The sequence below is a fragment of the Rummeliibacillus sp. POC4 genome, from assembly GCF_003576525.1.
GTDB lineage: Bacteria > Bacillota > Bacilli > Bacillales_A > Planococcaceae > Rummeliibacillus.
In genome coordinates this window covers 1-57,671 of the sequence record NZ_QWUA01000006.1, presented here as the reverse complement: position 1 = coordinate 57,671, position 57,671 = coordinate 1, and the positions used below count along the sequence as shown (strand labels likewise).

The 57,671-nt window shown below is 35.1% G+C and carries 51 protein-coding genes, 16 tRNA genes, 1 rRNA gene, 1 pseudogene and 1 riboswitch (1 of these 70 running past the window's edge); of the genes and pseudogenes, 15 read left to right on the top strand and 54 right to left on the bottom strand.

Going from position 1 to position 57,671, the window contains the following annotated elements; all coding sequences use genetic code 11:
* From D1606_RS03155 to D1606_RS03140, 4 genes are all read right to left on the bottom strand, one after another.
* Positions 1–359: the beginning of an HAD family hydrolase gene (locus tag D1606_RS03155; RefSeq protein ID WP_119414555.1), read on the bottom strand. 430 nt of this gene lie to the left of the window's left edge; 359 of the gene's 789 nt are visible here — the first part of the coding sequence; the start codon lies at positions 357–359; the stop codon falls past the left edge of the window.
* A gap of 347 nt (positions 360–706) precedes the next feature.
* Complete coding sequence (locus tag D1606_RS03150; protein WP_119414554.1) at positions 707–1,534, bottom strand: DUF2785 domain-containing protein; 828 nt, start codon at positions 1,532–1,534, stop codon at positions 707–709.
* 278 nt (positions 1,535–1,812) lie between these two features.
* Entirely contained in the window at positions 1,813–3,159 is a 1,347-nt protein-coding gene (locus tag D1606_RS03145) for a GntP family permease (protein ID WP_119414553.1), read from the bottom strand.
* A 10-nt stretch (positions 3,160–3,169) separates the two neighbouring features.
* Positions 3,170–4,300, bottom strand: coding sequence for a glycerate kinase (locus D1606_RS03140; RefSeq protein ID WP_119414552.1), 1,131 nt, complete (start codon positions 4,298–4,300; stop codon positions 3,170–3,172).
* A 128-nt stretch (positions 4,301–4,428) separates the two neighbouring features.
* On the opposite strand from D1606_RS03140, the gene D1606_RS03135 reads away from it, so the two are divergent.
* Positions 4,429–5,523 (top strand): CdaR family transcriptional regulator, encoded by a 1,095-nt coding sequence (locus tag D1606_RS03135; RefSeq protein ID WP_119414551.1) that lies wholly within the window; start codon positions 4,429–4,431, stop codon positions 5,521–5,523.
* A gap of 74 nt (positions 5,524–5,597) precedes the next feature.
* Here D1606_RS03135 and D1606_RS03130 read toward each other — a convergent pair whose 3' ends face one another.
* From D1606_RS03130 to D1606_RS03120, 3 genes are all read right to left on the bottom strand, one after another.
* Positions 5,598–7,109 carry a coproporphyrinogen III oxidase gene (locus tag D1606_RS03130; protein WP_119414550.1) on the bottom strand — a complete coding sequence of 504 codons (1,512 nt, stop codon included), beginning with the start codon at positions 7,107–7,109 and terminating at the stop codon, positions 5,598–5,600.
* A 210-nt stretch (positions 7,110–7,319) separates the two neighbouring features.
* On the bottom strand, positions 7,320–7,667 hold the full coding sequence (locus D1606_RS03125) for a YlbF family regulator (RefSeq protein WP_119414549.1): 348 nt from the start codon (positions 7,665–7,667) through the stop codon (positions 7,320–7,322).
* 58 nt (positions 7,668–7,725) lie between these two features.
* On the bottom strand, positions 7,726–8,865 hold the full coding sequence (locus D1606_RS03120; protein WP_233548013.1) for a DUF445 domain-containing protein: 1,140 nt from the start codon (positions 8,863–8,865) through the stop codon (positions 7,726–7,728).
* A 242-nt stretch (positions 8,866–9,107) separates the two neighbouring features.
* Between D1606_RS03120 and D1606_RS03115 the strand changes: the two genes are divergently transcribed.
* Complete coding sequence (locus D1606_RS03115; protein WP_119414548.1) at positions 9,108–9,311, top strand: YheE family protein; 204 nt, start codon at positions 9,108–9,110, stop codon at positions 9,309–9,311.
* Between the two features lie 9 nt (positions 9,312–9,320).
* Here the strand turns inward: D1606_RS03115 and D1606_RS03110 are convergent, their stop codons facing one another.
* From D1606_RS03110 to D1606_RS03095, 4 genes are all read right to left on the bottom strand, one after another.
* Positions 9,321–10,091, bottom strand: a complete 771-nt coding sequence (locus D1606_RS03110; RefSeq protein ID WP_119414547.1) for a hypothetical protein — start codon at positions 10,089–10,091, stop codon at positions 9,321–9,323.
* A 21-nt stretch (positions 10,092–10,112) separates the two neighbouring features.
* Positions 10,113–13,919 carry an AAA domain-containing protein gene (locus D1606_RS03105; protein ID WP_233548012.1) on the bottom strand — a complete coding sequence of 1,269 codons (3,807 nt, stop codon included), beginning with the start codon at positions 13,917–13,919 and terminating at the stop codon, positions 10,113–10,115.
* A 213-nt stretch (positions 13,920–14,132) separates the two neighbouring features.
* Positions 14,133–15,875, bottom strand: coding sequence for an ABC transporter ATP-binding protein (locus D1606_RS03100; protein ID WP_119414546.1), 1,743 nt, complete (start codon positions 15,873–15,875; stop codon positions 14,133–14,135).
* A gap of 2 nt (positions 15,876–15,877) precedes the next feature.
* Positions 15,878–17,617, bottom strand: coding sequence for an ABC transporter ATP-binding protein (locus D1606_RS03095; protein ID WP_119414545.1), 1,740 nt, complete (start codon positions 17,615–17,617; stop codon positions 15,878–15,880).
* Between the two features lie 659 nt (positions 17,618–18,276).
* Here D1606_RS03095 and D1606_RS03090 point away from each other — a divergent pair.
* The 3 genes from D1606_RS03090 (at position 18,277) to rsgA (ending at position 22,006) form a co-directional block, all read left to right on the top strand.
* On the top strand, positions 18,277–19,629 hold the full coding sequence (locus D1606_RS03090; protein ID WP_233548011.1) for a hemolysin family protein: 1,353 nt from the start codon (positions 18,277–18,279) through the stop codon (positions 19,627–19,629).
* 95 nt (positions 19,630–19,724) lie between these two features.
* Positions 19,725–20,621 carry a cation diffusion facilitator family transporter gene (locus D1606_RS03085; protein WP_119414544.1) on the top strand — a complete coding sequence of 299 codons (897 nt, stop codon included), beginning with the start codon at positions 19,725–19,727 and terminating at the stop codon, positions 20,619–20,621.
* A 311-nt stretch (positions 20,622–20,932) separates the two neighbouring features.
* Positions 20,933–22,006, top strand: a complete 1,074-nt coding sequence (gene rsgA, locus D1606_RS03080; protein ID WP_119414543.1) for a ribosome small subunit-dependent GTPase A — start codon at positions 20,933–20,935, stop codon at positions 22,004–22,006.
* 82 nt (positions 22,007–22,088) lie between these two features.
* On the opposite strand, the gene D1606_RS03075 is transcribed toward rsgA, so the two are convergent.
* From D1606_RS03075 to D1606_RS03060, 4 genes are all read right to left on the bottom strand, one after another.
* Positions 22,089–23,450 (bottom strand): DUF6179 domain-containing protein, encoded by a 1,362-nt coding sequence (locus tag D1606_RS03075; RefSeq protein WP_119414542.1) that lies wholly within the window; start codon positions 23,448–23,450, stop codon positions 22,089–22,091.
* Positions 23,437–23,934: a DUF6323 family protein gene (locus D1606_RS03070; protein ID WP_119414541.1), complete on the bottom strand. Its 498-nt coding sequence runs from the start codon at positions 23,932–23,934 to the stop codon at positions 23,437–23,439. The genes D1606_RS03075 and D1606_RS03070 overlap by 14 nt, the downstream gene beginning before the upstream one ends.
* A gap of 297 nt (positions 23,935–24,231) precedes the next feature.
* Positions 24,232–24,885, bottom strand: a complete 654-nt coding sequence (locus D1606_RS03065; RefSeq protein ID WP_119414540.1) for a response regulator transcription factor — start codon at positions 24,883–24,885, stop codon at positions 24,232–24,234.
* Between the two features lie 12 nt (positions 24,886–24,897).
* A complete protein-coding gene (locus tag D1606_RS03060) occupies positions 24,898–26,013 on the bottom strand; it encodes a GAF domain-containing sensor histidine kinase (protein WP_119414539.1) in 1,116 nt (371 codons plus the stop codon).
* A gap of 388 nt (positions 26,014–26,401) precedes the next feature.
* On the opposite strand from D1606_RS03060, the pseudogene D1606_RS19280 reads away from it, so the two are divergent.
* The 3 genes and pseudogenes from D1606_RS19280 to D1606_RS03040 all read left to right on the top strand — a co-directional run.
* Positions 26,402–26,656: pseudogene (locus tag D1606_RS19280) on the top strand (cupin); the annotation flags it as partial.
* Between the two features lie 120 nt (positions 26,657–26,776).
* Positions 26,777–27,202 carry a disulfide oxidoreductase gene (locus D1606_RS03045; RefSeq protein ID WP_119414537.1) on the top strand — a complete coding sequence of 142 codons (426 nt, stop codon included), beginning with the start codon at positions 26,777–26,779 and terminating at the stop codon, positions 27,200–27,202.
* A complete protein-coding gene (locus D1606_RS03040; RefSeq protein WP_119414536.1) occupies positions 27,202–27,729 on the top strand; it encodes a thioredoxin family protein in 528 nt (175 codons plus the stop codon). The genes D1606_RS03045 and D1606_RS03040 overlap by 1 nt, the downstream gene beginning before the upstream one ends.
* Positions 27,730–27,801: 72 nt before the next feature.
* Here D1606_RS03040 and D1606_RS03035 read toward each other — a convergent pair whose 3' ends face one another.
* Positions 27,802–28,629: an aldo/keto reductase gene (locus D1606_RS03035; protein WP_119414535.1), complete on the bottom strand. Its 828-nt coding sequence runs from the start codon at positions 28,627–28,629 to the stop codon at positions 27,802–27,804.
* 153 nt (positions 28,630–28,782) lie between these two features.
* Here D1606_RS03035 and D1606_RS03030 point away from each other — a divergent pair, with 153 nt between their 5' ends.
* Complete coding sequence (locus D1606_RS03030; RefSeq protein WP_119414534.1) at positions 28,783–30,084, top strand: NCS2 family permease; 1,302 nt, start codon at positions 28,783–28,785, stop codon at positions 30,082–30,084.
* 94 nt (positions 30,085–30,178) lie between these two features.
* Here the strand turns inward: D1606_RS03030 and D1606_RS18660 are convergent, their stop codons facing one another.
* The 3 genes from D1606_RS18660 to queG form a co-directional block, all read right to left on the bottom strand.
* On the bottom strand, positions 30,179–30,340 hold the full coding sequence (locus D1606_RS18660) for a hypothetical protein (RefSeq protein ID WP_158582308.1): 162 nt from the start codon (positions 30,338–30,340) through the stop codon (positions 30,179–30,181).
* 342 nt (positions 30,341–30,682) lie between these two features.
* Positions 30,683–31,156, bottom strand: coding sequence for a tRNA (uridine(34)/cytosine(34)/5-carboxymethylaminomethyluridine(34)-2'-O)-methyltransferase TrmL (gene trmL / locus D1606_RS03025; protein WP_119414533.1), 474 nt, complete (start codon positions 31,154–31,156; stop codon positions 30,683–30,685).
* A 106-nt stretch (positions 31,157–31,262) separates the two neighbouring features.
* Positions 31,263–32,399, bottom strand: coding sequence for a tRNA epoxyqueuosine(34) reductase QueG (gene queG, locus D1606_RS03020; protein ID WP_119414532.1), 1,137 nt, complete (start codon positions 32,397–32,399; stop codon positions 31,263–31,265).
* A 59-nt stretch (positions 32,400–32,458) separates the two neighbouring features.
* Between queG and D1606_RS03015 the strand changes: the two genes are divergently transcribed.
* Positions 32,459–33,151, top strand: a complete 693-nt coding sequence (locus D1606_RS03015) for a B3/B4 domain-containing protein (protein WP_119414531.1) — start codon at positions 32,459–32,461, stop codon at positions 33,149–33,151.
* 361 nt (positions 33,152–33,512) lie between these two features.
* Here D1606_RS03015 and D1606_RS03010 read toward each other — a convergent pair whose 3' ends face one another.
* The 14 genes from D1606_RS03010 to D1606_RS02945 all read right to left on the bottom strand — a co-directional run bounded on the left by D1606_RS03010 (position 33,513) and on the right by D1606_RS02945 (position 47,551).
* Entirely contained in the window at positions 33,513–34,520 is a 1,008-nt protein-coding gene (locus D1606_RS03010) for an ABC transporter ATP-binding protein (protein ID WP_119414530.1), read from the bottom strand.
* A 5-nt stretch (positions 34,521–34,525) separates the two neighbouring features.
* Positions 34,526–35,458, bottom strand: a complete 933-nt coding sequence (locus D1606_RS03005) for a C40 family peptidase (protein WP_119414529.1) — start codon at positions 35,456–35,458, stop codon at positions 34,526–34,528.
* Positions 35,459–36,556: a dipeptide epimerase gene (locus D1606_RS03000; RefSeq protein ID WP_119414528.1), complete on the bottom strand. Its 1,098-nt coding sequence runs from the start codon at positions 36,554–36,556 to the stop codon at positions 35,459–35,461.
* A 19-nt stretch (positions 36,557–36,575) separates the two neighbouring features.
* Entirely contained in the window at positions 36,576–37,499 is a 924-nt protein-coding gene (locus D1606_RS02995; protein ID WP_119414527.1) for a S66 peptidase family protein, read from the bottom strand.
* A gap of 73 nt (positions 37,500–37,572) precedes the next feature.
* Positions 37,573–39,198 carry a peptide ABC transporter substrate-binding protein gene (locus tag D1606_RS02990; protein ID WP_119414526.1) on the bottom strand — a complete coding sequence of 542 codons (1,626 nt, stop codon included), beginning with the start codon at positions 39,196–39,198 and terminating at the stop codon, positions 37,573–37,575.
* 55 nt (positions 39,199–39,253) lie between these two features.
* Complete coding sequence (locus tag D1606_RS02985; RefSeq protein ID WP_119414525.1) at positions 39,254–40,303, bottom strand: ABC transporter ATP-binding protein; 1,050 nt, start codon at positions 40,301–40,303, stop codon at positions 39,254–39,256.
* A 5-nt stretch (positions 40,304–40,308) separates the two neighbouring features.
* Positions 40,309–41,244 carry an ABC transporter permease gene (locus tag D1606_RS02980; protein WP_119414524.1) on the bottom strand — a complete coding sequence of 312 codons (936 nt, stop codon included), beginning with the start codon at positions 41,242–41,244 and terminating at the stop codon, positions 40,309–40,311.
* Positions 41,241–42,179 carry an ABC transporter permease gene (locus tag D1606_RS02975; RefSeq protein ID WP_119414523.1) on the bottom strand — a complete coding sequence of 313 codons (939 nt, stop codon included), beginning with the start codon at positions 42,177–42,179 and terminating at the stop codon, positions 41,241–41,243. The genes D1606_RS02980 and D1606_RS02975 overlap by 4 nt, the downstream gene beginning before the upstream one ends.
* Positions 42,180–42,215: 36 nt before the next feature.
* Positions 42,216–43,040, bottom strand: a complete 825-nt coding sequence (locus D1606_RS02970) for a M55 family metallopeptidase (RefSeq protein WP_119414522.1) — start codon at positions 43,038–43,040, stop codon at positions 42,216–42,218.
* A gap of 184 nt (positions 43,041–43,224) precedes the next feature.
* Positions 43,225–44,145: a S66 peptidase family protein gene (locus D1606_RS02965; RefSeq protein WP_119414521.1), complete on the bottom strand. Its 921-nt coding sequence runs from the start codon at positions 44,143–44,145 to the stop codon at positions 43,225–43,227.
* Positions 44,146–44,252: 107 nt separating this feature from the next.
* Positions 44,253–45,050 carry a class I SAM-dependent methyltransferase gene (locus D1606_RS02960; RefSeq protein WP_119414520.1) on the bottom strand — a complete coding sequence of 266 codons (798 nt, stop codon included), beginning with the start codon at positions 45,048–45,050 and terminating at the stop codon, positions 44,253–44,255.
* A gap of 146 nt (positions 45,051–45,196) precedes the next feature.
* The gene (locus tag D1606_RS02955) at positions 45,197–45,466 is read right to left on the bottom strand and encodes a hypothetical protein (protein WP_119414519.1); all 270 of its coding nucleotides are present in this window, start codon (positions 45,464–45,466) and stop codon (positions 45,197–45,199) included.
* Between the two features lie 124 nt (positions 45,467–45,590).
* On the bottom strand, positions 45,591–47,036 hold the full coding sequence (locus D1606_RS02950; RefSeq protein WP_158582307.1) for a PH domain-containing protein: 1,446 nt from the start codon (positions 47,034–47,036) through the stop codon (positions 45,591–45,593).
* A 17-nt stretch (positions 47,037–47,053) separates the two neighbouring features.
* A complete protein-coding gene (locus tag D1606_RS02945; RefSeq protein WP_119414517.1) occupies positions 47,054–47,551 on the bottom strand; it encodes a PH domain-containing protein in 498 nt (165 codons plus the stop codon).
* A 247-nt stretch (positions 47,552–47,798) separates the two neighbouring features.
* On the opposite strand from D1606_RS02945, the gene D1606_RS02940 reads away from it, so the two are divergent.
* The 4 genes from D1606_RS02940 (at position 47,799) to D1606_RS02925 (ending at position 50,952) form a co-directional block, all read left to right on the top strand.
* Positions 47,799–48,659, top strand: a complete 861-nt coding sequence (locus D1606_RS02940; RefSeq protein ID WP_119414516.1) for a patatin-like phospholipase family protein — start codon at positions 47,799–47,801, stop codon at positions 48,657–48,659.
* A gap of 84 nt (positions 48,660–48,743) precedes the next feature.
* Positions 48,744–49,085, top strand: coding sequence for a zinc ribbon domain-containing protein YjdM (locus D1606_RS02935; RefSeq protein ID WP_119414515.1), 342 nt, complete (start codon positions 48,744–48,746; stop codon positions 49,083–49,085).
* Between the two features lie 177 nt (positions 49,086–49,262).
* The gene (locus D1606_RS02930) at positions 49,263–49,706 is read left to right on the top strand and encodes a GNAT family N-acetyltransferase (RefSeq protein WP_119414643.1); all 444 of its coding nucleotides are present in this window, start codon (positions 49,263–49,265) and stop codon (positions 49,704–49,706) included.
* A 34-nt stretch (positions 49,707–49,740) separates the two neighbouring features.
* On the top strand, positions 49,741–50,952 hold the full coding sequence (locus tag D1606_RS02925) for an MFS transporter (RefSeq protein ID WP_119414514.1): 1,212 nt from the start codon (positions 49,741–49,743) through the stop codon (positions 50,950–50,952).
* Positions 50,953–51,091: 139 nt separating this feature from the next.
* Here the strand turns inward: D1606_RS02925 and D1606_RS02920 are convergent, their stop codons facing one another.
* Entirely contained in the window at positions 51,092–51,955 is an 864-nt protein-coding gene (locus D1606_RS02920) for a glycerophosphodiester phosphodiesterase (protein ID WP_199670649.1), read from the bottom strand.
* A gap of 263 nt (positions 51,956–52,218) precedes the next feature.
* Here D1606_RS02920 and D1606_RS02915 point away from each other — a divergent pair, with 263 nt between their 5' ends.
* Positions 52,219–53,004: an HAD family hydrolase gene (locus tag D1606_RS02915; RefSeq protein WP_119414512.1), complete on the top strand. Its 786-nt coding sequence runs from the start codon at positions 52,219–52,221 to the stop codon at positions 53,002–53,004.
* Positions 53,005–53,306: 302 nt separating this feature from the next.
* Here D1606_RS02915 and queE read toward each other — a convergent pair whose 3' ends face one another.
* The 20 genes from queE to rrf form a co-directional block, all read right to left on the bottom strand.
* The gene (gene queE, locus D1606_RS02910) at positions 53,307–54,017 is read right to left on the bottom strand and encodes a 7-carboxy-7-deazaguanine synthase QueE (RefSeq protein ID WP_119414511.1); all 711 of its coding nucleotides are present in this window, start codon (positions 54,015–54,017) and stop codon (positions 53,307–53,309) included.
* Positions 54,014–54,442, bottom strand: coding sequence for a 6-carboxytetrahydropterin synthase QueD (queD, locus tag D1606_RS02905; RefSeq protein WP_119414510.1), 429 nt, complete (start codon positions 54,440–54,442; stop codon positions 54,014–54,016). The genes queE and queD overlap by 4 nt, the downstream gene beginning before the upstream one ends.
* Before the next feature lie 120 nt (positions 54,443–54,562).
* A riboswitch (PreQ1 riboswitch) is annotated at positions 54,563–54,607 on the bottom strand.
* Between the two features lie 78 nt (positions 54,608–54,685).
* Complete coding sequence (locus tag D1606_RS02900; RefSeq protein ID WP_119414509.1) at positions 54,686–55,663, bottom strand: DUF4003 family protein; 978 nt, start codon at positions 55,661–55,663, stop codon at positions 54,686–54,688.
* Between the two features lie 266 nt (positions 55,664–55,929).
* Positions 55,930–56,010, bottom strand: a tRNA-Leu gene (locus tag D1606_RS02895).
* 35 nt (positions 56,011–56,045) lie between these two features.
* Positions 56,046–56,120 (bottom strand) — tRNA-Cys (locus tag D1606_RS02890).
* 16 nt (positions 56,121–56,136) lie between these two features.
* Positions 56,137–56,211, bottom strand: a tRNA-Gly gene (locus tag D1606_RS02885).
* A 7-nt stretch (positions 56,212–56,218) separates the two neighbouring features.
* Positions 56,219–56,290 (bottom strand) — tRNA-Gln (locus tag D1606_RS02880).
* A gap of 3 nt (positions 56,291–56,293) precedes the next feature.
* Positions 56,294–56,369: transfer RNA gene (locus D1606_RS02875), tRNA-His, on the bottom strand.
* A 34-nt stretch (positions 56,370–56,403) separates the two neighbouring features.
* Positions 56,404–56,479 (bottom strand) — tRNA-His (locus tag D1606_RS02870).
* Positions 56,480–56,510: 31 nt separating this feature from the next.
* A tRNA-Trp gene (locus D1606_RS02865) sits at positions 56,511–56,584 on the bottom strand.
* Between the two features lie 9 nt (positions 56,585–56,593).
* Positions 56,594–56,677: transfer RNA gene (locus D1606_RS02860), tRNA-Tyr, on the bottom strand.
* 6 nt (positions 56,678–56,683) lie between these two features.
* Positions 56,684–56,759, bottom strand: a tRNA-Thr gene (locus D1606_RS02855).
* Positions 56,760–56,766: 7 nt separating this feature from the next.
* Positions 56,767–56,842: transfer RNA gene (locus D1606_RS02850), tRNA-Phe, on the bottom strand.
* 27 nt (positions 56,843–56,869) lie between these two features.
* Positions 56,870–56,946: transfer RNA gene (locus D1606_RS02845), tRNA-Asp, on the bottom strand.
* A gap of 4 nt (positions 56,947–56,950) precedes the next feature.
* Positions 56,951–57,027: transfer RNA gene (locus tag D1606_RS02840), tRNA-Met, on the bottom strand.
* Between the two features lie 39 nt (positions 57,028–57,066).
* Positions 57,067–57,142: transfer RNA gene (locus D1606_RS02835), tRNA-Val, on the bottom strand.
* A 13-nt stretch (positions 57,143–57,155) separates the two neighbouring features.
* Positions 57,156–57,230 (bottom strand) — tRNA-Glu (locus tag D1606_RS02830).
* A 36-nt stretch (positions 57,231–57,266) separates the two neighbouring features.
* Positions 57,267–57,358: transfer RNA gene (locus D1606_RS02825), tRNA-Ser, on the bottom strand.
* 7 nt (positions 57,359–57,365) lie between these two features.
* Positions 57,366–57,442 (bottom strand) — tRNA-Asn (locus tag D1606_RS02820).
* 9 nt (positions 57,443–57,451) lie between these two features.
* A 5S ribosomal RNA gene (rrf, locus tag D1606_RS02815) occupies positions 57,452–57,568 on the bottom strand.
* Between the last annotated feature and the right edge of the window lie 103 nt (positions 57,569–57,671).

Sequence of the window (57,671 nt, the reverse complement as noted above, 5' to 3'; positions counted from 1 at the left end):
CCCAGTTCTGCCCCAAGTTTTTCATCTTGTATTCCAAGCTTTTTTAATCCACCAGTCCATGCATCTTTTCGATATACTGGAACAATGCTTTTCAATTCCTGAAATTGAGGTGTTGGATCATCAAATTGTCCCCAAAGCCCTTCGAATGGATTAATCCCTATTAACTTTGTGTATTCATATGTAGGATATGTACTATATAAATTGCGAGCAGTTTCACGTACTTTTTCTTCTAATTCCTTCGCATCAACTTCAACGATGGAAGCAGCTTTCTCACAAGTTAAAGCAAATGCGGTAGCAATACTTTTTTTATCCCATAATAGCGTATCATCTAGATCAAAAATTACTGTTGAAATTGTCACTTAATATTCGCCCCTTAGTATAAATATCGTTAATAATATCGTAGCATAGTTTAAAATAAAATACGGAATTTTCTTTTAATTTTTCAAAGTAATTAAGACGTTTAAATTCTGAATTTTTCGGTCCTTATTATAATTTATTTTTATAACCTTTAAGATATACGAAAAAACAAGAAATCTAGAATTTAAAGCATCCCCATATTCTGATACCAACTTACAGTTTTTATCGGCAAGTTATGTACTTTTTCGATTTAATTCATTAATATTTACATTCATTTTTCAAAAACTTCCAATAAAATCTTCACAAAAAAAGGAGAGAAATATACTCTCCCCCTTTGAACTATTTATAATTATAATTTTTTTAAGCAACTGCTTATTTTCTTTTGAAATTCAATATATTTTTCACTGGATCCTACGCAGACATAAAAGCTCTTTAAAAAGCTTTTGCAATTAGCATTTAATTTTACGTATTTTTCTTCTTCAAGTTTACTTTTTTGTAGCTTTAGGAATGATGGAATCTTATCGAATAAATCATCCACTATTTCTGTAGCAATTCCTATTTCAAGCATTACCATTATCGGTTTTAATAATCTCTCTGCCTCGTCTGCTATATATACATCCGCAAAGGTCAGTGCCTTATTAGCCAATCCTTGAAAAATAGAAGGGAAAAATTTCACATCCATTTTAGGATTTTTCACTAATTCATCAATGGCATCAGCTGTATGCGCTACACTATGTGCCCAACCTTTTTCGGAAACAAATCCTCTTAAATCCTGTTCTAAATCTAAATATAGGAGCAATTCATTTCTAGTGCGATCTAATAATTGTAATGGTATAAAGGAATGTTCTAAATCTTTACCTAATATTAACGTGATTAATAGGACTGAAAAAGAACGCTTAAAGATATGGTCTGTTCCGACGTCACCAATTTCATAAAACAAATATTCGTCTCCTAATGCTTTTGTAAGCAAATCGACGAGTTTTTCTTCTGGTATCAAATTCTCGTCCTGGATAAGTTGAGAAAAACCTCGATAAATTAATTTATCTCTAAGCTCTGAATCTGGAGAACCGATATGTTCCATCATTGAATCAATGAGTTCTGTTTGGTTTTGTTCTTGCCAAGTAGTTTTTCCATTTTGAATATCGAGTAGAAGTGTTTTTAAAGTTATTTCGTCCATAATTAAAACCTCCAATACGAATATTTCATCGACTAAACTGCAAAAAATACACTGTCAATTACTCTGTATTGTCATTAATAGTATAGCACTTGACTTGTGCATCAGATAATTGTTTATTTCATCCTATGTAATCTCTATTTTTCTTATGCATAGGTTGTCCATATTATTTTTCTAAATAATTCCTTCTATTAAATATTCCTATATTTTAATAAATTAAAAGCCTAATGTATAAATACTCTACATTAGGCTTTTATATGTTATTTTATATCTTTCGGTACTTACACAAAGATCAACCAAATAATCATGGTAACAATAATAGTTGTGATACCTTGTAAGAGTGTTGCCATTGTTTGGGCTTTGTAAGCATCGGTTACCTTCATGCCACTAAACTGGGTTACTACCCAGAAGAAGCTATCATTAACGTGGCTAACTGTCATTGCTCCTGCACCAAGTGCCATGACAACAAGTGCTAATGGAAGAGCACCTTCTATTCCTAAAGTTGGTAACATCGGTGCGATTAAAGACGACGTAATAACTAAAGCAGCAGTAGAAGAACCTTGCGCAGATTTTAATGCTGCCGCAATAATAAATGGTACTAATAAGAACAATACACCTTGGGATAATGCACCGAGATCCATAGATTGTAGAATCTCTGCTACACCTGTATTTTTGATAATGGTACCAAAAGCACCTCCAGCACCCGTGATTAAAAGAATAGGTGCTGCTTCTTTTAAACTTTCCCCAATCCAATCATTTAATGTCACTTCACTAATTTCTGGAAGTAATAAGAATGATGCTAATACTCCAAATAGTAATGCTACAGATGGTGAACCAATAAACTGTAAAAAGTGTGACACCCCAGATTTATCATCTAATGTTAAAGCAGCTACTGAGCCGATTCCAATCAAAATAATAGGTAATACAATGGGCAAAAATGCTTTAAAAGTAGATGGCATTTTACCAAATGATTTAATCACTTCTTCATAATCTAAAGCTTCTTCATGGTCAGCGGGTACCTCGATTTTAGTTCCCATCTTCAATGCCCAGAAATAACCAACAATTGTTGCCGGAATAGCTACGATTAAGCCAACTAAAATAATCGTTCCTAAATAATCAGTAGCTCCGATATTTCCTGCAGCAGCGATTGGTCCAGGAGTTGGTGGCACTAATGTATGCGTTGCATATAATCCGGTTGCTAACGCGACAGCCATTGATGCTACTCTAACTTTTGCACGTTTGGCTAAAGATTTTTGTAAACTTGATAGTATGATAAAACCTGAATCACAAAATACAGGAATCGAAACAATATACCCAATAATACTCATCGCTAATTGCGGACGTTTTTCTCCAAGAATTCGTAATACAATCTCAGCCATTCGATATGCTGCGCCTGATTTCTCTAAAATAACACCAATAATTGTTCCAGCAATAATGACTATACCTATGCTGGTCATCAATCCGCCGAAACCTTCATTGATATTTTTAACAATATCTAAAAGTGGCATACCAGATGCAATTCCTACGAAGAAGGATGCACCGAGCAAAGCTAAAAATGGATGAAGCTTTAGTTTTGCAGTTGCAAAAACGATAAACAATACACCTATTAAAATGATTAGAAATAACATTATTCCACCCCTATGAATTGATTAATTTTTGAACTGTTTCATATGTTCTTTCTTTTAAGTAGATTGCTGGATTCGCAATCGATTCTTCACTAGAAACTTGTTCATTTGCAACACTAGCAATTTGGGTAAAATATTTAGCTAGTTGTACTCTACTAGACTCTTCTACATATCCAGATATTAAGACGACTGGCACATGCTGTTTAGCTGCTTCTTTCGCAATACCAACAGGCGCCTTTCCAGATAGCGTTTGAACATCAGATTTTCCTTCCCCTGTTATCACTAGTGATGCTGACTGAAGATGACGAGCAAAATCTATTGCCTTCATGACAACTTCAATTCCTGGTTTTAGTTCTACAGGAAAGAATGCCAAAAAAGCTCCTCCAATACCTCCTGCAGCACCTGCACCTGGTTTTTGATGCAATGCAATCCTCGTTTCTTTTTCGATAACATTTGCTAAATGGTATAAATTTAAATCTATTTCTTTTACCATTTCTTCCGTAGCACCTTTTTGTGGGCCAAAGATTGCCGTTGCACCATTTGGGCCTACTAGTGGATTGTCTACATCACACGCAATTACAAATTGTGATAATTTGATACGCGGATCAAATTTGCTCATATCAATTTTAGATAAATTTTTTAATGGCTGTGCACCTTCTGCTAGTTCTTGGCCTTGTGCATCTAAAAACTTCATGCCTAGTGCACGTAGCATTCCTGTACCTCCGTCATTTGTAGCACTCCCCCCAATGCCAATGACAAATTTACGATATCCAGCATTTAATGCATGTAAGATAAGTTGACCCGTGCCAAATGTGGAAGCAACTAACGGATTACGTTCATCTGGTGACAATAGTGTTAAACCTGATGCTTTTGCCATTTCAATCATGCAAGTTTCACCATCACCAAGAATTCCATACTCTGCATTAATAGTTCTACCTAATGGGTCTTGAACTTTAACGCATTCAAGCTTCCCGTTCGTTGCATTGATCAATGGCTCTAACGTTCCCTCTCCACCATCTGCAACAGGTAATAATACAGTTTCAATTTTTTTATCCATTTCATGTATGGCATCTGCCATAATTTTTGCCGCATCTGTAGCGGATAATGAACCTTTAAAAGAATCAGGGCTGACAATGATTTTCACGTCAATTCCTCCTATAAGTAAAACGCTTACATAGAATTATATTAATAATTCTTTCATTTTACATTATACTTAATGTATAATTTATCTGTCGTATAACAGTTATAAATTTATACGTGAAGGAGTATCTTATGATTTCAAAACAACTAGCAAACCAAATTGTTGAACAAACAATGTTACGTCTTCATCGTAATATCAATGTTATGAACACAAGTGGTATTATTTTAGCTTCTGGAGATCAATTACGTGTTGAAAGTATTCATGAGGGAGCAAAAATGGTTGTAGAAAGTGAAAAGCCATTAATCATAACTGAAAAGAACATGCACCTTTTTCCAAAGGCCAAACCTGGCATTAATCTACCTATTTACTTTCAAAACGAATTAGTTGGAGTTGTTGGAATTACCGGAGACCCAGATGAGTTATTAGAGGTAGCAACACTTGTACAACTTACTACTGAAATGATGGTACACCAAGCACTTATTGTTTCTCAATCTGAGTGGAAGAGAAAAATGCGTGAAAGAATTTTTGAAGATTTACTAACAGGTCAACCTATCGAAAAATTAATGACTGAACGTCTTTTAAAAGTTTCCTTCCATTCAGAATCACCCTATTATTTAGCAATTCTTAAAGTAATACCAAAACATCAAGCCTATCAATCTTTTGTCGAATACTTAGAAGACTTTTATGTTCATGATTCTGTATTGATTGGAAAATATCAATCAGATGAATACTTTATCTTAACATCAGGGACTTCCGAAAAAGCCGTAAAGAAAAGTCTGAGTTCTTTAGTCAAACAAATTCAAAAATATTTTAAGGTGAAAATCGGCGTTGGAACGATGATAGATGATCTAAGTAAAGTTCGCCATGCTTACGATACAGCTAAGACAGCTCTAGAATATAGCGAACATAGCCAAATTATTTCGTTCTTTGAGTCCGTAGAACTGTATTCTTTATTGAAGAAAAAGGAATCTCCTGAAGCACAACAATTCACACATAGATTGTTGAAGGACGTTAATCCTAAATTACTTCATACGCTAGATGAATTTTTACATTGCAATCAACAGATTTCATTGACAGCAGAGATGTTAGATATTCATCGTCATACCCTTACATATCGTTTGAATCAAATTTTTGAAATGACAGGTTTTAATCCAACCGTTTTTCAAGATGCCGTTGTATTGCAAATAGCTTTGTGGCTTTATGATGAAAAGAAACAGAAAGAGTGATTTCTCTCTCGGGCTCCCTTTTATCACAAAGCCAAAAAATAGTTGGGGAGAGCCCCAACTATTTACAAAGAGTCTTATTTTTCAAACCCATATAGTTCATCTAATGCTTCGATTTTTTTATGAATTGCATCTTCAAATGACATGATATATTGCACAGGTTCTTTCGGGTTATGATATTGTGAGATTTTCCCTGTTTCAGCATTTACTAATTTCGTTGACGCACCACAGCCTAAGCCAATAATCGTTTGGACTTCTTCCATAATTGCAATATTATAAATGCTCTCCTCACCAGGTAATGAGTATCCCACATTTTCTAGATTGCCAAGGATATTCTTTTGTCTGTATAGATAATATGGCTTGTAACCATGTTCTGCAGTCCATTCATGGGCACGAAACATCATTTTTTCTGCTGTTTGACGATCCGCTACTTTGTACTTTTCTTTGTTATGGGTCATTTCCGATGCTCGTTTAAACGACAATGTATGAACGGTCAAAGATTCCGGCATCATTTTTTCAGATTCGCTAAGTGAATGTTCAAATTCCTCAGTTCCTTCATTTGGTAAACCAATAATAAGGTCCATATTGATGTTATTCATACCAGCTTCTCTTGCCATCCAGAACTTATCAATTGTTTCTTGAACCGTATGATGGCGACCGATTGCCTTTAACGTTTCATCTGTATAGGATTGTGGATTAACACTAATACGGTCAATACCCCATTTTTTTAATATAGCTAATTTTTCTGGCGTAATAGTATCCGGTCTCCCCGCTTCGACCGTAATTTCACGAATAGTTTCTGAATGCGGGAACGAATCAAACATAGTTTGATACAATGCATCCATCTCATCCGCTTCAATAGAAGTAGGTGTACCTCCACCCCAATAGATTGAGGTGGTTTTCATATCGTGTTTTTTTAACCATTTCCCCATCTCTTGAATTTCTATATGAAGTCCATCTAAAAATGTTGCAACTCTACCTTGTTTACGATTACTTTGGATAGCATAAGCAGGAAATGTACAATATGCACACTTCGTTGGACAAAATGGTATGCCGATATAAATACTAACCTCATTACCTATTGTGTCTAAGTCCGGAATTGTCTTTAGCTGTGTTTTTACAATACTTTTTAACATATCGATTTTTTCATCAGCAAGGCTAAACTCATTTTTGAGCTTATCATGTATTTGTTGATCCGTTAAACCTGCTTTTCTAAATTTATGATACAGTTTTGTAGGTCGAATACCTGTTAGAATACCCCATTGTTGAATAATCCCTGTCTTTTGTTCAAGCATATCAAGTAATACATGAGATAAAGCTCTTTTTACTCGAATTCTTCTTTCTCTTTCTGTTCCTTCAGTTTCATATGCCTGTTGAAATTGACTTTTATAAATTTGACCATCCATTTGAAGAGTTCCATCTGCAATTACTGTAAAATCGGCAGTTGTATGATGGTTGAACTGAACAACCAAGTCCGGTACTAAATCTTTTTTCGCTAACTTAGTATCTTCAAAAAACAAATTTGTTATATCATGAAATACCCGCATAAAATCTTGAGGGTACGCACCTTCCACTTTCAATACTTGCATATTCTTAATCACTTCTTTCTAAAATCATTTAATAAATCTATTAGGTCGATCTTATAAATATACGTATTAGGATAGATAAAAAATATCTAGTATATTGTAGCAAATTTCCGTCTAAATCTCGAAAGGAATCTTTATAAATATAGTTATTACAAAATTGAAACATACAAAAAGCCCTCAAGTATTGACTTGAGAGCTTAAAAAATTATGGCTTTAGTTGAAGTCTTTGTATAAGCCTTCGATTGGTTTTACTAATACTCGGTTAATCTCTTCAATTAGACCACTTAGTGCCATTTCTGCTTGTAACATGTTGGCGATTTTTTCATTTTGTTGTGCTAGTTGTGCAGTTTTTTGAGCATATTGTAATTCGTCTTCTTCAATTTGTTGTCCTTGCATTTGTTTTTGTTGTAGTTTCAATTGGACATCACGGAAGTTTTTGAAAAGCTTTGCAGCATCTTCATCAGCTTTCACTGTTGTAATTGCTTGTTGTAAAGCTTGAAATTCATTTGTTTTACGAAATGCACCTTCTAATGCATTAATTTCATTATAAATATTATTCAATTCATTTCCCTACTTTCTTTTATTCAACTTTTCTTAATCATTAAATGCCAATCATCTCTTAGAATATGCTAACAAAGATTCCTTGTATGACACCAATTACTCCTCCAAGAACAAAACCTAATACTGTAATCATTTTAAATTCGCGTTTTGAAATGCCCAAAACCAAATCTTCTAACACAGATACTGGGAATGAATCTACTTGTTCTTTTACGATTTGTTCCAAATTCAAGCGTTTAATAGCATCCTCTAATTTATCTTCAGCTATAGCAAAGCCTTTTTCAACGAATTGTGGGACAACGTTTCGTGCCATCCACTCTGCACCATCATTCCAATAATATACAAGTGGCTTATCCAAACGATTTTCGATTTGTAATTCTTGTTTCACATAGGCTTGAATTCTTGCTTGTGTTGAGTTGAAATCTAATTCACCTACTAATTGAGGAACCGATTGTACTTTTAGTTTTTTCCACTCAGATGTTAATAAGTTTGTTAATAACACCATTGTTCCTGGCGCATTGATAAATTTATTTACTTCTTTTTGTAATTTATCCACAAGTGATGATGAATCACCTAAGAACATTTGAATCATGCCACCTAAAGTCCCTTTAGACTCTAAGAAATCATCGATTAACTTTTTAATGGTTTGATAACCTTCTTCAGATTCAAAATAATCCTCGCCTTTTTTTAGAATATAACGCGCAATATCAGGAATCTTGGAAGTTGCCTTTTGTTCCCACGATACTGGCAATAATTCTTCAATTGCATTTGACGATAATACATTTTTGAAATGATTAACTTGATCCACAACAATGTTGTCTACTTTACCTTCAACCGTTTGAGGTAAGTTCGATACGCCAACTTGTTGTAGCCAATCTTTTATCGTTTTTTCTTTCGTAAAAATAGTTTCTTGAATTTTATCATTCAACCATTGTTCTACCTTTTGCTGATTGCTATTTGTAAACAGCTTTTTACGAAACATTTCGGGCGTTAACAAATAGTTTACAACTGTTTTTCCTAATTGTTTCGCTAATTCACCACGTCTTTTTGGAATTAGACCTGGTGTAAAAGGTAATCTCCACGAACCAATATATATTGGCGCATGTGGTCTAAACAGCATTTTAATAGCCAGATGATTTGTAAATCCCCCGATTACTGCACCAACAACGGTCATAAATAAAATCGAAAGTAGTGTATTCAATTGATTCACCCATTTCTTTCAATTAAGCTTTAGTATTTTGTGCATAAATTTATGCTTCAATCGAGTCCATTTACTTCCACATATTGTATGAAAGCAGCTAAAACTAAGCCTTATTATAGCAGACAGTTAGTTATTGTTAAATGGATAGCCATTTTTCGACAAGCCCTTAGATTTTGCTATGAAATTAGGGACTGGTAAATTATACTAAGGATAACTTAAAAACTCTGAAAGGGGCTTACTAGATGATTCAACATTTTAGCTTCAAACCACTATTTGAAAACCAACAATTACCTGGCTGGTCAATTAGTTTCTTTTATAAACAAAATCGTTATGAAGGAATTTATGAACAAGATGGCACGATTAAATGGACCGACACAACCCCACCTGACGAAGAACAAGTAAAGAAAATGGTACATGAACTAATGCTGTTTCATGTTTATGATTAAAATTAGATATTACTTTATTTGTTCTAAATAATCTTCACGCCATTTTAATAATTCTTTTTCTGTTAAAAGTTTTTCCAGTGTTTCATCCCAGTGTCCCGTTAATGTGTTCCATACACGGGTATAGAGTAAATCTTTCTCTTTATTGTAAAGGATAAATTGTACACAAGGGACATCGTTAATTTGTATGATTTTATTTGATGTGATTGAGGTGATGAAGGTTTGAACTGCATCTTGGTCCTTTTCTTCGTTCTTAAGTGCAGGACGATTTTCTTGTAATGCATTGAAAATCACTTCATCCTCTACATCCATCGGTTCTTCTGAAGCATAAGGAAAGGGCTCTGGTAATTCATCCAAATCATCTAAATCTTCCATATTACCTGTTAGAAAATCTTTGTGATTGGCACTATATAATAATTCTTGTGTTTCTTCTTCCTGTTCCTCTTCAAATATTCCGTTTTCGAGCTGTTTTTCGCCTCTTGCAGTTAATCGAAAGTACGCTTCTTTTTCAACTAATCCTTTATTTTGTAGGTTTTGAAGCAAATCTCGAATAAATAATTCTTCTACTAACAACAAGTCACTAAGTTCTTTAGGTTCTGCAATTTCTGCTTGTTTGCAGCTGAGTAAAACCATTTTCATCAAGATATCCATTGTTAGTCGTTTTACTGGTTTATATTTAAACTCTATTGTTTGAATAGGGAAGCACCAGCTAAATGTAGCTAAGATATTCGCTTTTGGATCTTGTTTAATTTTTTTAGTTAGCTTATTTTCTAATGCGTTCACAATTGGTGCTCCTTTCAAACACTATTTTGCTTTTCCTTCCTCATCACGCAGTCCATTTTGCGATTTGACAACTTCAAGTAAATGACTATACATGGCGCGAGATTCTTTTTTCTTCGCACGTTTCGTAAACATTTCTACACTACCAACAAGTATTAGTAATTCCCTTGCACGAGATAACGCAACATTTAAGCGGCGATAATCATTAGCAAACCCAATGTCTCCACCTTTATGATCTGTGTTGCGGACCATACTAACGATGATCACGTCCATCTCCATACCTTGGAATCTATCCACTGTACCTGTGCGCAATTGCAAGTGATCTAGCTTCAGTTCTTGTTGAATGAGATGATCAATTTTCTTAACTTGTTCACCGTAAAAACTAATAACCCCTACACTTTTCTTCGTTCCTTTTGGTAGATTTCCACTTGTAATCGCCATTTCTGTAGCTTGATTTAAATCGAGTAATGTATGGCGAATTGTATCTAATTCACCCGGGTTAAAACGACTTTTCCCGTTTTTCATCTGCTCTTCAAAATAAGGCTTTCTACTTGGCATATCAAGCCATATTAAATGATCATCTCGTTTTACATAATGACCTTCTAAGTGATGATCTCGTACTTGATCTGAATTTTCTAGACCACATTGCAAATGGCTATCTTCGTTTTCATAGAAAGGAGCGATGGTTTTCATAATATTTTCGTGCATGCGATATTGAATGGCTAGCATTTGTTTATTTGATTTTGGTAAGTTTTTAAATAATCGTTCGAATAAGGATTCTTTTAATAGTTTCTTCAACTCATTAATTTCCTGTAAATCATCACTTTCATCGATAATCGCTTTAAGCGTTTCCTCTAAAGTGTCATCCCCAATTAGTGGTGGAAGTTGATGATGGTCACCTACTAAAATAATTTTCTTACCCTTTAACATTGGAAGTAACAATTCAGGTGGCGTTGCCTTTGAGACTTCATCAATAATTACCACATCAAAAGTCGGATAGTTGTCCATAAATTCTTTACGCGCAGAAGCAACACATGTTGTTCCAATGACATTTGCATGGTTTACATATAGTTTACGTATCTCATCTAGGTCATGCTCGCTCGCATTTAACAATAGTTGATGCCACTGTTGTTGTAACTTTTGTTTAATCGGCAATTGTTGTTTGTCATGATGAAGTTTTTCAATTATATTTTCGACACCTTTAATCGTTTCTTCTGTATATTGTTTTTGTCTTGCTAAATCTTGTTGCAGGATTTGTTCAAGTTCTTTTAATTTTTTCTCTTGTAAAAGTCCTTTTGTATTAATTTCTTTTACTTTTACTTCTGTTTGTGCAAGGTTTTCGAGCGCATCTTCTTCCTCTTTTAAAAGAGTCTCAAAAGTATCCTGTATTTGCTTAAGTTTAGGTAAAGTTGTAGCTACCGATTGCATTTGAATAGTCAGCTGCTCTAATTCTTTTTCTTGAATGTTCAATTGATGTTGAATGTCTGGTAAAGCTTCTGTCAGTTCTTCTTGAACAGCTTCACTTAACTTGTCTATTTTCTTTTTTAACTGTTCAACCTCAGCACTCCAGCGATTTCCTACATTTAGCAATCCACTTTCATGTTGTTTTGATGTATTCAAGATATACGATACTTGCGATTTCACTTCTTGTTTCATCATTTGGAATAGTCGCATGATTTCTTGACGCTGATTTTCAAGCATGCCAAATTGTTCTTCTACAAAAAAGCGTCGATTGTACAAACGCTCAAGGTATACATAAAGCTGATTTATATAAAGGTCAGGTGTCTCGAGTAAGAATCTTTTAAAGTGATCGATTGCCGAATCGATTTCACGAATAGAATAGGAAGAATATCCATTCTTCGTTTCTATCTCAACCTTTTGCAAAATACGCTGACTTTCTGAAACACCTATTTGACCTTCAAGATACCCGATTGCTCCGTTTAGTCGATTTCTTACTTCTTTCCAATCGTTATAGCCAAACATTTGAGCTTTAATGCGTTCAAAGGAATTACGTTGCCATTCAATTTTTGTATTCGCTTGGATATGATGTTCTTCCATAAAAACATTTAAATCCTGGATTTTTTTGCATTCTTCAATGGCTTCATTGGACGCTTGAAGTTTTCGATGGTTTTCAAGCCATTCTTGGTAAGCAGTTCGCGCATTTTTCAGTGCTAGTTCTGCTTTTTCTAATTCACCTTTAGAAAGTAAATAGGAAACTTGTTGGCGCAATTTCACAACTTCTGTTTGTTTTTCTTGTACCGTTTCTTCTAACTTTTCTAACGAACCATATTTTGATAATAGCTCTTCGAATTGTTGAATCTGTTTTTCTTCGATTATTTTTTTAGCAGTAAGTTCACTTGCTTTCTCTTCTAAAAGACGCTGTTCTTTTCTTAGAGGTCCTAGTGATTTCTTTAAATTTTTTATATCTTCTTCAACGATTACATAATCTTTTTCAGCTTGTTCCTGTTCTGCTATTTTTTCTTCTAGTACCGCGAGCTGTTGTTGTAGCCCTTGAAGTTCTTTTTCTTTTTGATCAATTGCAAGGTCCAATTCAGCTGTACGATCTCGATGAATGGCTAGTTCTGCTTCTAAATCATGTAATGTTTGTTCTCGCCAATATAACGCTACATTTTCTTCGATGAATTTTTTTCCTTCTTCTTCGATACTTTCTGTACGACCATAGCGAAGGATACGAATGTCCTTGTTTGCGAGAAGTCTACTTAATGCGTTATCAACAGCTAAATTGGATTGTGATGCAACTAAAGTTTTTAATCCTGCCTTAGCGTTTTGTTGACAGATTTCAGATATAACGGTCGTTTTCCCAGTTCCAGGAGGACCTTGAATGACATATAAATCTTCAGCCGATAAAGCACCAATAACCGCTTCTCTTTGGAATTCATTGAGTCGATTATCGAATTGTAGTTCTACTCTTTTTTTAGGTTGTTGAATCCTTGGACGTTCTTCAAATAGAATTTTTTCTAAATTCGCATTCGCAGCCAATCCTTTTTCTAGATCACTAAAGCCTTTTCGTAAACGACGAATCTGACTCAAAGTAGCAAAGTTACTAAACACGAGTTCTCTTGTTTTAGGATGCCATCTATCTTTTCGTACTTGTTCCTGTATAAATGGACGCAAATCAATTTCAACTGTTTTTTTGGAAGAATGAGCTTTTAGTACTGACCCCAGTTCATCTTTAGATCCTTGCACTTTTGCACTTAATCCAACAATTTTCTTCCATTCATTTTCTTTTAATCCATTGATTTTAAAGGTTATACGACTGAAATCTTCATTCACTTCATAATGAGAGAAGGAAACGGTCATATCATCGATAGTCGCATCTCGTTCTTGGATTTTCAGGTACCCTTCCCAACTTGAAATACGCTTTTGGACATACTTTGAGCGTTCTTCTGCAATTGGTAACTCTCGAATTTTACTATGTAATTCGAGTGGTAATCCAACAGTATTGCTAGCGTTTGTAGCAAACTGCATTTTCGTCTTAAAACGGCGATTCGTATGGACAGGTACTCGTTTACTTAATACACGGAAATTTGTTGCGAGTAAACCTTCATATTTTACAACACAATTCATGACCGCTACTTGTTCATCCAACTTTTCGGCAAGTGCATTATTTTCCACATTATCAAAATAGAGAGTGACAGCCATTTCGTCATGTGATGTATTTTGAACATGCTCAATGTGTACAACAAATGATTTTTGTAGGTGAAAAAAAGCATGTTCATCCTTCGCCCATGCTAAAATGCCTTCACGCGCTTTGTTCGTTAATATTAAATTTGTACGCATTACAGTTGGCTTAGCAACAACTTGTGCCATGAACATAACTTCCTTTCTTGTTCTTCAGCAATATCTTAATTACCTTTTCTCTGTTCAGATTAAAAAACACTAATATCTATCATATCAGTTTTTTCGTTAGAGATGGAGTGATGATATTTGGAAAAAATAAAAAAACAACTATAAACAAAAACGTCTATAGTTGTCTTTTGTCATATTGATTTGATTTATCTTGCTATATAAGAGAGTAAGAAATTATTTCATTTCACCAGATTGCAATTTATACATCTGATTATATCTTCCACCTAAGGCTAAAAGTTCGTCATGCGTACCTTGTTCTACAATTTCACCACGATCAAGTACTAAAATTCTATCTGCATTTTTAATAGTAGAAAGTCGATGCGCAATGATAAATGTTGTGCGCCCTTTTTTTAATACTTCCATTGCATGTTGAATAATTTCTTCTGTTTCTGTATCAATATTAGATGTAGCCTCATCTAATATTAATATAGCTGGGTTAAAGGCAAGTGCTCTCGCAAACGAAATCAATTGTCTTTGTCCTGATGAAAGCGTACTCCCCTTTTCAATAACAGGTTCATCTATACCACCAGGTAAATTAGCTAATACTTGATCTCCTCCGACAGCTTTTATCGCTTTTTCAACCGTTTCCCGAGAAATTTTAGGATCCTCTAAACTTACATTAGATGCAATTGTACCTGTGAATAGATAAGGATCCTGTAACACGATGCCCATATGCTCACGAATAGTTTGACGAGAGTAATCTTGAATATTCAGTCCATCAATCGTAATAGACCCCTTTGTCACGTCGTAAAAACGGAAAAGTAGATTCATAATTGAACTTTTTCCTGAGCCAGTATGCCCTACTAATGCAATTGTTTCGCCTTGTTTCGCCTTGAAATTGATATCTTTTAATACATATTCTTCTTCCTTATAGGCAAACCAAACATGGTTAAATGCCACATCTCCATGATAACGGTCTATTCTCGTATCATCGACTGCTTCACCAGGTTGATCTAGTAAATCAAATACACGTTCAGAAGCAACGTTCGCTCTTTCTAAGTTAGCAAGCTGGTTAACAATATTTGTAACTGGATTAAATAGTCGAGTAATATAGTCGACAAATGCATACAACATACCAATTGAGATAGCACGGTCTCCAGTTAATTCGGCACTTCCGAAATACCAGATGAACATAATAAATGTAAGTGAACGAATAACACCAACTAAATTATGTGAAGTTGCTGAGTCTAGTAATACTAGCTTATTTTGATATTTATAATATTCGTCATTTAATTCATCAAACTCTTTTTGCATTTGCTTTTCTCGTCCAAATGCTTGAATAATTGTCATCCCATTAATAGACTCATTGATCATTCCATTCATATCAGACAACTTACCACGAACGATATGATTGTATTTTGCTGCATACTTTCGATAAAGGATTGCCCAAAGAATAAGCAATGGAACAACCAATAATGCAATACAGGCCATTTTCCAATCTAAGAAAAATAGCGCAATATAGATGCCGAATATCGTCATGAAACTTGAAGCAAATTGAGACAATACTTGAACAAATAAATCATGAATCGCTTCCGTATCATTCGTAACTCGTGATACTACTTTCCCAGCAGGTAGACGGTCAAAATATCGAATTGGAAGTGTTTGTATATGTTGATAAATATTATTTCGCATTTTTTGAATAATACGATTTGCGCCCATTTGTAATAGAATATATTGTCCATATCGGAATATAGCTGTAATTACGGCTAAGCCAAAAAATACGGCTAATAAAATAGCAATTGGTTGAAATTCTAAACCTTGTTCAGTAGCTTTTGAGATATGATCATCAATAATCTTCTTTGCAACTAATGGACCTGCTAAATCTGCAACTACTGCAATTGCTAGAAGAAAAAGTCCTGTTGCTAATATTTTTTTATAAAGTAAGGCATAACGCCAAAGTCTTCTGGTTGTACTCATAATTATTTCGCCCCCTCAATCTGTTGGCGATCATGTTGTTCTTTGTACCAACCCTCTTTTGAAATCAGTTGTTCATGTGTACCTTCTTCAACAATTTTGCCATCTTCTAATACGATGATCCAATCCGCATGCATAATTGCAGACAAACGGTGGGTTACAATAATTGTTGTTTTCTGTTTGCGAATTTCTTGGATATTCTTGATAATCGCACTCTCCGTTTTAGCGTCAACTGCTGAAAGTGAATCATCCATGATTAATATCTCCGGATCACGTATTAAAGCACGGGCTATGGAAATACGTTGTTTTTGGCCACCTGATAGAGATATCCCCTTCTCACCAACTAATGTATTTAACCCCATTGGTAGCATTTCCAAATCTTTTTCGAAGCATGAAACTCGAATAGCTGTCTGTAATTCTTCTTCTGTGGCATCTGCCTTTCCAAACAATATATTTTCCCTTATTGTACGGGAGAATAATACGTGATCTTGCGGCACATAGCCAATCCAATTACGAACCTGCTCTTTTGTTTGTGCTTCTATTAACTCACCAGATAGTTTTAGATTTCCTTCACCAGTAGGGTATTCTCGTAGTAATTGCTTTACTACTGTGGTTTTTCCACTTCCTGTTTTACCGACAATCCCTAGTGTTTGCCCTCTTTCTAGAGATACCTCTAAATGTGACAAGTTCGTCGATTGTGATTGAGGATATTGGAATGTTACATCATGGAAAACAACCGAACTTGGTTTTTCAATAACCATAGGTTCTTGAGGATCAGCCACGTCTTCTTTCTCGTTTAGCGTTTCTTGAACGCGATCTAATGATGCATTTCCACGTTGCATCACATTGATCAATTCCCCTATTGCAAACATCGGCCATACGACCATACCTAGATAAACGTTAAAGGAAACTAATTTTCCCAGAGTAATATCACCATTTGATACCAAGTATGCTCCGTAACCCAGTCCAATCATATAACTTAACCCTGTTAAAACTCTTGTGATTGGCGTAAACCATGCATCAATTTTTTCAACATCCATATTTTTTTCATAAACTTCTTCTGTCATGTCGTCAAAATGTTTTTCAGTTGCTCGTTCGTGAACATATGCTCTGACAACACGTACACCTTCGACTGCTTCTAGTACACGGTCATTCATCTGGCCAAAAGCATCTTGTGCAATCATATATTTCTCATGAATTTTTTTACCTAAGATTTGCATGGTAATTGCTAAAATAGGCAATGGAATAATTGCTGCAAGCGTTAATTTCCAAGATACTGAAAAGCCCATCATTAGAATAATCGTGGCAAGATATAATGTTGAATCTAAAAGTGTCATAATGCCAAATCCGGCTGTTACGGAAACAGCACGCAAATCATTTGTAGCACGGGCCATTAAATCTCCTGTACGATTACGCTCATAGAATGGTGGTGACATTTTCAAAAACTGAGCCATTAAATTTTTTCTAAGCTTCCGCTCAATTACATTTGAACCGCCGAATAATTGATACTGCCAAATAAAATTGACAATATACGCAAGTACTAAAAGGCCTGCTAACGCACCAATATATTGCCATAATAATATACTTGTAAGTGTCCCACGATGTATAGAATCAATCGATTCACCGATTAACCATGGTGGCAGTACTTCTATAGTATTAGCAATGATTAATAGCACAACAGCAATCGTATATCGTTTCCAATTTTCTTTAAAAAACCATTGAAGTTTTATTAATACATCAAACATAGATCAATTTCCTTCCCTTCTTTTGCAAAGTCTAGCTAGCCATCTTCTATCGAATCCTTGTTCATTTTCCTTCGCATTTTTCGCACATACATCATGCACACTCCCTTTTTTGTTATTTCACTAAATTTTATGAATTAAAGGCAACAAAAAAGCACATACCCTAAAATGAGCATGCGCTAATTTTAACGAGTACGGAACACACCCGTACCAACCATTAATTTTTAGATCAAAAGAAAATTAGGAGGATTTGGTGTGGATACATTATGAAATTTGCTTGTGATTGAATTATGCTTAATCATTTTCATGTTCCATACCCCCTTTTCCTCAAAATATTTAGTGTTTCTAAATATTAACATTAAGATTTTGTAATTGTCAATACTTTTTGAAAATTTTATCAATATATCCTATCATTATATATTTTTCCATGCAAAAAAATAAATGTTTATTTCAAATAACCTTAATAGTAGAATTTATCTTATGTAATCTTAACTAAGATTCGATTCGTTAGGTAAAAAGTTTGAGAAATATAAACAAAAAGCATATGGATAATTTGTCTTTTGTCGAAAAATATCTTATTATATTCTTAAAACATTTTTAAAATCACAGGAGGTGTACACTTTGTTCTCCCCCTCATTTGGGTCTTGGAACAAAGGAAGTCTTTGGACATAGCCATACGATTGACAGCTTTTGCTGTCTTGATCGCATGTTCAGCAGTTTTCGTAGCAACAGAGTTTGCTATCGTAAAGGTTAGAACAACTCGAATTGATCAGCTTATTGCTGAAGGTAACAAAAAAGCATTAAAAGCAAAAAAGGTAGTAAACAGTTTAGATGAATATTTATCTGCCTGCCAACTAGGGATTACGATTACATCTTTAGGTTTAGGTTGGTTAGGGGAAGGTACGGTTGCTAAACTATTAGATCCGCTATTCAACTTACTTAACTTAAATCCTAGTATTACATCTATCCTATCATTTATCCTATCATTCTCTATCGTGACATTTGTCCACGTAGTTATGGGTGAGTTAGCACCAAAAACATTGGCGATTCAAAAAGCAGAAAGTGTAGCCCTTAATATCTCTGGCTTTTTAATCGGATTCCATAATGTGATGTTCATATTCATCAAACTCTTAAATTCTTCAGCCAATGGCTTAGCTGCCCTATTTGGTTTAAAAGGTATGAAAGAGTCCGAAGTCGCAATGACTGAGGAAGAATTACGAATCATCTTATCTGATAGTTTAAAAGGCGGCGAGATTAATCAGTCTGAATATAAATATGTTAATAGCATTTTTGAATTCGACGATCGTATTGCCAAAGAAATCATGGTACCTCGTACAGAAATCATTGGTATCGAAAAAGAGCTAACGTTAAAAGAAGTATTTGAAGTTATGGGCGTAGAACAATATACTCGCTATCCAATTATCGATGGAGACAAAGACCATATTATTGGCCTTGTCAATATGAAAAATCTTTTAACAGCTTATATTAAAGATCCTGCAAACGGTTCAAAACCGGTTACTGAATATATGCAACCGATTATTCGTGTATTTGAAACAATGCCAGTTAGTGATTTACTTTTAAAAATTCAACGCGAACGAATCCATATGGCCATTTTAATGGATGAATATGGTGGTACTTCAGGTCTTGTTACGATTGAAGATATTATCGAAGAAATTGTCGGTGATATCCGTGACGAATTTGACCAAGATGAAGTCCCTGAAATCCGTAAAATTGAAGATGATCACTATATCTTAGATGCCAAAATGTTGATTGAAAATGTAAACGACTTTTTAGGCATTAACATTGAAGAAGAAGATATTGATACAATCGGTGGTTGGTTCATGACTCAAGATTTTGATGCAGTAAAAGGTGAAAAAATTACTGAACAAGGTTATGAATTTATCATTAAAGAATTAGACGGTCACCATATTCTTTATCTAGAAGTCATCAAACTTCCAGAAGAATTAAAAGAACAAGCTTCAATTGATGGAGAAAACAACACATCTGAAGAATAACTTTTAATGTTTAACTAAACATAGAACGACGCACGCTAAAATTTATAGTGTGCGTCGTTTTCGCTTGTCTGAAACTTTTGCAAGGGGGAAACATTGTGGACTTATATACAAATTTAAGACAAGGGGAAAAAGGTGCATGGCTTAGTATTTTCACCTACCTTATCCTTAGTTCTACTAAATTAGCCATAGGTTTTATAGGACATTCTACTGCCCTTAAAGCAGATGGGCTAAATAATACAACAGATATTATCGCATCTGTAGCCGTTCTAGTAGGACTTCGAATTTCTCAAAAGCCACCCGATAAGGATCATCATTACGGACATTTGCGAGCTGAAACGATATCATCACTAATTGCTTCTTTTATCATGGCAATTGTAGGTTTTCAAGTTCTATTTAATGCTGCGAAAAGTTTTATTGACCACAATCATGCTACACCATCATTGCTAACAGCATTTGTCGCACTTGGCAGTGGTGTCGTGATGTACTTGGTTTACTTATTTAATATTAGACTAGCAAATCGCATTGAAAGTTCAGCAGTAAAAGCTGCAGCTTACGATAATCGTTCAGATGCATGGGTCAGTTTTGGTACTTCAGTTGGGATTTTCGGTGCTATTTTCGGCTTTCCGATTATCGATTCGATTACCGCAGTAGCTGTAGGATGTTTAATCTTAAAAACTGCTTGGGAGATATTCTTTGAAGCCGTTCATACATTAACAGACGGCTTTGACGAAGGGGAATTAGAAGCCCTGTCTGTGCTTGTTAAAAATGTAGATGGCGTCATTCAATTGATAGATTTTAAAGGTCGTAATCATGGCAATCTAATTTTTGTCGATCTAACAGTCACTGTAAACCCTGATCTTAATGTTTGGCAAAGTCATCATATTACCGAAGAAATTGAGCAAACCATTCGTCGTGTAAAACCATTAGCAGTAGTACTAGTTCATATAGAGCCAGAAGGTTTAGAACGTGATCATGAGCATAATATATTTTAACCAATCGATAAATTAAAATATAAATATTGACACTATAACTAATAAATGTTAATCTTGTTTCAACTAAGAGAAAGTAGGTGAGGTATCATGAAAATTCTATCATTCATTGAATCCAAGCAAATTGGTTTGTTACGATACACTCACTACTTGTGTGCTTTTTAAGTACACTCTCTTCTAATGTGCGTGAAACCTGTGACTGCCAATTTGCAGTTACAGGTTTTTTATTTTTTAGGACTCTATTAGCTCAACATTTGCAATGAAGTTCAAAACAAAAATGGCTCTTAAGCCTACACACATTAGGAGGAACAAAAGTGAATTTACAAGATTACGGTTGGAATAATAATTGGCAAAAACAATTTGAAGCATATAAGCATTTAAATACGAACGAACATTTAACAGTTGGTCGTGTTTTATTGGAACATAAGCATTCATATCGTGTGATGACAGAATTTGGTGAATGGATGGCTACACCTTCTGGTCATTTTCAATATAATGCTCAAGTTCGCCGAGACTATCCTGTAATTGGAGATTGGGTTGTATTAGAACAAATGCCTGGAGAAGAAAAAGGGATGATTCATGCAATCCTTCCAAGAACTTCTCTTTTCTCAAGAAAAGTAGCAGGTTCAAGCGTCGAAGAACAGATTATTGCTGTTAATATCAATTATGTATTTCTAGTCATGAGTTTAAACAAAGACTTCAATCTACGTAGATTAGAAAGATACTTAATCGCAGCCTATGATTCTGGGGCAAATCCTATTATTGTCTTAACCAAAAAGGATTTGTGCGAAGATCCTTCAGAATATGTAGACCAAGTTGAAACAATCGCCTTTGGTGTTCCGATTTACACAGTCAGTAGTTTAACTGGTGAGGGAATTGACCTATTGCAACAATTACTTTCAGATGGCAAGACAGGGGCTTTACTCGGTTCATCCGGTGTTGGTAAATCCTCTTTAACAAACGCACTTTGTGAGGAAAAGGTAATGTCCGTTCAAACAATTCGTACGAATGATGATAAAGGCAGACATACAACGACACATCGTGAGCTTTTCCAATTGCCAACTGGCGGGTTACTGATTGATACCCCTGGAATGCGCGAATTTCAATTATGGAATAATTCAGATAGTCTAGATAGTAGTTTTAATGATATTGAAACACTAGCTCAACACTGTCGTTTTAGAGATTGTGAACACAAAAAAGAGCCTGGATGTGCTGTAAAAGCAGCAATTGAGGAAGGTACACTCGAAAAAGATAGATATGATAGTTATTTCAAACTAAAACGTGAACTTGCATTTATTGAAAGAAAAGCGAACACCCAAGCCCAATTAGCTGAGCGAAGCAGAGGGAAAAATACTTCAAAGCAAATTAAAAAGAACACCAAAAGGTAGATTACATTTTATTTGATAAAACGAAATTTCAGAGGGGTTTCTAATCCCCCTCTTTTTGTTTGGACTTTACAGGCAGTTTTTCTTATTTCTCTTCAATTTGATGAGAAGCCTTTAATATTTGACCCCTTAAATCATTAGATTGTAAAGATAGATATATATCCAGGCATTCTCTAAATCGCATTTCCTCTTCACGCACTCCATTAAATTCTAGTTCCAAATCATAAGAGTGACGCTTTAATAGTGCAGCAATTTCAATAGGATTGAGTAAAGTGAGGACTTCCATTATTTCACTTTTTGATAATGTGGCATCTCTTATCACATCTTCTAAATCACTCATAGAATGTATTTCACTTTTTATAATCGCTAATTTATCAGAAGTATAGCGACATTCTTTTATTTCTTTGATGACGTTTCTATATAACTCATCGTCTATTTTGCTACCGTCTGAAAATTTTATCTTATAGTTCTTGTCAATATATTTTGCCGTTATAAATTGTTGATCGAGCGCATTCGATTTTACTGCTGTAGCTATATTCGCCACTATAATTGATAAACTCTTATCAATGTATTTTTCTAAAGAACCGGCGTTAATACCTAGCTCATACTTTAGAAGTTTAGCTGCCTTCAATACAATTTCTTTTAATTGCTCAACTGATTGTGTGGATAAAAAATTCAACAGATAATTTTTTTGAATCTTAGAGATTGTTAAATCCCTCGAATCCTTTCCAATGATTTTGCAACCAATTGCTGTTGTAAGTACCTTTTCATATATATTCATCACTAAATATTGATACTCTTCTTGATATCCACTTAATAGGCAATGAATAGCCTCTGATGAAAAATACCGACAAAATATATTTTCATAATTAATGGTTTCTACATATTTTTGCATAAATTCAATGCCAACAAAACCATTGATTGGCACACAAACTGGATAATCGGCGGTAATATGAATTTCGTGAGCTTCGAAATTTGGATTATAAATTTTAAAAAAGCCCTTTACTCCTTCTGTCACAGTAGCATTGTATATTTCTTGAGGAGTATCCAACTTATTTTCCAACATTAGATTAGTAAGAACCTTTGTCGCTTTTAACTTTTGATCAATTCTTTTTCTTCCTAGTTGATACAGTTTTTCGATTGTAGTTGTTTTTAACATATTAACTGCGTCTTTCGGGGTTGGAAACGTTTTTAATTGAATGCCTATTGTATAAAGAATCGACTTCATGATTCCCTCAGCCACTTCAATTCTAACGGAACTAGATTGACCATTATTATATTTTTCGATTTGGCTGTTAAGAAGTTGTATGCATTGAACCTGGATTATTTCTAATTCTTCTAGTGTTAATATATTCTTTTGAACAGCTATTTCTAAAAGAGATTGAACGTAAAATTCTTCACTTAGATTAAATCGATATATCTCACCAAACTTTTCAATACTCCTCATAATTATCATCATCCTCATTCTCGCAATCAGCTTCTTCATCATCTAATGGATTTTTTCCATACCTAAGATTCGTAGCTATTTTATCTAGTTCTCTACCAGAAAGTAACTCTAGAGACCCTTGACATTTTTGATTAAAGGCATTTCCCATGAAATAGATTAAATCATCATCGCTCACTAAATCTTCCATTTCATTTTTGTAATAGTAAAAGATTTCAATGAGTTCTTGGATTGTAGAGACGTAATTGTCTTTTGTAATATAAGGAGAGTCACAAAATTCCTGAATGATTTTATGAATAATTCCTCCACTAAATTCAACTCGACCATTTGAACTTAATACTTGATTTCTTGTTTTAACTAATTCCATTGCTTGTTGTTCCGTTAAACTAAGACCATATTTAGTAGTAAAATCATTACATTGAAAAATTTCTTGCACTGCCTGTTTTTGAATTAAGGATGAATGAATATTCATGATATTAAAATCCAATCGAGTCACCTTCAATTTTTTTAATATTTTAAACGAATTAAACTTGACAAATTATAATATTTATGATATATTTAAATATTATACACCTTTACGGATTTTATATAATACCATATAAAAGTGGATATTGTCTATAGAGAGATTGAATATTGAATTTTACTCATTTATATAAATAAAATAAAAAATCGCCTCTCTACACTAAGAGATGGCGATTTTTTATATTAAGAATATCTGATCAAATAACAACGTAGAGCCCCCGCATAATATTTTTTCTACATGCGACCTAACAGCGTAATTATCTTAATAATCTTCTCCACTGCCTTCTGTTAAACCATGTTTGACAGCATAGAGTGCAGCCTGTGTTCGATCTTGTACTTCTAACTTAGCGAAGATATTCGAAATATGTGTTTTCACTGTTTTTTCAGTAACAAAAAGTGATGCCGCAATTTCTTTGTTACTTTTTCCTTTTGTCAATTCTGCTAGTACATCCTGTTCTCTTTTTGTTAGTGGATGTTTGACATGTGGAAGATCTTCCATTATCTCACGATTTCGTATAAGTTGTGTTGTTGCTTGTGGATGCATAATATTTTCTCCAGCCATAATTCGGCGAATTGCTAAAACAAGCTCATCAGGTTCGATATCCTTTAATTGATAACCTGCTGCTCCTGCTTCAATTGCAGGTACAACATGGTCACGATCAGAAAAACTTGTTAACATCAAAATTTGTATTTCTGGATATTTTGCTTTAATGCGTTTTGTTGCTTGAATACCATCCATTTCAGGCATGACTAAGTCCATTAATACAATATCAGGATGTAGCTCTTTAGTTAGTTCGACTGCCTCTTTGCCATTACAAGCTTCTCCTACTACTTCGATATCTTTTTGAGTTTTAAGGAAGAACAACAATCCCCTTCTTACCACATGGTGATCATCAGCTATTAAAACGTTAATCATACTTATCCCCCTTTAATAAGGTAAACGGATTAAGATTTCTGTTCCTTTGCCCAAATTACTTACCCAATCAACCGAGCCACCTAAAGCTTTTGTGCGGTCACGCATACTTTGTAACCCGATTGAAGGTAGTTGGACGAGTGAGTCAACTTGGAATCCTCTACCTTCATCTTTTATAACAAGTAATACATCTGTTTGTGTAATCGTGATGAAAATTTGTGCTTCTTTAACACCTGCATGTTTTCTTACATTGTTAAGCGCTTCCTGCGTTAGTCTGAAAAGTGTCTCTTCAATACGAGAAGGTAGTTGGAGTACGCCAGATACTTTTACTTTCAGCTGTAAACCGAGCATTTCGGCGTATCCTTTTATCGCTTCGATTAAACCACTTTCTAAACCTTTTGGACGAAGTTGCCAGATTAAAGCACGCATCTCTGTAAGTGCCTCTTGTGTTAAATTTTGAATTTCTTTAAAAGTTTCTTTTGTCTCTGTTTTCTCTGCCATTTCAATACCTGCTCGTGAAGTTAACGTGACAGAGAAGAGTAATTGATTGACCGAATCATGTAAATCTCTCGCAAGTCGGTTACGTTCCTGTACAAGTGCCATTTCTTGCTCTTGTTTTGTTAGAAGTATCCTCTTGATTGCAGAACCCATTTGGAAAGCGACCGATTCAAGCAAGGCTAATTCATCGTCAGTAAAACGTACTGTATTCGGTGAAGCTACATTTAGTAATCCAAATCGTTCTTGTCCAGATTGTAAAGGTACCGTCGCATGATGAGTAATACCTGCACAATCACCAACACAAGCAGTAGTAGCATTCTCAATACGTTGGCACTCAATAATATTAGAAGCTTTCATCAATTCTTGATTGCGATATTTTGATATGCACCAACAACCGCCTTTTGCGAGGAAATGGCAGTTTCGATCCTCCAATGCAAGTGGTAAATTCTCATGTGCAATTAGCTCGTGTCTACCTCGTTTATTGACAAAGAAAATCCAACCTGTTTCAAAATTAGTACCCTTCAAAAACTTTCGTAGTGCACCTTGTAGCATCGGTTGCATTTCTGTTCCTTCATTTAACATTTCTGCAATTTCTTTTAATAAACTAATATTTGAATGATCTGTAGAATTCATCAATTGCCTCCAATCTTGGATGCCCAATTCTCTTCTTTACTTAATCATACCACTGACCTATCTTTCTTGGCATGATTAGCCTCTCGGTAATTAGACTGATATTTGTTTACGGAAAAATAAGCCTTTAATATGTCAAATTGAAATTTAAAAGAGGATTTGTCTAATATCTTCTTTAATATAAGAAATAAGATAGATCACATAGCTATAGTGTTACCAAACCTGTTCAAAGTGAGATATACAGATAAAAGGAGGAGTAATATATGAAGTTTTATAAGATGAACGCAGAGAACGCAAAGCGAGTGACACAATATAATTCTAATTTTCTTATGAACTCTTTTATGCATTTAAATTGTGAGCTAAGAATTTCAGTTATGACTTTAAAGGAAATGGTAAAATTGGGTTTCATCAAACAACAACACCTCAATTACTCTATTTACTTGAAGGCGAAGGCGTCGTTTGCAATGAAGATAAAAAATATTATTCCGTCCAAAAAGGTATAGCCGTATTCTGGGATCATGGAGAATGGCATGAAACTAAGTCTAATCAAGGATTGGTTGCGCTTATAATAGAAGGATTTAACATTAGTGAAGATAGTATATTATTGGATACTTTATCGAGTGAAGCTTTACACTGTAGTGATTAAGAACTTTTTTATGAAATAATATTAGTGGAAAATAAATCCTCATTCGAGTACTAATGTTTTACATCTACTATTATTATTATTATAATCGGAAAAGAATATACTAAGATTAGGAGATTTCATATGTCAAAAAAGTTGGAGTATAGCTTACTTTTTATGTGGGTTGTATCACTAATCGCAACAATGGGCTCTCTTTTTTTCTCAGAAGTCCAAAATTTTGAACCTTGTAAATTATGTTGGTTTCAACGCATTCTAATGTACCCACTTGTCATTGTACTAGCTGTGGCATATGTTCAGAAAAACGCCCGGATTGCAGTTACAAGTGCTATTTTCTCTTGTTTAGGTGTATGTATTGCATTGTATCATTATGGTATTCAAAAATTACCTGCACTACAAGAATCAGCTGTTTCATGTGGACGAGTACCTTGTACATCAGATTATATTAACTGGTTTGGATTTATCACTATTCCATTCCTTTCACTTATAGCCTTTATCTTGATAGCTGGTACAAGCTTCTATATGTTAAAAGCACTTAAGGAGGAACATTAATGGCAAATTCTAAAAAAAATAATGCCCAGAAGAACGACAATAAGTTAACGGTTATTTTAATCATTGGTTTCATCGTGATAGCCGCATTTGCTACACTTTATTTCTTAAATAATAGTTCCAACAAAGAGAAGACTTCCGGTTCTAGTAACCTTTACGGTAAAACAGATTTAGCACAGTCTACGATTGATATTTTAGATGATAAAAACTATCAAAATATTATTTTACCTGAAGACTTAGAAAAGAAAATCTCTAGTGGCGACGAAGAAATGGTCTATTTCTTCAAATCCGACTGTCCACATTGTAAGAGAATCACTCCAATCTTAATGCCTCTAGCAAAAGATATGGGTGTTCATATCGACCAATATAATCTACTTGAATTTGAACAAGGTTGGGATCAATATAATATTAAAGGAACACCAACGCTTGTTTACTATAAAGATGGTAAAGAACAAGCACGTGTTGTTGGAGAACAAAAAGAGGACATTTTTAAACAATTCTTTGAAGCAACGATTTTGAAGGATAGATAATCCTATTAAAAACTCTAGAACAAATGAAAAACAACGCCTCAGATTTCTCATGAGGCGTTGTTTTTTTGTGTACTAAAAAGAAAAATGATCTGGATGTGAACCGAAACGTTCGTTACGATTTAGTGCATCGATTGCCGCCATATCTTCTGCAGTAAGTTCAAAATCAAATACATTTGCGTTTTCTTCGATACGACTTGGAGTTACTGATTTTGGTATGACTATATGGTCACTTTGTAAATGCCATCGAATGATGGTTTGAGCAACTGATTTACCATATTTTTGACCAATTGCAGCAATAGTTTCATCTTGTAAAACACGACCTCTACCTAGAGGAGACCAAGCAGTAATGACAATATCATTTTTTTGACAGAACTCGCGTAATTCGACTTGAGAAAGGTAAGGATGTAATTCGACTTGGTTTACCATTGGTTTTACATTTGCCGTTGCAAAGAGCTTTTCAAGATGATGGATTTGGTGATTTGATACACCTGTTGCTTGAAGTAACTTCTCATCATATAATCTTTCAATTGCACGATACGTTTCTGTAAATTTATCAGGAACTGCCCAATGTGTTAAATATAAATCTAAATAGTCGGTATTAAGAGCCGTTAATGTTTTTTCAAACGCTCTTAAAGTTTCGTCATAACCTTGATCGGTATTCCAAACTTTTGAAGTGATAAAAATTTCTTCTCTACGTTTTCCAGATGCACGAAGCGCTTCTCCAACTTGTTGTTCATTTTTATAAAATGCTGCTGTATCAATTGCAATATAACCAGTGTCCAACGCCTTTCTAATCGAATTGAACGCTTCTTCTGGTTGATCCATCTTATAAACACCTAATCCAAAACGTGGAATTTCTATACCGTTATGTAATTTTTTTGTTGAAGTTATTGAATACATGTTATTTCCTCCTTTTGGGTATTCTTATTATACAAATATTATCAAAGTATTTCGAGAATAATGAATTTTTCTGAACGGTTGCAATTTATTTCATAAACGAATATTATATTAAATGTTGTTAAAAACGTTCGTGTTTAGAAAGAAGGTATTTTGTTGTTTCATTTAAAAGAAAATAATACTGATATAAAAACAGAAATAATTGCTGGGATCACAACATTCCTTACAATGGTCTATATTATTGTCGTCAATCCAGTAATTTTATCTGAAGCTGGAGTGCCTGTTGACCAAGTATTTATGGCTACTATTATTTCAGCAGTTGTAGGAACTTTATGGATGGCACTTTGTGCTAATTATCCAATAGCAATTGCACCTGGTATGGGCTTAAATGCATATTTTACTTATTCAGTTGTGTTAGCTTCAAATGGAAAAATAGATTATATGACTGCCTTTGCATCAGTTTTTGTAGCAGGTATTATATTTATTATCCTATCTTTAACTCCTCTTCGTGCGAAACTAATTACAGCAATTCCTGAAAATTTAAAACGTGCAATTACTGCAGGTATTGGTTTATTTATCGCTTTTCTTGGTTTGCGTATGAGTAATGTAATTGTTGCAGACGAAAGTAGTAATCTTGTTAAACTTGGTGATTTATCTTCTCCTGGGGTTATGTTAACTTTGTTTGGATTGATCATTACAGTTGTGTTAATGGTGAGAAATGTAAGAGGTGCCTTGTTTATCGGGATGATTACAACCGGTATTATCGCTGCATTTACAGGACAATTGAAAATTGAAAAGGTATTAGCAATTCCACATTTACCTAAAGGCATTTTAATCTGGAACCCAGTAGATGCATTTGGAGATGTCATCCATTATGGTTTATATGGTGTAGTATTCTCCTTCATCTTAGTCACTTTGTTCGATACAACTGGGACACTCGTTGGTATTATGAAGCAAGCTGGTTTGATGAAAGGAAATGAGTTACCACGCGCTCGTAAAGCTCTTTTAGCAGATTCACTTGGTACTACAATTGGGGCTATGTTTGGTACAAGCCCAAACTCAGCATTTGTTGAATCATCTTCTGGCGTTGCTGCTGGTGGTCGAACTGGTTTAACTACTCTAACAGTTGCTATTCTTTTTATCGTTTCTTCATTCTTTGGTCCTTTAGTTGGTGCTGTTTCTGGCGTTGCTGCTATTACTTCACCAACATTAGTTATTGTAGGTACATTGATGATTGCATCTGTCAAAGATATCGATTGGAGTAAATTTGATGAAGCATTCCCTGCATTCTTAATCATTTTAATCATGCCTTTGACATCAAGTATTTCAACAGGTATAGCCTTTGGTTTTATCGCTTATCCTATTTTAAAAATAGTCAAAGGTGATGCAAAAAAGGTTCACCCATTGTTATATTTCTTTGCTATTTTATTTGCTATTCAGCTTATTTTCTTAAGATAATTAAAATACCTTATTCTTTATATTTAAAAAGCAATTGGAACAGAGATTTTTCTCCTCCAATTGCTTTTTTAACTTTTTCCACTAATATTATTTTTTATTTATTATTATCATCAAATTGTTCAGGGTCTTGCTCTCTACCTACTTCTTCTAGTTCCGTTTCACTTCTGCGTTTTTCCATTTGCCATCCAAGATTTTCAACATCGTCAAATGAAATGGCCATTGATCCATTTTCTTTTGCTTTTTTATCTCTTGACATGATTAACACTCCTTTTAATAGGTTATTCTTATTCTGTACAGTAATACAGATGTTATGAATTGAAAAATCATGATTAGATAATGACCAATTTCCGCCATATTTTAGTTTGGAAATTACATTTCATTTTTGGTGAAATTGGGCTATACTTGTAAGAGAACTTTTACTTTTTCATTTATTATGAGGAGGGTACTTCCATGAAATTATTATTAATACTTGGAGTTATTCTATCTTTCTTAACTGCAATCTTCACTGCTGGTTATGAAGACAAACCGTATTCTGAAAAATAATCATTTATATAAAAAGAGGACAGCCTTTTATGGTTGCCCTCTTTTTATATATTTGTTAGTGCATGCCTCTAAACCCTTGTTGACGTAAGGCTTCAAAAATTACAATAGCTGCAGTATTAGATAGATTCAAAGAACGAACATTATCACTTTGTGGAATTCGTAAGCATTGTTCTTGATGCTCTTGAATGATCTCTTTTGGAATGCCTGTCGTTTCTTTTCCAAACATGAAATATATTTCTTCTTCTGTGTTACTATAGTCGAAATCTGAATATGCTTTTGTTCCAAATGTTTCAATATAGTAGATAGTACCTTCTGCATTTTTTTCGTAAAATTCTTCTATAGAATCGTAATAAGTAATATTAACTTTTGGCCAATAATCTAAGCCTGCTCTTTTTAACATTTTATCGTCTGTTGAAAATCCTAATGGACGAATTAGATGTAAATGTGTATTTGTTCCTGCGCAAGTTCTGGCAATATTACCTGTATTTGCAGGGATTTCTGGTTGATATAATACGATGTGTAAAGACACTTCGAGACACTTCCTTTATTTTTCTAATAACAATTATAAAGCGAAACTTCAATACATGTGAAGTTTACGTACAGGACGTGATGCTAATCCCTACTATTGTTAGTTTTTATTGGCCGCTAATAAACGCTAACCCTTTTTGTATTTCTAATTGAACTTCCTCGTCTTTTTCTCGGATGAGACCTTCTCGTAACACTTCTTCTACCTCTTTACCACCGATTTTACCAATGGCCCATGCAGCTGTTCCTCGTATAACAGGGCGCTCATCTTTTTGAAAAACTTCGATCAAAGTAGGTAAAGCAGAGACTTCTTTAAAATGCGCCAATGCGATTATAGCATTTCGTTGAATGGGTTTCTTGCCTCTCCAAGAGCCAGATATATGTCCATAGGTTTCTTTAAAATCACGGTTTGAAATGGCTAATAGAGGTTCAAGTAATGGTTTTGCCACTTCAGGATCGGGCTTAAATGCCTCATGTATCCAGTTACTCTTCCCTTTATTTTTTGGACAAACAGTTTGGCACGTGTCGCAGCCATAAATACGATTACCTATTTTAGCACGGTATTCGTCTGGCAAAAATCCTTTTGTCTGAGTTAAATAAGCAACACATTTTTGTGAATTTAGTTGTCCTCCCTGAACAAGCGCACCTGTTGGACAAACATCTAAGCATAATCTGCATTCTCCACACTGATCTTCCATCGGCTCGTCTGATTCAAATGGTAAATCTGTAATCATCTCACCCAAGTATACGTAAGAACCATATTCAGGTGTAATGACGGCGCAATTCTTTCCACTCCAGCCAATACCGGCTCTTTCTGCTACTGCACGGTCTGATAATTCTCCAGTATCGACCATTGAACGTATCTTACATTCAGGTACTTTTTCTTGAAGAAATGCCTCCAATAACGCAAGCTTCTCACGCAAAACAGTATGATAATCGATGCCCCAAGAAGCACGACAAAATATTCCACGTCTTGCACCTTTTTTTCCTTGAGGTGCATTTTGCATCTTTGATGGATAAGCAATCGCAATCGCTATTATACTTGCCGCATTCTCCAGTAAAAGTTTAGGTTCTGTTCGTTTCTCTATATCTGATTCTTCAAAACCAGATTGATAACCCAATTCTTGTTGACGACGAAGGTGATTCTTTAATTCCATAAATGGTGATGCAGAAGTAAAACCAATTTTATCGACGCCTATGCTTTGTGCATAGGCGATGAACTCTTGTTTTAGCTCAGTCATATTCATTTGGTTTCACTCCTCTTTCTATGATAAACTGGAAAAAATATATGATTAGGTGATGTATAGTGACTAAAATAACATTGGACTCATCATTAACAAATCTAGTACCGGCATTTAAAATCGGCATTATTCATTATACCAAAATTGTAGTAGCAGAATCTCCTCAAATGATTAAAGGGAGAACACAATTGTATCAAGAAAACCTTTTTCTAGAATTACAAGAACAAGCTGTTACAGAAAGACCTGGTATTAAAGAATGGCGTTCAACATGGAAAGCTTTAGGTGGTGATCAAAATCGTTATCGTCATTCAGCAGAAAGCTTAATGAGAAGAATTGCCAAACAAAACTATTTAACCCCTTTCCAATCTGCAGTAGATTTGAATAATTTCTTTTCTCTTCAATATGAAATTCCTATTGGGATTTACGATGAAAATTTAATAGATGGAGATATTGTGATTGCGCTCGGCAATGAGGAGACCGGATATGAGGGTTTGAACGGTCGTTTTAATTCATTAAAAAATATAGCCCATTCAAAAGATTCAAAAGGACCTTTCGGTAGTCCATTCGTTGACTCTAAGCGGACAGCTGTTACAGAAAATACAACTGATGCCATTCAACTATTCTATTTACGTCCATCTTTTTCAGATGAGGAAAGTATAGAATTATTAAATGCTGCTGGCAAAATGTTCTCTCAAATTCACGGTGGTGACTACACAATTGCTCTAATAACAAAAGAACATAGAGAAGTCGAAATATAGCTTCGAGTAGGAGGCTTATTATTAGTTGTAAGCCGACCTTGTCATACCAACGTAAATACAACTCAATATATATCAGTTAGAAACAAAAAATCCACCTCTTATCTCAAGAGGTGGATTTTGAATTTAAGAAAGTTAGATAAATTAAAAATAATAATGAAAAAGAATTGGTACCAATAATACAAGAATGCAGCCGACAATAGGCACGGTTAAAACTTTAATTAAACCTTTCTTTACCTCCCTTTCCAAAGGAGCACCTCCATAAATATTTCTTGCTTCTTTCGCTGCAATTTAGTATTTATAAAAGTGTAGGTCTTGTTGTCTACTACGCCTCAAAGTTTTACTTTTAGAACCTATTTTGCATCTATACAGTAGTTGATGAAGCTTCTTTTTCAGCTCTCATAACCTCATCATCATATAGATGACAAGCCACGAAATGCCCTTGTTCTTTTTCTTGCCAACGAGGTTCCATATGCTTGCAAACTTCTTTAGCCATCGGGCAACGTGTATGGAATACACATCCTGAAAGTGGATTGATAGGACTAGGCAATTCACCTTTTAATATAATCCGCTCCCTTTGTTCTTCTATATCTGGGTCTGGAATAGGAATTGCCGATAATAATGCTTGCGTATAGGGATGAAGCGGTTTGTGATATAACTGTTCAGAACTTGTGAGCTCTACCATTTGGCCCAAATACATAACCCCAATACGACTCGAAATATATTTGACCATTGATAAATCATGCGCGATAAACAAGTAAGTTAGTTCTTTTTCCTTCTGCAAACGTTGTAATAGCTTTACAACAGATGCTTGGACAGATACATCTAACGCTGAAATAGGTTCATCTGCTATGATAAATTCAGGATTCAAGGCTAAAGCTCTAGCAATCCCAATACGCTGCCGTTGACCGCCCGAAAATTCGTGTGGATAGCGATTAGCATGTTCTCTATTTAGACCCACGTCTTCTAATAATTCATAGACTCGTTCACGTAAAGCTTTTTTCTCTTGATATAATCCGTGAACTTCCATCGGTTCCGCAATAATCTCAAATACTGTCGAACGTGGATTTAAAGAAGCATAAGGGTCTTGAAATATCATTTGCATATTTTTTAGCATTTGATCTTTATCTTTTCCTACTTGTGCATGTACATCTCTTCCTTCGAATAGAACTTTTCCATCCGTGCGATTATAGAGACCCATAATAGTACGTCCTGCCGTCGATTTACCGCATCCAGATTCGCCTACAAGACCGAATGTTTCCCCTTTATAAATATCAAAGCTAATACCGTTGACCGCTTTTAATGTATTTCCTTTTCCTAGTTCGAAATATTTTTTTAAATTTTCAACAGATAGTAATACTTCACCCTTCATGATGCTCACCCCAATTTTGCTTGATATCGACTAACTCCACAAAGTTCCTCTTCAAATTTGGTACCTGCTAGCGTAATAATTTCTACCGTTTTTCCAGTTTGCGGAGAATGTATCATCTTCCCATCTCCTAAGTAAAGCCCTACATGGCGAACGGGCGCTTTCCCAAAGTCATCTGCAAAAAACAGTAAATCTCCAACTTGCCATTCTTCCTGGTTTTCTTTATCAACTGCTTGACCTGCTTCTTTTTGCTCTCCCGCATCACGTGGAATAATAATGCCACATGCTTTCAACATGTTATATGTAAAACCAGAGCAATCGTATCCATAAGATGACATTCCCGCCCATAGGTAAGGCAAATCTAAGAATGCTGTTCCTTTCGCAACCGCTTGATCCATAGTTGTTGGATTTCCTGTAGTACTACTTGTTGTAATTTCCACACCAATTTTAGATAAAAGCGCTTTTCCATTTGGCGTATCAACATGATAGAACTTTGAACATTCATCTTGTAAAGGCAAGATTGTATTGAATGGTAGAACTATTAACGGCTTTTCATCTTCACTCCATAATTGAACTTTATCAGCGGTAACTATTACATAGTTTTTAAATTTGTTTGTACCGCCTTCTTTTAACTGAGCTACTGGAACCCACCCCGGATAACCTCTGCTATCTTTTTTAGATGGCTGATGAATTGCCACAATTTTAGCCCAACCATCAACTATTTCATCGACAATTACTTCTTCCCCAAAGAGCAATTGTGTTTGAATACGATTGGCATTACACAAATCTACTCGTTCCTTGTATGGCAATGCCTCAAGCCATTTCACAAGATGCACTGGATTTTCAACACCTGGTGCATCGATATCTCTTACAGAAGATACGGAAGTCCAGACTGTTGCCACTGGTACTGCACAACGCCAAATATTACTTGAAGCTGCCATTTAAATTCCCCCTTTGCACAAGTTATTCACCCGTTTAATGCCTAAACCAGGCGTAGGATCAAATGTTATTTTTGAATCTTTATATTGTATACCGCCATCTAGTAAATCCTCTTTTAACATTAGCGGTGCATCAAAATCATAATAGATAATATTCGACTGACTTGCAGCAAAATGAGCAGCGGCTCCAACGCCTAATTTTGTCTCAATCATACTACCAGTCATACATTTCATATCATGACTAGCAGCTAGAGTTGCAATCTTCAATGCGTGATAGATTCCTCCAGCTTTCATTAACTTTATATTGATCAAGTCTGCAGCTCTCATCTCAATAACTCGCTTAGCGTCATAAACACTAAAGACACTTTCGTCCGCCATAATAGGGATTAAAGTATGATCTGTTACATACTTTAATCCTTCCAAATCATGCGCTAATACTGGTTGTTCGATAAATTCAATATTTAATTGTTCCTGTTCCATTTGCTTAATAGCTTGCACTGCCTCTTTTGGCGTCCATCCTTGGTTAGCATCTAAACGAAGTTTGATGTTAGATCCAACTGCTTCACGAATTGCTTTAATCCGTTTTATATCATCTGAAATTTCGCCGATTCCCACTTTGACTTTTAAAATTTGAAAACCATCATTTACATAATTTACTGCATCGTTCGCCATTTCAGATGGTTCATTCACACTAACGGTATAATCCGTTGTTAACTCTGATTTCGCACCACCTAGATATTGATATAATGGCAGTCCAGCATATTGTGCCAATAAATCATATAAAGCCATGTCGACAGCAGCTTTTGCACTTGAATTACGTACCATTGAACGATGAAGCTCTTGGAAAAGCTGTTCATGATAGTGTAAATCTCTTCCTATCAATAAAGGTTTCATCACTTCTTCAATCGCAAATCGAATACTTGCTAAAGATTCTCCAGTAATCACATGAGTTGGTGGCGCTTCGCCAAATCCTTCTCTTCCATCCTGCGTTTGAATACGAACATAAATTGCATCTGCTACAGTAACAGTTCGTAGTGCAGTTTTAAACGCCTTTTTTAACGGTACTGCCACTTGAAATGTCTCAATTGAACGAATGATCATTATTCCTCACCTCATTTTGTTATTTGACACCCGGTTGTATTGTGATTGTTTTTTCATCCGCATCTAAAAATGCATTGGCCCCTAATGGAACGGCAAAATGTGGTTGGCAATGACCAATTTTTACATCCTTCACAATTGGAATTGAAAGCTTTCCAAAATAATGTTCGAATACTTCTTCTAATGTTAGTGATACTTTGCGCTTTTTGGGCTCTGCATGGCTAAAATCAGCTATAATAATCCCTGCCACATCATCAAATTTACGAGCTTGACGAAGTTGATTTAGCATACAATCTACTCTGTATGGCTCTTCATCGACATCTTCAATGATTAAAATCTTCCCTTTTGTATTCACTTCAAATTTAGTACCAATACCATTTGATAGCAAGCTTAGGTTTCCTCCTACTAGCTCACCTTGACATTGTCCTGGATGAAAGGTTTCGATTGAGGCGAAGGATTCATCGTATTGAAGAACTGTCGGCTCAAACAATTGCTCGAACATTTTCGCTGATTTCTCCTGAAATGTATCTTTACCGATATCTGAGGCGAACATAGGTCCATGAAATGTCACGAAATCAGCGTACCTTTCAATGGCTGTATGTAAAAACGTAATATCTGAATATCCCCAAAAGACTTTTGGATTATGTGCAATTAAATCAAAGTTAATACGATCCGTATAGCGTGCAGCTCCATAACCACCACATGCGCAAATAATCCCCGCTATATTCGGATCTGCAAACATTTGATGTAAATCATCTAATCGTTCGTCATCCGTTCCTGCTAAATATCCATATACTGAATTCACTGATTCTCCTATTTTATAATTAAGTCCTAATGTTTTTATGAATTGTAAGGATTTATGTAAACTTTTTTGATCTGGAGGACTAGAAGGTGCAATAATTCCAATTGTATCGCCACGTTTTAATCTGTTTGGTTGTTTTTTCAAAATACCTCTCCCTTTCTTTCAACTTATATTTAAGGAAGAAATTGCAGTGTCATATTATGACACTGCAATTCTATTATTTTTTATCTGCCCATTTAAGTTCTAAATAACCAACAGGATGACGAACAACACCTGTTACAGACGGCTTTTGTAGTGCTAATTGGTTGTAGAAGTAAAGTGGAACAATTGGCGCTTCATCGATTAAGATTTTTTCTGCATCTTGAAGCATTTTCCAACGTTTCTCATTATCTGTTTCTTTTTTAGAATCTGCGATTAATTTATCAAATTCTTTATTAGACCATCCTGTGCGGTTCATAGTAGAATCTGTTACAAAACTTTCAATTGCATTTACCGGGTCAGCATAGTCAAATAAGAATGATGAACGTGATAATTGGTGTTTCAATTCTTTTTGTTCAGTCATAAATACAGCAGGTTCAACATTTTTTAGCTTGATATCTACACCAAGATTCTCTTTGAATTGGCTTTGAAGAGCTTCTGCAATTTTTTTGTTATCTGGGCTTGTAGAATAAGTTAATGTAACTGCTGGAATCTTAGACCAACCTTCTTCTTTCAAACCTTCTTTAAGTAATTTTTTTGCTTCCTCTTTGTTGAAAGTGATTAAATCACCAGTTACTTCACGGAAATCTTCACCTTTTGCATTTGTTAAACCATAACTTACAAATCCGTGAGCAGCTTTTTGACCTTGTTTAGTTACATAGTCAACAATATTTTGTTGATCTACAGCCAAAGCAAATGCCTTACGAACTTTTTGATTGGTGAAAGGTTTTTTATCAACATTGAAACGGTAGAATGCAATACCCGCTTGATCTTGATTTGTTAGCTCTTTGTTATCTTTTAACTGTTCAGCGAGTTCTGATGGCACTGTTGAAATATCGAGCTCATCTGATTGATACATTTGATATTCAGTGCTCGAATCATTAACCATTGCCCATTCAACTTTATCTAACTTCACAGTATCCTTATCCCAATATTGATCGTTCTTTGCAAAAACCATTTTAGAATCGTGATCCCATGATTCTAATTTAAATGGACCGTTTGCAACGAATGAATCTGCTTCTGTAAACCATTTTGGATTTTCAGTTGCTACCTTTTCATTTACTGGGAAGAAGCTTGGATTTGAAATAATGTTCAAGAACGCTTCAGTAGGCGCATTTAGTTTTACTACAAATGTCTTATCATCTTTTGCCTCAATTGCAATGTCTTCCGGTTTTCCTTTTCCGGTATTGTAACTTTCTGCACCATCAACTACATAAGCTAAAAATGCTGCTGGAGATGCAGTTTCCGGATCTAGCATATGTTTCCAACCATATACAAAGTCGCCTGCAGTCACGTTATCACCATTTGACCATTTCGCATTATCACGAAGTGTAAATGTATAAGTTAAACCATCATCTGAAACGTCAATTTTTTCAGCCATAGCTGGTTCTGGTTCATTTTTGTCGTTTAATCGTACAAGACCTTCCATTAAGTTATTTAATGGAGCCCACGATACCGCATCAAAAGCAACTGAAGGATCAAAAGAAGACGGTTCAACACCGTTATTTAAACGTAATACCTTTTCTTCTTTCTTTCCTCCATCTTTAGATGTTTCATCTTTTCCTGCATCTTTGCTTGCTGTACATGCTGCTAGTACAAGCATTAAAAGTGCCATAAATACTAGCGGAAGCCATTTTTTTCTCATACATTTCCCCTCTTTCCCCTTTTTATATTTATGTGAAGCACTGAGTGCCTATCACCTATTCACTAAATAATCCCTTTGCTCTTTCATCTTGTAGCCAACAATCCGTATAATGACTAGTCGTTAAATAGGTTGTTTCTGGTTGTACATAGTCACATACCTCCATTGCAAAAGGACATCTTGCTGCAAATGCACATCCTTTTGGTGGAGCAAATAAGTCTGGCGGTGTACCCTCGATTGGTTCTAATTCTTCCTCTAACAAATCTAAACGTGGAACCGAATTAAGTAACCCTTTTGTATATGGGTGTGTTGGGTTATAGAAAATTTCACGTTTCATACCTATTTCGATAATCTTACCTGCATACATCACAGCTATTCGATCTGCTATTTTCGCAACAACACCTAAGTCATGCGTGATTAAGATAATGGAAACACCTGTTTTTTCTTGAATTTCTTCGAATAACTCGAGAATTTGTGCTTGAATCGTGACATCTAATGCAGTTGTCGGTTCATCAGCTATTAATAACAAAGGCTCGCATATAAGAGCAATTGCAATAACAATCCTTTGCCTCATACCACCTGAAAATTGATGAGGGTATTGTTTTAAGCGTTCTTCTGGGTTCGGTATCCCCACAAGATTCAATATCTCAATAGCCTTTTTATTTGCTTCGATTTTGCTAATCGATTTATGGGTTCTAAGACCGTCCGTTAGCTGTTCTCCAACTGTCAGAGTGGGGTTTAGAGCCGTCATAGGATCCTGGAAAATCATCGAAATATCTACACCTTGAACTTTCCTCAGGGCATTTTTATTTAATTTTGTTAAATCTTTTCCTTTAAAAAAAATGCGTCCATTCGATATTTTACCGGGGGGTTGTGGGATTAGCCCCATAATTGCGTTTGATGTTACACTTTTCCCACACCCTGATTCACCAACAATTGCTAATGTCTCCCCTTCATATAAATCGAATGTAACACCACGTACAGCATGAACTTCTCCACCATACGTTTTAAAGGTCACATGCAAATCTTGGACTTCCAACATTTTCTTTCCAACTTTTGTGGAGAGATTTTGAAGTTGTTGTTCATCGTAGTTTACTTTACTTGTCATCCCTCTCACCCCCTAAGCTTAGGATCAAGTGCATCTTGCAAACCATCACCTAAAACATTGAATGCAAACATCGTTATTGCTATAAATAATGCAGGGAAAAACAACCTCCACCAATCCCCTGATAAGATAACCGGTAGTGCATCATTTGCCATCACGCCCCAACTTGCATATGGTGCTTGGATTCCTAACCCTAAAAAGCTTAAGAATGCCTCTGAGAAGATAGCACTTGGCACGGTTAAAGTCATTTGAACAATGATAGGTCCCATTGTATTTGGCAGGAGATTTTTTCGAATAATTCTAGACGTCCCTGCACCAAAAGATTTTGAAGCTGTAACAAACTCATAGTTTTTGATTTGCAATACTTGTCCTCGTACAATCCGAGCCATACCTACCCATCCTGTAATCGTTAAAGCCACGATTATTGTCGTTAAACTAGGTTCCATGACAACCAACAGTAAGATAACTACTAACAAATGCGGTAAACCGTATAAGATTTCAATGATTCGCATCATAACTAAATCGACTTTACCGCCTTTGTATCCGCTAATACCACCATAAATAATGCCAATTGTCACATCGATGATTGCTGCCATTAAACCTACAAACAGCGAAATACGAGCTCCATACCATGTTCTTGTAAATACATCGCGGCCTAATTCATCGGTACCAAACCAATGTTGCATCGAAGGAGCTTTGTTTTGATTTGGTAAATCAGTACCTGTTACCGAATGTGGTGAAAGCATCGGTATTAAAATAGCAGCAACCCCTAAGAATATTAAAAAGAACAAGCCTATCATCGCTAATTTATTTTTCTGTAATCTTCTCCAAGCATCTGCCCAATAAGAAAGTGATGGTCGAACAACTGTCTCTACTTTTTCAAGACCTTTTTCTTTTGGTTTGAACCATTCATCTTTTACTTCAACTTTATGGATATTCGTCATGATGCGTCACCTTCTTTTTTATGCAATTTGATACGTGGATCTAGAATGCCATAAACAATATCTACTAGAAATAACATAACGACTAGAAAAGTACTATAGAATACGGTTGTCCCCATAATGACGGGATAGTCACGGTTGTTAATACTTTCAACGAAATATTTCCCCATACCTGGTATAGCGAATATCTTTTCTATGACAAATGTTCCTGTCAAAATACTAGCTAGCATTGTACCCATAATCGTAACGACAGGCATCATCGCATTTCTCAATGCATAGCGGATGATGATTTTCCATGGTTTAAGTCCTTTAGCTTTTGCCATTTTAATATAATCCTGTGTCAAGACCTCAAGCATACTTGCCCTCGTCAACCTTGCAATAATTGCCATTGGTCCTGTGGCTAAGGCTAGAGTTGGTAGCACCATATGCATCGGACTTTGCCAAGTTGCCGCCGGAAACCACCCTAGTTCTCCAGCGAAAACTTTTATTACTAATGTTGCTAAGATAAAGTTTGGTAAGGAAATCCCAACAACCGCAAACGTCATCGCTAAATAGTCAACCACACCATTATGTCTTAGTGCGGCAAGCGTTCCTAGAATGACACCCGAAATAACCGCAACTAATATTGTCACCATGCCCAGTTCAAACGAAATCGGAAATCCTCTACTGATCAAACTATTTACAGTCTCATTTGGCTTTTTAATAGAAGGTCCAAAATCAAATGTTATGATTGATTTTAAATAACTTACATACTGCGAGGAAAGCGGTTGATCCAACTTGTAAAACTTCTCCAAATTCTCTTGAATCGCTGGATTTGTTGTACGATCGCTATCCAATGGTGATCCTGGAATGGCATGCATTAAAAAGAACGTTAAAGTAGCAATGATTAAAATCGTCACAATCATCATCAAAAAGCGCTGGATAATATATTTCACCATAGAAATCTCCCCCTTTGTGTGTGCTCTTAGATGTCTTTAACAGTAGCGTGCTTGGAAAGCAAGCTCAGCCATTACTAACATTGCACGATAAGCTTCGAGAATATCCTTTGCTTTAAATTCAACGATTGTAGTCCCTTCAATAATTCTGGTTCCTGGCATTAAAGCAGCCCACTCTGCCTGACCATAATTCGTAAATTCAATTTTTAATACTGGCTTATCTGGTGGTGTTAATGGTTTAATGTCATCTTTTTTAACAATTGCTTCAGCTACTTTTTCAGCAACTAATTCTCTTGCCTTTTTAGGATGAAGTGTTTTTACACAAGAGCGTGAAATGGTTTCCTTCACGGCTGCTGTTACTACACCTGGTACAAGTGCTTCTATTTCACGACATGCACAATCATCACCTGCTAAAAAAATGACAGGTACCCCATAATACCCTGCCACATATGCATTGAAGCCAATTTCTCCTATTTCTACATCGTTTATAAAAATTGTTCGAAAACTAAATGTCATTGAATGACTCATTACCCCTGGCATACCTGCGCGTGCATGATATCCAGCAAATAAGACACCGTCAAAACTTGAGTCAACATTATGTACCATCGAAAATTGCTTAAAATCTCCGGATATTAGAGTTGCTTCTTCATGCAACTCTTCTACTAATAAATTGTTCATCTTAGAGTGACTATCATTCACCAATACTTCAGTAGCTCCATTTTTAAATGCAGATTCAATAATTGCATTCGCCTCTTGCGTCATGATTCTTCTGGAATTTTCATAGTTTCGCTCTGATGATGTGACAAAAGTATAATCAGGTAACCCCGTAATACCCTCCATATCTACTGAAAGAAAATATTTCATTAATCTCTCCCCCTATCAATCTTGCTGTCCTTATTGCTAGATTAACAAAAATATTTAGAATATTCAATTATTTATACGCAAGAAAATGTAACATTACTTTATTTTTACATAAAATACAATAAATAATCCTTTTGCAAAATAAAAAATCCAATTCTCATATGAAAATTGGATTTTATTTTGTACCCTACTCTACTCCAGGAAGAATAGCTAAGTCTTTGTTTTCTGCATCTAATAGGACATCTACGCCTAACGGAATTCCTACATTCGGTTCGCAATGACCAATCTTAAAACCGCTCACGACTGGAATATTTAAATCTTTAAAGTAGGATTCAAATAGCTCGTCTAAACTTGGCGAATCTTCGTATTCTCTTGGATGTATTTCAGTAAATTCGCCAATAACTATACCTTTTACTTGTTCGAATTTACGTGCTTGTCTCAATTGGTTCAACAATCCATCAATCTGAGCTGGCTCTAATCCGATATCTTCTATTAGTAGAATCTTACCGGCAGTGTCTATTTCAAATTTTGTTCCTAAACTATTCGCGATTAATGTTAGGTTTCCACCTGTTATCTCACCCCGTGCTGCTCCGCCACAAATTGTTGTAAGTGGTGAAATACTTTCATCGTAGTGAATTTCTGCAGGTTGGAATAATTGTTCAAACATATGCTTTGTACGTTCCATTACATTTTCGCGGCCAATACTTGATAAGGTAGGACCATGGAAAGTGACAATATCAGAAAACATACCGATTGCAGTATGCAAAAATGTGATATCAGAAAAGCCCCAGAAAATTTTAGGATTTTCTTCTAATAGTAAATAATCAATCTTATCAGCTATTCTTGCAGCACCGAAGCCTGCACTTGCACAAAAAATTGCTTTAATAGTTGGATCTTCAATCATTTCTTGTAAATCTTGTGCACGCTCTTGATCGGTACCCGCTAAATAGTGGTTATGTAGCTGAACGGTATTACCTAACACATAATGCAATCCTAATTCATCTAAAAAATCTAAAGCTTTCGTTAATCTTTCTATATTTGGAGGACTAGAAGGTGCAATAATTCCTACAGTATCCCCTTTGTGTAATCGTGGTGGACGTCTTTTCATATTCAAAACTCCTATGATAGTTTATATAACTATCCTCTACTTTACCAAATATCCGGTTAAAAAAGCGAATAGATGCCATTATCATGGCAGAATTTAAGATAAGTCAATTATCCATTTTTTATAGCTAATTTAACCGATGTTTCAATCTTTTCTTTAAAGATTCCTGTTTCATTTAAAGTCAATAATTCTTCCCTTAAATGATCTTCAAATAGTTGAACATGCTCTCCTAAAAATCGTTTACTGCCATAGGATGTTGAATAGATATTGCCAATGATCGAATCGACTGTCCATATTTGATCATAAGTTGGCATTTGATATACTTCTAAATCAAAAGGTGATTTTTCTATCACTTCTTGATGGCTTATTGTTGGATGTGAATATGTAGTATTTCCTGCTCTTCTTTCTTCACCATACCACTGTTGAACTACTTCATTAACTTTCTCTTGCCAAGGTAGGACTACTTTGTTTGGCGAATAATTATCGATGATTGCTACACCGCCATTTAAAGAAACCATGTCATATAATGTTTCAAGTACTACTGGACGATCCATCCAGTGAAATGCTTTTGCAATTGTGACCAATTTAAAAGATTCTTCATAATTTTTTCGATAGCTGTCTATATCTCCATTAAACCAATTTATATGCTCAGCTCTTATTTCTGTGGTTAACCTTTCTGCTTCCTGAATCATTTCGAGGTCTGGATCAATTCCAACAATTTGTTCAAACCAATCCGAGAATCTAAACGCTAATTGACCTGTACCGCAACCTAAATCCATCATTTTCCCATTACCATCTAAAGAAAATCTATTAACTAAAAATCTTATTAAAGAAGCTGGATATAACTGTCTATATTTTGAATAATATTTTGCTGCTCCTTTAAATAAATCTTGTCCATAGCTTTTCATTTAAAGTCCCCCTTTTTAATTATTAACTTCTTCGTATTGCTAATAGTATCCACTTTCTTATGTATATAGTAAAACCTTATATTTCAAAAAAATAGAGAGCCCTATGTGATAGAGCTCCTTAATAATTTCACGATAATATGCTATATTTACATTTCTAAAGAATTTGCCTTCGGGTCATCCTTAAATTGAACATCCGTTTTAAAAATTGGTATTTTGACATTTAAACCATTCTTATTGTTAAATTCTATCCATTTCTGTTTTTCACGCTCTACAGCTCTATTCTGCCATTCCATCCAACCACACTCAGCACAATGGCTTTCCACATAACTATTTCCATGTGTATCTTTATGATGATAGAGTGTATTCGATTTGCAATTGTAGCAATAAATAATTTTTTCATCAGTTCGCATATACATAATGGCACCCTCCTATATTCATGGTCTACTAAAACCAGAATTTACAATTTGCCATTACTTTATACAGGAATGATAGAGAACAAATACTTAAAATCCCCACTGATGAATTTTTATTTTAATTTTTTCACTCTACTTGAATACTCTCTCCTCTTTTTTTATACCACCTGTAAAATTCCGCAGAATATGCAAGCGGCATATCGAAAACGCTTGTTACTTTAACAGGATTTGCTCGGTTGCTTACATAAATCGTTGAAGCTTTGAATTTTCTTTGAATTGGAGATGTTCTTACCTTCGCCTCAATTATATTTTTTCGCTTTGAAATAAGCATTTTACTGACAAATCCACCTGATTGCATTTGAATCAATTCATCATGAATTGAAAAATGGCTATTCTGGAAGTCCACATATCTAATAGTTTCTATTAGTATAAATAAAATGAGAGAAATCCACCAAAATGTCGGTATCCAAATGAATATTACGATTGAAGAAATAATCCAAATTATACTAGGTCTACATAATTTCAACCAAAGCACTCGTCTTTCAAGCTTTCTCGGTTTTAAATCGACTTGATATTCGGGTAAAAGTTCAGTAATAATCTGAAAAGCTATTTTCTTTGGAAGGAACGGATATAGCGTGCTAATATCGTCATCATCCTCATAACTACTAGATGTCACCAACTCTACTTCCACTAAGCCTAAGAGTTGTTTAAATAACCCTTGTTTTATATTAAATGCTTGAACACGAGATTTTTGGATCGATAATCGAGTTTCATTGAACAAACCTCTTTTAATATATATTTTCAAGTCATCACTTGAAAGTGTATAATTCCAGTATTTAGAAAATGTATAGCAAATAGATAATAGGAATGAAATGAGAAGAATCCCTATTAAAACAAACGCATCAATCCATAAATGAGATAAGATCAGTTCAAGAGACACTGTTTTTTTCACAAAATGAAATGCATCTTTGTCTTTAATTATTATTCCAACAGCGAAAGTTGGTACTACCGTCAAAAATTTCACAGAAGCAAATGAAGCTTTCAATAAATCAGGTATAGTGACTTGATAATGAATCTTCTGATCCCTTTGATGCATTGAAATAGTATCTTTACTATTATCATCTAACGGAGCAACTGGAGTTTTTTTGCTAAATACCAAATCTTCCAGCAAATTAGCCTCTTGCAAAGAAAGCATCTCGAATACTAGATCTTCATCTGTTACAGCTGCAGTTGAAAATACAATTTGCGTTTTACGAGAAAGTTTATGCAATATTGTCCTTTTTCGCTGAATATTTTGTACCCTATTAAAAGGGATAACTTGTTTGTTCTTAGTGAAAACACCAGAGTGAATATAAAAAGCACGATCATCATAGCCATACCTATAAGTAAACCATTTTAAAAATACAAGTAAAAACAAGAAAATGACGATAAAAGGGTATGCAGTCCACAATAAATGCCAAATATCATTCGTAGAGGTTTCGTTTAAAAAAATTAAGGCCAGCGTAGGGATAAGTAAAGACCTTATTAGCTTCAAATAATTTAATATTAGTTTGATGGATGTTATCTTTTTCATAGAAGGAACCGTTTCTATCATTCACTCACTTCCTTAATTTTTGCAAAGATAGCAATTTGATCTCGTAATATGTATGCTAGATCTTCTGGAATACCAGGAATTTCATGCATTGACCCCATCGTATGGACCTCAATATTATAGAGTCCAAATCTTCTCAAAATAGGCCCTTGTTCTAACAAGACAGATTGAACTTTTGTCATTGGTATTAACTCGTTTACTTTAAAAAGTTTACCGTTTTTTATTTTTATAAACTCTTCGTCAATATCATACCGCCAATATTTTTGTGTTAGATATGGGCTTAAGGTTACATCCCACAGAGCATATATAATTTCGATAATAACTAAAATAAGTAGCAACCATTGTAGCCAATGCCACCAATTAAAGTGTTCTGCAACAAAATATAATGTTAAAAGAATAGCAAAAATAATAATATTAGAAATAATATTACTTATACGCCATGCCATTTTTGCTTTTTCTGGCAATTTAGTCTTTGGTTGTTCAATCCAACCCTCCATCTACAATCATCTCCTTTTTCTAACCTTTATAGATTGAGAAACTCTAAAATGTTATATACTTCTATTTTAATATAGATTGGGCATTCATCGTGAAACAATCTATCTTTCTTTGATGTCGATTGAATTTTTAGATGTATTTTTTACTCACTCTAGTTAGATGATAAAACCAAATGTTACACTTGAAGAAAAGAAGAATGTAGGATATGCGATTATTTATTCTTTAGCTTTTTATAGAAAGAAGGATACCATGTTACAAGTAAATGTAGAGAATACAAGTTTAATATTAGAAGGAGGTACTTTTCGGACGCTTTTCTCTGGTGGTGTGTTAGATGCTTTTTTAGATCACCAGATTATGATGCCTTATATTGTTGGGATTTCGGCAGGAGCCATTAATGCATCTGCTTATGTTTCTCAACAAAAAGAACGTATGGTATACACATTATTAAATTATCGTCATGACAAACGTTATATGGGCATGCGTAATTTTTTTACTGAACGAAGCTTATTTGGTTTAGAATTTGGATACGATACGATTCCTAATGAGCTCTATCCATTCGATTGGGATACCTATCAACAATACAACGGTCAATTATTATTCGGTGTAACCAATGCCCATACAGGACAAGTTGAATATAAAGACGCTCTAGAAATGGATAGAAAATGTATGATGCTCCGTGCTACATGTGCTATTCCTGTACTCTTTCCAGAGATTAAGTTAGATGGCATCCCTTACTATGATGGAGGACTAGCCGAACCAATTCCCATTCACCATACCGTCGATGAAGGTTTTAAAAAGCATGTTATTATCCTAACTCGTCCAAAAGGTTATCGTAAAAAGCTAGATTGTCAAAGTAAGATTGCGATGAAACTTCTCAAAAAACGCTATCCTGCTATCGTCAAAAGTATGGAAACACGCGTCGACCATTATAATGAATCATTAGACTACTGCGAACAACTAGAAGCAGAAGGAAAAGCATTTATCTTCCGTCCTACAACTGCACTTCATAGCTTCGAAAAAGACCTAAATCAAATTCGTACAAATTATCAGATGGGATATGAACAAGCTGTTAAAAGAATGACAGAATTAAGGACATTTTTGCAAATCTAATATATTTGTACGCAAATATCATTGTAGAAATAAGCAATCTATGGCAATCTAAATAGTAAAAGTACACTAATTGGAGGAAAGTACATGGAACGAATCCCAAATTGTCCACAATGTCAATCGACCTACACATATGAAGATGGAGCATTATTTGTTTGCCCAGAATGTGCACACGAATGGACAGCTCACGAACAACAAGTTGCCGAAGAGGCAAGCATCATTCGCGATAGTGTGGGCAATCCTTTATCAGAAGGAGACACCGTTACCGTTGTAAAAGATTTAAACGTCAAAGGTGCAACATCGAATATCAAAATAGGAACAAAAGTAAAAAACATCCGATTTGTTGATGTAGATGGCCATGATTTAGAAGGCAAAGCCGATGGATTTGGCGCCCTTTATATACGTTCAAAATATGTAAAAAAACTATAATTTGCTATAAAGCAACAAATTTAAAGAACCAGAAAAGCCTCTATAAAGAATCCTTGCAAAATTCTTTATAGAGACTTTTTTATGTTCTTAATTTTTTTAATAGATATATTTAACAGGTATTTAAACATCTTTATAGAATTAATTAATTAATAGAAGACCAGAACGACTTATAAAGGAATTATTCCAGATGATTTTTTAAACAATTTATCATATGAGCAAAGAACTGAACTATGGATACATAATATTGGGCGAAAAAATAATTTTATATTAGTAGCAGAGAGTACTGAAGGGGAAATTATTGACTTTGCAGATTTCTGGAAAAGAGAAACGAATACAATACCCAATTCAAGTGACTTAACATCCATCTATTTACTTGAAGAATATCAAGGAAAAGGTATAGGAAAGAAATTACTAGAGCGACTGTTTCTGCAGATTAAACAATTAGGCTATCAAAGTTTTTTTGTTGATGTATTAGCCGAGAACAAAACACGCTATTTTTATGAATATTATAGTGCAAAATTTTACAAAACAGTTCAAATCAAAATAGGTGGGAAAATTCTCGATGAAATAATATATATATGGGATAACGTTGACAAGGTTTTAGAAAAGCTAAAGAACTAATAATGAGTTAGTAATCTTTAATGGAGGAAGCATAGTGAAAATTATTCGAAAATATTGGCTGTTATTAGTTGGTTTAGGTTTTTCTAATTTAGGAAACTGGATTTACCTTGTAGCACTTAATTTATTTGTATGGCACTTAACGGAATCTCCTGCAGCAATGGCAGGAATCTTTGTTGTAGGACGCACAGCAAGAGTATTAACAAACTTGGTGGCAGGCTCTTTTATTGATCGTATGAATAAACGTAGATTAATGATTATAACAGATATATTACGAGGGCTTATCGTTTTTTGTATGCCATTTATGGACTTTATCTGGCTCATCTATACATTCGTATTTTTAACAAATATTGCGAGTAGTTTCTTTGGACCAAGTAGTACATTTTATATTACAAAATTTGTATATTTTGAAGACAGGCAACGATTCAACGCTTTACTTGGCACATTTAATTCCGGTGCCTTTTTAGTAGGACCAGCAATCGCAGGTCTCCTCATCATGCTTTTTAATACAACTGTGACAATTTGGTTTAATAGTTTTACATTCTTAATCTGTGCAATGACCATTTTCTTTCTCCCCAATATAGAGGGTGGTGAAGGTGATTTACAGCCACGTGTTACTTGGCAAATGTTCAAAAATGATTACATAACAGTAGTTTCTTTCATCAGAAAAAAACAATTATTTATATCGATTTATTTTCTATATCAATCTTCGTTAATGATTGCATTTGCTCTTGATTCTCAAGAAGCAACATTCATGAAGCAGGACTTAGCACTTTCAGATAGCTTATACGGAACATTTGTAAGTGTTGCTGGAGCAGGAGCTATTTTAGGGGGAATTGTAGCAGCAAGCTTATCCAAAAAATTATCTTCTCTTTCCTATTTGGCTTTTGGCATGATCTTTACCATGCTTTTTTATACAGCTTTCTATGCTTCAACAATAAATTTATGGGCTCTTATTAGTTTCATTTTACTTGGCTTTTTTATGGCATTTAGTAACACAGGTTACGAAACACTTTATCAACAAAGTGTGCCAACCGAATTGATGGGTCGTTTTGGTAGTATCGCAAACATTTTTCAAAGTATCTTACAAATTGTATTTACACTATTACTAGGTCTCTTTGCAGAGTGGTTTACACTTCAAACTACCGCTATTGCTTTCGGTGTAATAAGTATCTTACTTGCAGGAGTATTATTCTATATTCTGTATTCTCAAAAGCACCAATTAAAGCTAGAGCAAGAAGTCTTATAATGAGCGATTTCTTTTTGAAAGATATGATTTGCAGGAATACGCCTAAAGATTAAGACTCTTCTAATTTAAAATTAAAAGATGCTTAGAAATATTGTTATATCAATATTTCTGAGCATCATTAAACTTTCCCCTATTCAACTTACTTCCCTTTCTTCACCTGATTCAGTAAGTCAGGAAAGTTCGTGAACATTCCTGTCACACCCCAGTCAATTAGCTGCTGCATTCTTTCTTTAGTATTTACTGTATATGGATGAACTTCAAGACCACTGTTAACTACCTTTTGTATATATTCTTTATTTAAATACGTGTGGTTAGGACCTATTCCAATTGCATATTCTTTTATCTTTGTTATTTCATCTTCTGTTATAACTGCATTTCCTTTATAAGATAACAATTGAATAAGTTTTAATGATGGATCCAATTCATGCATTATTTTCAGACTATCTGCACTAAAGGATTGCACAAGTAATTTCTTCTTGTTGATATTGTACTTATTTATAAGACGTAAAAGTTCTTCTTCCATCCCAGGGTATATGTTGGGTGATTTCGTTTCGATATAATAACTAGCATTTTTTCCAAATTTCAAGAAAATCTCTTCAAGAGTAGGTACCTTTAACCCTACATATTCTGGCTTAGCATACTGTGGATATGCTTCATTAAACCAGCTTCCAGCATCCAAATGTTTAATCTCATCTAAAGTATGGTCTTTTACAAGGCCTGTCCCATCAGTTGTCCGATCCAACTTTTCATCATGCATAGCAATTAATTGGCCATCCTTGGTCATCTGTAAATCAATCTCAATATAATCACCATGCAGTTTTTCTCCCATTTGATATGAAGTAATTGTATGCTCTGGAGCATATCCAGAAGCACCTCGATGTGCAACGTTTTCCACATACTTATATTTTTCTTTAGCCATAGCTGTTTCTCCATTTGTTGCAAAGCTCGCTACTATTACAAAAGCACCCAGAACAGATAACCATTTTCTTTTCAATTCCAACATCTCCTCTATTAATAGACTTCTAGTCAATAATAGCAGGAGAATATTAATCTCTTTTAATAGGATTGTAAATTTTGATAATTGATTAGTGCCATAATTGAATTACAGATAGTGAATTTACAAATTTAACTTTTAAAGTTCAAAATAATTTATAATATATTGAAAGCGTAACTGAAGTATATTAAAGAAAATGATCTATATTAGTTCATTGAAAGAAATTTATTGCCATGGATTAAACAAAACTAAAAGGCTAAGGTGATACCAACATGGAAGTAGCTAAAAAGATCAAAGCAGTAGTTTTTGATTTAGATGGAACTCTATTAAATTCAAGAAAAGAGGTAACTGAAAGAAGCAAAAAAGCTATTTTGCAGATTCATAAGAAAGGAATTACTGTTATATTTGCTACAGCTAGAGCTCCACGTTCAGTTAAAGTATTTCTCCCCCAAGAACTGCGAGAAATATCAACTATTGTCTATTATAATGGGGCTCTAATAATAAACGAAGTTAAAGGCTACAAAGAGCATTATCCAATTGAGTCGGCTATAGTAGAGGAAATAATAACATTTCTATCTGATCGTCCTTCTGAACCCTGCCTCTCCATCGAGTCTGAAGATATATGGTATAGCAACAAGTCCAAAGATTATAGCAAGGCTATGAATGCAGTCATAAATCCAATAATCCTGCCTCTGGATGAATTAAAAAAGAAAAGTGCATCGAAAATATTAATCACCCATTATCCTGACTATGAAAAATTTAAAAAACAATTTGAACAAAAAGTAAATGCCGTCTGTACTGATGCAGGAACCCTAATTCAAATTATGGCAAAAGACGTTTCTAAAGAAAGAGCAGTTTTAAACCTTTGTGTTCGATTGAATATCTCATTAAGTAATGTAATGGTCTTCGGTGACGATTGGAATGATTTAGGATTATTTAATGCATGTGGCTTTCCAATTGCTATGGAAAATGCAATACCTGAACTAAAAGAAATAGCATACTTTGTAACTAGATCTAATAACGAAGATGGTGTAGCTCAAGTAATAGAAAGGTTATAAATTATTTAGGTAAAATATATTTTAACATCAAATTAGAAGATAAATTAACAGAAAGAAACTAATCTGATCAGAAATGCTAGATTACTCATTCATTTCTATTAGCTCGTAATAGGAATTTAACAGAGTAGACTTAAAGAAATTCAGTAAATATTTTCGATATTATAGTGGCAGTACAATTCCAATCGTTTTCATCGTAACATCTACACACCAAAAAAGATTCTTATTCTCTCTCTAGAGAATAAGAATCTTTTAGTAACAATTTTATCCGCGGTGATGGTTGTCATCAAAAGAATACGATACATCTACACTTCGCGCTTATTAGACCAAACTAATGCATGCAATTGTGGCAATGCACGAACATTATTCATTTCTGGATCTTTGATGACTTTCTCCCATAACCATTCAAGTGATTTTAATAGTCTAGTAGAAATATCACCTGTTTCATTTGGATTGGGATTGCCAACAGATAAAAAGAACTCAGCATCTGGATAACGTTTGTGAATCTTTTTTGCAAATAGAAAGTCGTTGTCATCAAAAACAACGACTTTCAGGCTAAGTACATCTAGTGGAAGCCGGCTAATGATTTCACCTAATAAAATTAAATCCGTCTCCATGCCACTGCTAGGTGGTTTTGGAGAAATAGTAAGATCATCAACAAATCCAAACCAATCTTGCCATCTTGAACCTTGTGTTTCTATCCCCACCTTAATATTATCCTTTCGCAATAATTGGATAAATTCAGCCATTGGTTTTCCAATAAGAGCAGGATTCCCACCGCTAATAGTAACGTACTGAAAATTGTTTCCCGCTATTTCTTTTAATTCATCATAAATTTCTTCTGCATCTAATAAACGAATTCGATCTTTTTCGGATCCATCCCATGTAAAAGCAGAGTCACACCAGTGACAGCGATAATCACACCCCGCTGTCCGAACAAACATTGTCTTTTGCCCAATTTTCCTTCCTTCTCCTTGAATGGTTGGACCAAAAATTTCAATTACCGGTATCTTCATGCCTTCTCTTCCCTTTTCGGACGATAAATACAATAAGATGTTGGGGTTTCTCTGACGATTATTTGCAGACATTTTGGCTTATTCGGTAAGGTTACCAAATGATTCTCTATTAGTTGATATATTTGCCTAGAAACTTCTTCCGTTGACGGAGCTCTCTTCTTATATTCAGGGAAGTCATTCAAAAGTTGATGGTCATATTTATCATGAACAATTTTTTTCAGATCGCTAAAGTTCACAAGCATGCCCATTTCATCTAACTGTTCACCTGCTATCGTAAGGTTCACAAAATAGGTATGCCCGTGAGTGAAAGCACACTTTCCAGCTCTTTCATCTGGAATAAAATGAGCCGCAGCAAAATGCATATCTTTATTTAATTCAAATGGATATGGATGAGAAGGCGGTTGCGGATAAAATTGTTGAAGCATAAAATCAAATCCTTTCTAGATTGTTTTATTTTTAATCACTACTAAACAAATAAATTGTATCTAAAAATTTGAAAGGTTCTTCTTTCCAAAAAGAAAACAGTACCACTAAGAAAGCAGTACTGTTTCCTAGTTTTTTTAGAGAGGGTATGCTAGAACCTCTATATTTCATTTGATTTAATTATAGCACAAATAGTAGTTACCTAGAAATAATGTAATTTAATCCCTAAAAATAATAATCAGCATTTATTCACCCGACGTATCAGATGCTGCTGCTACGGTAGCAATAGTAGTAGTCGCTATCATCGCTTGTTCAGCTTGCATTAGCATTTCTAAATTGTTCACCACGCTCATATCAAAGGATTCCTCTAAATTCGCAAGTTCAGGTAGGACCCTTTGCAAAGCAGTACTGAATGCCAAGCTTTTATACCATCGGAATAACTTCACCTTTGTTACTTCTTCGTAAAGAGCTGTGAGTTGGTCAATATGCTCTGTTTTTGCACCTGCTATAACTAAAAAACCGAGTAAAGGATAATGTTCCTTCTTCAATTTAACATTTCGCTGTATGAGGTCACTACGGATTTGAACAATATAAGGTACCATGTGTTCTTGATAATCAGGACTGTTAATGGTCATAATTTGAGAAAGCCATTGCAAATGATTTCCTAATGAAAAATTATTATTTCGTAGTTCTGTATAATAACGATTCATCGTTTTTGCACGGAGTTCGGGTTCTTCTCCATTTTTACTTAGTAACACTGAATACGCCATATCTTCATGAGATGTTAAGAATGGATGGTGTTTGCGAATAGCGTCATACAATCTTTTTGCATGCTCAGCATGCGTTTGCTTTTGTTTCGAATCTTCCGTTAAAAAAAGAGCTGAAATATAGCTATATACAGATCGTTTGAAATTCGCCTGCTTTAGAATCTCCTCGTTCTTGATTAATTCACTTACTGATTGTTGTGGCTCTTTTTTTCCATCTAGCAACATCGCAACACTATAAAGAAGATTGCTACTACTACGTAAAGTGGAAAACCAGCTTGTTTGTTTTTTTATTTCTTCAATGATTGCTTCAAATGATGCATAAGAAAAGGTTTTCCCTGCCGCACTATAATGACTTGCCAGCATTAATAAAATTCGTTTATCAACCGTCCAACTTAAATAGTTAGCGATTTTTTCATAATTTGTCTGTAGCAACTCAATATACGCCTTATTTTTCATTAGCTTCACTCTTCTCTTCTTAGAATTTCATGAATGATCACGGTATCTCTATACCTTCTAAGTTTTTCTACGAGTTGAATAGGTATGAGGTTTCACAAATACATGAACTTGAGGAGAAATAAAAATGCTATATTAAAATTAATTGCACACATATATGGCTAAATTAAACCGTCGTTGTCTTTCGACAGGATGTTTAAGTATATAAAATTATTTTCTACATAAAAAAAGAAACCCTTGATATATCAAGAGTTTCAGCTTATCTATGATACCGGTGGTCGGGGTCGAACCGACACTCCAAAGGAACACGATTTTGAGTCGTGCGCGTCTGCCAATTCCGCCACACCGGCATGTTATTATAAGAGTTATCGTTTTTTAAATTAAATGGAGGCGGCAACCGGATTTGAACCGGTGAATAGAGGTTTTGCAGACCTGTGCCTTACCACTTGGCTATGCCGCCTTAATATTAAAATAATTGGAGCGGAAGACGGGGTTCGAACCCGCGACCCCCACCTTGGCAAGGTGATGTTCTACCACTGAACTACTTCCGCAAATTAACTGGGGTACCTGGATTCGAACCAGGGCATGACGGAATCAAAATCCGTTGCCTTACCGCTTGGCTATACCCCAATATGGGGCGGATGATGGGGATCGAACCCACGAATGCCGGAACCACAATCCGGTGTGTTAACCACTTCACCACATCCGCCATTATAACGATGTTGACTATATCAGATTAAATATGGGGCGGATGAAGGGGATCGAACCCTCGAATGCCGGAACCACAATCCGGTGTGTTAACCACTTCACCACATCCGCCATTATATTTGAATTTGATAATATTTTAAATTGGCAGGGGCAGTAGGAATCGAACCCACATCAAAGGTTTTGGAGACCTCTATTCTACCGTTAAACTATGCCCCTATAAAAGAATGGTGGAGGGGGGCAGATTCGAACTGCCGAACCCGAAGGAGCGGATTTACAGTCCGCCGCGTTTAGCCTCTTCGCTACCCCTCCGACTAATGGTGCCGGCGAAAGGAGTCGAACCCTCGACCTACTGATTACAAGTCAGTTGCTCTACCAACTGAGCTACACCGGCATTATTATGGTGGGTCGGGACAGAATCGAACTGCCGACACTTAGAGCTTCAATCTAATGCTCTACCAACTGAGCTACCGACCCATAATAATTAAATGTTATTTTAGAAAATGGCGGTTCGGACGGGACTCGAACCCGCGACCTCCTGCGTGACAGGCAGGCATTCTAACCAGCTGAACTACCGAACCATTTTGGTTGCGGGGGCAGGATTTGAACCTGCGACCTTCGGGTTATGAGCCCGACGAGCTACCGAACTGCTCCACCCCGCGATAATAATATATGAGATAATAATATTTATGTTGACTAAATGGTGGAGGATGACGGGATCGAACCGCCGACCCTCTGCTTGTAAGGCAGATGCTCTCCCAGCTGAGCTAATCCTCCATGTTATAAGAAATGGTGACCCCTACGAGATTCGAACTCGTGTTACCGCCGTGAAAGGGCGGTGTCTTAACCGCTTGACCAAGGGGCCATTTTATTATTTATTAAGTTAGCTTTCAGGATTCTATGGCGGAGAGTAAGGGATTTGAACCCTTGAGACAGGGTTACCCGCCTACACGATTTCCAATCGTGCTCCTTCGGCCACTCGGACAACTCTCCAATAAAATGGCTCCGAAGGTAGGACTCGAACCTACGACCCTCTGATTAACAGTCAGATGCTACTACCAACTGAGCTACTTCGGAATAATAACAGCCTAGCAACGTCCTACTCTTGCAGGGGGACAGCCCCCAACTACCATTGGCGCTAAAGAGCTTAACTTCTGTGTTCGGCATGGGAACAGGTGTGACCTCTTTGCCATCATTACTAGACTATTTTGTTAAGGACAAGAATTATTATACCATCTTATGAGAAAATGTCAAGTACTTTTTTCTATTTTAGAAAAGTATTTTTTCTTTAATTAACAGAAAATTC

Excerpts from the sequence above, each read along its gene's own strand:
- D1606_RS03150 (WP_119414554.1), bottom strand. The coding sequence starts at position 1,534 with ATGGACGAAATAACTTTAAAAACACTTCTACTCGATATTCAAAATGGA.
- D1606_RS03145 (WP_119414553.1), bottom strand. The coding sequence starts at position 3,159 with ATGTTATTTCTAATCATTTTAATAGGTGTATTGTTTATCGTTTTTGCA.
- D1606_RS03135 (WP_119414551.1), top strand. The coding sequence starts at position 4,429 with ATGATTTCAAAACAACTAGCAAACCAAATTGTTGAACAAACAATGTTA.
- D1606_RS03130 (WP_119414550.1), bottom strand. The coding sequence starts at position 7,109 with ATGCAAGTATTGAAAGTGGAAGGTGCGTACCCTCAAGATTTTATGCGG.
- D1606_RS03115 (WP_119414548.1), top strand. The coding sequence starts at position 9,108 with ATGATTCAACATTTTAGCTTCAAACCACTATTTGAAAACCAACAATTA.
- D1606_RS03105 (WP_233548012.1), bottom strand. The coding sequence starts at position 13,919 with ATGGCACAAGTTGTTGCTAAGCCAACTGTAATGCGTACAAATTTAATA.
- D1606_RS03100 (WP_119414546.1), bottom strand. The coding sequence starts at position 15,875 with ATGAGTACAACCAGAAGACTTTGGCGTTATGCCTTACTTTATAAAAAA.
- D1606_RS03095 (WP_119414545.1), bottom strand. The coding sequence starts at position 17,617 with ATGTTTGATGTATTAATAAAACTTCAATGGTTTTTTAAAGAAAATTGG.
- D1606_RS03075 (WP_119414542.1), bottom strand. The coding sequence starts at position 23,450 with ATGAGGAGTATTGAAAAGTTTGGTGAGATATATCGATTTAATCTAAGT.
- D1606_RS03065 (WP_119414540.1), bottom strand. The coding sequence starts at position 24,885 with ATGATTAACGTTTTAATAGCTGATGATCACCATGTGGTAAGAAGGGGA.
- D1606_RS03060 (WP_119414539.1), bottom strand. The coding sequence starts at position 26,013 with ATGAATTCTACAGATCATTCAAATATTAGTTTATTAAAAGAAATTGCA.
- D1606_RS03045 (WP_119414537.1), top strand. The coding sequence starts at position 26,777 with ATGTCAAAAAAGTTGGAGTATAGCTTACTTTTTATGTGGGTTGTATCA.
- D1606_RS03040 (WP_119414536.1), top strand. The coding sequence starts at position 27,202 with ATGGCAAATTCTAAAAAAAATAATGCCCAGAAGAACGACAATAAGTTA.
- D1606_RS03035 (WP_119414535.1), bottom strand. The coding sequence starts at position 28,629 with ATGTATTCAATAACTTCAACAAAAAAATTACATAACGGTATAGAAATT.
- D1606_RS18660 (WP_158582308.1), bottom strand. The coding sequence starts at position 30,340 with ATGTCAAGAGATAAAAAAGCAAAAGAAAATGGATCAATGGCCATTTCA.
- queG (WP_119414532.1), bottom strand. The coding sequence starts at position 32,399 with ATGAATATGACTGAGCTAAAACAAGAGTTCATCGCCTATGCACAAAGC.
- D1606_RS03010 (WP_119414530.1), bottom strand. The coding sequence starts at position 34,520 with ATGAAGGGTGAAGTATTACTATCTGTTGAAAATTTAAAAAAATATTTC.
- D1606_RS03005 (WP_119414529.1), bottom strand. The coding sequence starts at position 35,458 with ATGGCAGCTTCAAGTAATATTTGGCGTTGTGCAGTACCAGTGGCAACA.
- D1606_RS03000 (WP_119414528.1), bottom strand. The coding sequence starts at position 36,556 with ATGATCATTCGTTCAATTGAGACATTTCAAGTGGCAGTACCGTTAAAA.
- D1606_RS02990 (WP_119414526.1), bottom strand. The coding sequence starts at position 39,198 with ATGAGAAAAAAATGGCTTCCGCTAGTATTTATGGCACTTTTAATGCTT.
- D1606_RS02985 (WP_119414525.1), bottom strand. The coding sequence starts at position 40,303 with ATGACAAGTAAAGTAAACTACGATGAACAACAACTTCAAAATCTCTCC.
- D1606_RS02980 (WP_119414524.1), bottom strand. The coding sequence starts at position 41,244 with ATGACGAATATCCATAAAGTTGAAGTAAAAGATGAATGGTTCAAACCA.
- D1606_RS02975 (WP_119414523.1), bottom strand. The coding sequence starts at position 42,179 with ATGGTGAAATATATTATCCAGCGCTTTTTGATGATGATTGTGACGATT.
- D1606_RS02970 (WP_119414522.1), bottom strand. The coding sequence starts at position 43,040 with ATGAAATATTTTCTTTCAGTAGATATGGAGGGTATTACGGGGTTACCT.
- D1606_RS02965 (WP_119414521.1), bottom strand. The coding sequence starts at position 44,145 with ATGAAAAGACGTCCACCACGATTACACAAAGGGGATACTGTAGGAATT.
- D1606_RS02960 (WP_119414520.1), bottom strand. The coding sequence starts at position 45,050 with ATGAAAAGCTATGGACAAGATTTATTTAAAGGAGCAGCAAAATATTAT.
- D1606_RS02955 (WP_119414519.1), bottom strand. The coding sequence starts at position 45,466 with ATGTATATGCGAACTGATGAAAAAATTATTTATTGCTACAATTGCAAA.
- D1606_RS02950 (WP_158582307.1), bottom strand. The coding sequence starts at position 47,036 with ATGAAAAAGATAACATCCATCAAACTAATATTAAATTATTTGAAGCTA.
- D1606_RS02945 (WP_119414517.1), bottom strand. The coding sequence starts at position 47,551 with ATGGAGGGTTGGATTGAACAACCAAAGACTAAATTGCCAGAAAAAGCA.
- D1606_RS02940 (WP_119414516.1), top strand. The coding sequence starts at position 47,799 with ATGTTACAAGTAAATGTAGAGAATACAAGTTTAATATTAGAAGGAGGT.
- D1606_RS02935 (WP_119414515.1), top strand. The coding sequence starts at position 48,744 with ATGGAACGAATCCCAAATTGTCCACAATGTCAATCGACCTACACATAT.
- D1606_RS02920 (WP_199670649.1), bottom strand. The coding sequence starts at position 51,955 with ATGTTGGAATTGAAAAGAAAATGGTTATCTGTTCTGGGTGCTTTTGTA.
- D1606_RS02915 (WP_119414512.1), top strand. The coding sequence starts at position 52,219 with ATGGAAGTAGCTAAAAAGATCAAAGCAGTAGTTTTTGATTTAGATGGA.
- queE (WP_119414511.1), bottom strand. The coding sequence starts at position 54,017 with ATGAAGATACCGGTAATTGAAATTTTTGGTCCAACCATTCAAGGAGAA.
- queD (WP_119414510.1), bottom strand. The coding sequence starts at position 54,442 with ATGCTTCAACAATTTTATCCGCAACCGCCTTCTCATCCATATCCATTT.
- D1606_RS02900 (WP_119414509.1), bottom strand. The coding sequence starts at position 55,663 with ATGAAAAATAAGGCGTATATTGAGTTGCTACAGACAAATTATGAAAAA.